This is a genomic window from Cryobacterium sp. M23 (genome assembly GCF_002929655.1).
Classification (GTDB): Bacteria; Actinomycetota; Actinomycetes; order Actinomycetales; family Microbacteriaceae; genus Cryobacterium; species Cryobacterium sandaracinum.
The window spans coordinates 1-54,723 of the sequence record NZ_PJJV01000054.1; the positions used below are offsets into that span (position 1 = coordinate 1).

The 54,723-nt window shown below is 65.8% G+C and carries 51 protein-coding genes and 2 pseudogenes; 20 read left to right on the forward strand and 33 right to left on the reverse strand.

Features of this window, described 5'->3' with window-relative positions; all coding sequences use genetic code 11:
• Nucleotides 1-286: pseudogene (locus CXY82_RS17825) on the forward strand (HNH endonuclease); the annotation flags it as partial.
• On the opposite strand, the gene CXY82_RS03535 reads toward CXY82_RS17825, so the two are convergent.
• The 9 genes from CXY82_RS03535 to CXY82_RS03580 form a co-directional block, all read right to left on the reverse strand.
• Nucleotides 263-652, reverse strand: coding sequence for a hypothetical protein (locus tag CXY82_RS03535; RefSeq protein ID WP_104169708.1), 390 nt, complete (start codon nucleotides 650-652; stop codon nucleotides 263-265). The pseudogene CXY82_RS17825 and the gene CXY82_RS03535 overlap by 24 nt on opposite strands.
• 222 nt (nucleotides 653-874) lie before the next feature.
• Entirely contained in the window at nucleotides 875-1,108 is a 234-nt protein-coding gene (locus CXY82_RS03540) for a hypothetical protein (RefSeq protein ID WP_104169709.1), read from the reverse strand.
• Between the two features lie 512 nt (nucleotides 1,109-1,620).
• A complete protein-coding gene (locus tag CXY82_RS03550) occupies nucleotides 1,621-2,514 on the reverse strand; it encodes a dihydrodipicolinate synthase family protein (protein ID WP_104169710.1) in 894 nt (297 codons plus the stop codon).
• Nucleotides 2,484-2,756 (reverse strand): hypothetical protein, encoded by a 273-nt coding sequence (locus CXY82_RS17830; protein WP_233194142.1) that lies wholly within the window; start codon nucleotides 2,754-2,756, stop codon nucleotides 2,484-2,486. Before CXY82_RS17830 ends, CXY82_RS03550 begins: the two co-directional genes overlap by 31 nt.
• Nucleotides 2,749-3,486 carry a B3/4 domain-containing protein gene (locus tag CXY82_RS03560; RefSeq protein WP_104169711.1) on the reverse strand — a complete coding sequence of 246 codons (738 nt, stop codon included), beginning with the start codon at nucleotides 3,484-3,486 and terminating at the stop codon, nucleotides 2,749-2,751. Before CXY82_RS03560 ends, CXY82_RS17830 begins: the two co-directional genes overlap by 8 nt.
• Entirely contained in the window at nucleotides 3,479-4,102 is a 624-nt protein-coding gene (locus tag CXY82_RS03565) for a helix-turn-helix domain-containing protein (RefSeq protein WP_370443675.1), read from the reverse strand. The genes CXY82_RS03560 and CXY82_RS03565 overlap by 8 nt, the downstream gene beginning before the upstream one ends.
• Nucleotides 4,103-4,149: 47 nt before the next feature.
• A complete protein-coding gene (locus CXY82_RS17520; RefSeq protein WP_199180874.1) occupies nucleotides 4,150-4,470 on the reverse strand; it encodes a zinc-binding dehydrogenase in 321 nt (106 codons plus the stop codon).
• Nucleotides 4,460-5,038 carry an alcohol dehydrogenase catalytic domain-containing protein gene (locus CXY82_RS17525; protein ID WP_199180875.1) on the reverse strand — a complete coding sequence of 193 codons (579 nt, stop codon included), beginning with the start codon at nucleotides 5,036-5,038 and terminating at the stop codon, nucleotides 4,460-4,462. The genes CXY82_RS17520 and CXY82_RS17525 overlap by 11 nt, the downstream gene beginning before the upstream one ends.
• A gap of 314 nt (nucleotides 5,039-5,352) precedes the next feature.
• Nucleotides 5,353-6,705 carry an MFS transporter gene (locus tag CXY82_RS03580; RefSeq protein ID WP_104169713.1) on the reverse strand — a complete coding sequence of 451 codons (1,353 nt, stop codon included), beginning with the start codon at nucleotides 6,703-6,705 and terminating at the stop codon, nucleotides 5,353-5,355.
• 188 nt (nucleotides 6,706-6,893) lie between these two features.
• On the opposite strand from CXY82_RS03580, the gene CXY82_RS03585 reads away from it, so the two are divergent.
• Complete coding sequence (locus CXY82_RS03585; RefSeq protein ID WP_104169714.1) at nucleotides 6,894-9,122, forward strand: malate synthase G; 2,229 nt, start codon at nucleotides 6,894-6,896, stop codon at nucleotides 9,120-9,122.
• A 63-nt stretch (nucleotides 9,123-9,185) separates the two neighbouring features.
• Here the strand turns inward: CXY82_RS03585 and CXY82_RS17230 are convergent, their stop codons facing one another.
• From CXY82_RS17230 to CXY82_RS03595, 4 genes are all read right to left on the reverse strand, one after another.
• Complete coding sequence (locus CXY82_RS17230; RefSeq protein WP_158252121.1) at nucleotides 9,186-9,347, reverse strand: hypothetical protein; 162 nt, start codon at nucleotides 9,345-9,347, stop codon at nucleotides 9,186-9,188.
• A 93-nt stretch (nucleotides 9,348-9,440) separates the two neighbouring features.
• A complete protein-coding gene (locus CXY82_RS17235) occupies nucleotides 9,441-9,593 on the reverse strand; it encodes a hypothetical protein (RefSeq protein ID WP_158252122.1) in 153 nt (50 codons plus the stop codon).
• Nucleotides 9,594-10,729: 1,136 nt separating this feature from the next.
• A complete protein-coding gene (locus tag CXY82_RS03590) occupies nucleotides 10,730-11,323 on the reverse strand; it encodes a GNAT family N-acetyltransferase (protein WP_104169715.1) in 594 nt (197 codons plus the stop codon).
• The gene (locus CXY82_RS03595; RefSeq protein WP_233199188.1) at nucleotides 11,320-11,850 is read right to left on the reverse strand and encodes a phosphotransferase; all 531 of its coding nucleotides are present in this window, start codon (nucleotides 11,848-11,850) and stop codon (nucleotides 11,320-11,322) included. The genes CXY82_RS03590 and CXY82_RS03595 overlap by 4 nt, the downstream gene beginning before the upstream one ends.
• A 719-nt stretch (nucleotides 11,851-12,569) precedes the next feature.
• Here CXY82_RS03595 and CXY82_RS03600 point away from each other — a divergent pair.
• The gene (locus tag CXY82_RS03600) at nucleotides 12,570-13,766 is read left to right on the forward strand and encodes a Fic family protein (RefSeq protein WP_104169716.1); all 1,197 of its coding nucleotides are present in this window, start codon (nucleotides 12,570-12,572) and stop codon (nucleotides 13,764-13,766) included.
• A gap of 64 nt (nucleotides 13,767-13,830) precedes the next feature.
• Here the strand turns inward: CXY82_RS03600 and CXY82_RS03605 are convergent, their stop codons facing one another.
• From CXY82_RS03605 to CXY82_RS03645, 8 genes are all read right to left on the reverse strand, one after another.
• Nucleotides 13,831-14,232, reverse strand: a complete 402-nt coding sequence (locus CXY82_RS03605) for a GNAT family N-acetyltransferase (protein ID WP_104169717.1) — start codon at nucleotides 14,230-14,232, stop codon at nucleotides 13,831-13,833.
• A 636-nt stretch (nucleotides 14,233-14,868) separates the two neighbouring features.
• On the reverse strand, nucleotides 14,869-15,105 hold the full coding sequence (locus CXY82_RS16980) for a hypothetical protein (protein WP_146069044.1): 237 nt from the start codon (nucleotides 15,103-15,105) through the stop codon (nucleotides 14,869-14,871).
• 399 nt (nucleotides 15,106-15,504) lie between these two features.
• Nucleotides 15,505-16,347, reverse strand: a complete 843-nt coding sequence (locus CXY82_RS03615; RefSeq protein ID WP_104169719.1) for a phosphatidylinositol-specific phospholipase C/glycerophosphodiester phosphodiesterase family protein — start codon at nucleotides 16,345-16,347, stop codon at nucleotides 15,505-15,507.
• A gap of 818 nt (nucleotides 16,348-17,165) precedes the next feature.
• Nucleotides 17,166-18,605: a dihydrolipoamide acetyltransferase family protein gene (locus CXY82_RS03625; RefSeq protein WP_104169750.1), complete on the reverse strand. Its 1,440-nt coding sequence runs from the start codon at nucleotides 18,603-18,605 to the stop codon at nucleotides 17,166-17,168.
• Complete coding sequence (locus CXY82_RS03630; RefSeq protein WP_104169720.1) at nucleotides 18,605-19,618, reverse strand: alpha-ketoacid dehydrogenase subunit beta; 1,014 nt, start codon at nucleotides 19,616-19,618, stop codon at nucleotides 18,605-18,607. The genes CXY82_RS03625 and CXY82_RS03630 overlap by 1 nt, the downstream gene beginning before the upstream one ends.
• The gene (gene pdhA, locus CXY82_RS03635) at nucleotides 19,615-20,796 is read right to left on the reverse strand and encodes a pyruvate dehydrogenase (acetyl-transferring) E1 component subunit alpha (protein ID WP_104169721.1); all 1,182 of its coding nucleotides are present in this window, start codon (nucleotides 20,794-20,796) and stop codon (nucleotides 19,615-19,617) included. The genes CXY82_RS03630 and pdhA overlap by 4 nt, the downstream gene beginning before the upstream one ends.
• Nucleotides 20,797-20,906: 110 nt before the next feature.
• Complete coding sequence (locus CXY82_RS03640) at nucleotides 20,907-21,410, reverse strand: Lrp/AsnC family transcriptional regulator (RefSeq protein ID WP_104169722.1); 504 nt, start codon at nucleotides 21,408-21,410, stop codon at nucleotides 20,907-20,909.
• 49 nt (nucleotides 21,411-21,459) lie between these two features.
• Nucleotides 21,460-22,221 carry an oxygenase MpaB family protein gene (locus CXY82_RS03645; protein WP_233199189.1) on the reverse strand — a complete coding sequence of 254 codons (762 nt, stop codon included), beginning with the start codon at nucleotides 22,219-22,221 and terminating at the stop codon, nucleotides 21,460-21,462.
• Nucleotides 22,222-22,317: 96 nt separating this feature from the next.
• Between CXY82_RS03645 and CXY82_RS18255 the strand changes: the two genes are divergently transcribed.
• Together CXY82_RS18255 and CXY82_RS17840 are read left to right on the forward strand one after the other, a co-directional pair.
• Nucleotides 22,318-22,851 carry a glycoside hydrolase family 3 N-terminal domain-containing protein gene (locus CXY82_RS18255; RefSeq protein WP_146069045.1) on the forward strand — a complete coding sequence of 178 codons (534 nt, stop codon included), beginning with the start codon at nucleotides 22,318-22,320 and terminating at the stop codon, nucleotides 22,849-22,851.
• A pseudogene (locus CXY82_RS17840) lies at nucleotides 22,848-23,516 on the forward strand (glycoside hydrolase family 3 N-terminal domain-containing protein). The gene CXY82_RS18255 and the pseudogene CXY82_RS17840 overlap by 4 nt, the downstream one beginning before the upstream one ends.
• 167 nt (nucleotides 23,517-23,683) lie before the next feature.
• On the opposite strand, the gene CXY82_RS03665 reads toward CXY82_RS17840, so the two are convergent.
• Nucleotides 23,684-24,229 carry a hypothetical protein gene (locus tag CXY82_RS03665; RefSeq protein ID WP_104169727.1) on the reverse strand — a complete coding sequence of 182 codons (546 nt, stop codon included), beginning with the start codon at nucleotides 24,227-24,229 and terminating at the stop codon, nucleotides 23,684-23,686.
• 319 nt (nucleotides 24,230-24,548) lie between these two features.
• On the opposite strand from CXY82_RS03665, the gene CXY82_RS03670 reads away from it, so the two are divergent.
• Complete coding sequence (locus tag CXY82_RS03670; protein ID WP_104169728.1) at nucleotides 24,549-25,112, forward strand: YceI family protein; 564 nt, start codon at nucleotides 24,549-24,551, stop codon at nucleotides 25,110-25,112.
• Between the two features lie 245 nt (nucleotides 25,113-25,357).
• On the opposite strand, the gene CXY82_RS03675 is transcribed toward CXY82_RS03670, so the two are convergent.
• Both CXY82_RS03675 and sepH read right to left on the reverse strand, forming a co-directional pair.
• On the reverse strand, nucleotides 25,358-26,398 hold the full coding sequence (locus tag CXY82_RS03675) for an aromatic acid exporter family protein (RefSeq protein ID WP_199180876.1): 1,041 nt from the start codon (nucleotides 26,396-26,398) through the stop codon (nucleotides 25,358-25,360).
• Nucleotides 26,399-26,474: 76 nt separating this feature from the next.
• Nucleotides 26,475-27,626 carry a septation protein SepH gene (gene sepH, locus CXY82_RS03680; RefSeq protein WP_104169730.1) on the reverse strand — a complete coding sequence of 384 codons (1,152 nt, stop codon included), beginning with the start codon at nucleotides 27,624-27,626 and terminating at the stop codon, nucleotides 26,475-26,477.
• A 196-nt stretch (nucleotides 27,627-27,822) separates the two neighbouring features.
• Here sepH and CXY82_RS03685 point away from each other — a divergent pair, with 196 nt between their 5' ends.
• A complete protein-coding gene (locus tag CXY82_RS03685; protein ID WP_104099606.1) occupies nucleotides 27,823-28,116 on the forward strand; it encodes a DUF4193 domain-containing protein in 294 nt (97 codons plus the stop codon).
• Nucleotides 28,117-28,122: 6 nt separating this feature from the next.
• On the opposite strand, the gene CXY82_RS03690 is transcribed toward CXY82_RS03685, so the two are convergent.
• Entirely contained in the window at nucleotides 28,123-28,578 is a 456-nt protein-coding gene (locus CXY82_RS03690) for a DUF3093 domain-containing protein (protein WP_104169731.1), read from the reverse strand.
• 38 nt (nucleotides 28,579-28,616) lie between these two features.
• Between CXY82_RS03690 and dut the strand changes: the two genes are divergently transcribed.
• From dut to dxs, 5 genes are all read left to right on the forward strand, one after another.
• Complete coding sequence (gene dut / locus CXY82_RS03695) at nucleotides 28,617-29,093, forward strand: dUTP diphosphatase (protein ID WP_104169732.1); 477 nt, start codon at nucleotides 28,617-28,619, stop codon at nucleotides 29,091-29,093.
• Entirely contained in the window at nucleotides 29,090-29,719 is a 630-nt protein-coding gene (locus CXY82_RS03700) for a DUF3710 domain-containing protein (RefSeq protein WP_104169733.1), read from the forward strand. The genes dut and CXY82_RS03700 overlap by 4 nt, the downstream gene beginning before the upstream one ends.
• Before the next feature lie 11 nt (nucleotides 29,720-29,730).
• Nucleotides 29,731-30,528 (forward strand): DUF3159 domain-containing protein, encoded by a 798-nt coding sequence (locus CXY82_RS03705; protein ID WP_104169734.1) that lies wholly within the window; start codon nucleotides 29,731-29,733, stop codon nucleotides 30,526-30,528.
• Between the two features lie 217 nt (nucleotides 30,529-30,745).
• Nucleotides 30,746-33,595, forward strand: coding sequence for an aconitate hydratase AcnA (gene acnA, locus CXY82_RS03710; RefSeq protein WP_104169751.1), 2,850 nt, complete (start codon nucleotides 30,746-30,748; stop codon nucleotides 33,593-33,595).
• A gap of 110 nt (nucleotides 33,596-33,705) precedes the next feature.
• Nucleotides 33,706-35,658 carry a 1-deoxy-D-xylulose-5-phosphate synthase gene (gene dxs, locus CXY82_RS03715; RefSeq protein ID WP_104169735.1) on the forward strand — a complete coding sequence of 651 codons (1,953 nt, stop codon included), beginning with the start codon at nucleotides 33,706-33,708 and terminating at the stop codon, nucleotides 35,656-35,658.
• A 491-nt stretch (nucleotides 35,659-36,149) separates the two neighbouring features.
• Here dxs and CXY82_RS03720 read toward each other — a convergent pair whose 3' ends face one another.
• From CXY82_RS03720 to CXY82_RS03735, 4 genes are all read right to left on the reverse strand, one after another.
• Nucleotides 36,150-38,321 (reverse strand): 3-hydroxyacyl-CoA dehydrogenase NAD-binding domain-containing protein, encoded by a 2,172-nt coding sequence (locus CXY82_RS03720; protein ID WP_104169736.1) that lies wholly within the window; start codon nucleotides 38,319-38,321, stop codon nucleotides 36,150-36,152.
• Nucleotides 38,318-39,523, reverse strand: a complete 1,206-nt coding sequence (locus CXY82_RS03725) for a thiolase family protein (protein ID WP_104169737.1) — start codon at nucleotides 39,521-39,523, stop codon at nucleotides 38,318-38,320. The genes CXY82_RS03720 and CXY82_RS03725 overlap by 4 nt, the downstream gene beginning before the upstream one ends.
• Nucleotides 39,524-39,598: 75 nt before the next feature.
• Nucleotides 39,599-40,795, reverse strand: a complete 1,197-nt coding sequence (locus tag CXY82_RS03730; protein ID WP_104169738.1) for a ribonuclease D — start codon at nucleotides 40,793-40,795, stop codon at nucleotides 39,599-39,601.
• Nucleotides 40,788-41,378, reverse strand: a complete 591-nt coding sequence (locus tag CXY82_RS03735) for a DUF3000 domain-containing protein (protein ID WP_104169739.1) — start codon at nucleotides 41,376-41,378, stop codon at nucleotides 40,788-40,790. Before CXY82_RS03735 ends, CXY82_RS03730 begins: the two co-directional genes overlap by 8 nt.
• Before the next feature lie 111 nt (nucleotides 41,379-41,489).
• Here CXY82_RS03735 and CXY82_RS03740 point away from each other — a divergent pair, with 111 nt between their 5' ends.
• Nucleotides 41,490-42,674 carry a S9 family peptidase gene (locus CXY82_RS03740; protein WP_158252052.1) on the forward strand — a complete coding sequence of 395 codons (1,185 nt, stop codon included), beginning with the start codon at nucleotides 41,490-41,492 and terminating at the stop codon, nucleotides 42,672-42,674.
• Here CXY82_RS03740 and CXY82_RS03745 read toward each other — a convergent pair.
• The 3 genes from CXY82_RS03745 to CXY82_RS03755 are packed head-to-tail and all read right to left on the reverse strand — an operon-like array spanning nucleotide 42,595 to nucleotide 44,780.
• On the reverse strand, nucleotides 42,595-43,383 hold the full coding sequence (locus CXY82_RS03745) for a dihydrofolate reductase family protein (protein ID WP_233199190.1): 789 nt from the start codon (nucleotides 43,381-43,383) through the stop codon (nucleotides 42,595-42,597). The two genes, CXY82_RS03740 and CXY82_RS03745, sit on opposite strands and share 80 nt — an antisense overlap.
• Nucleotides 43,380-43,817 carry a SufE family protein gene (locus CXY82_RS03750; RefSeq protein WP_104169741.1) on the reverse strand — a complete coding sequence of 146 codons (438 nt, stop codon included), beginning with the start codon at nucleotides 43,815-43,817 and terminating at the stop codon, nucleotides 43,380-43,382. Before CXY82_RS03750 ends, CXY82_RS03745 begins: the two co-directional genes overlap by 4 nt.
• Before the next feature lie 60 nt (nucleotides 43,818-43,877).
• Entirely contained in the window at nucleotides 43,878-44,780 is a 903-nt protein-coding gene (locus tag CXY82_RS03755) for a sulfurtransferase (protein ID WP_104169742.1), read from the reverse strand.
• Between the two features lie 181 nt (nucleotides 44,781-44,961).
• Between CXY82_RS03755 and zapE the strand changes: the two genes are divergently transcribed.
• Together zapE and CXY82_RS03765 are read left to right on the forward strand one after the other, a co-directional pair.
• Nucleotides 44,962-46,011: a cell division protein ZapE gene (gene zapE, locus CXY82_RS03760; RefSeq protein ID WP_104169743.1), complete on the forward strand. Its 1,050-nt coding sequence runs from the start codon at nucleotides 44,962-44,964 to the stop codon at nucleotides 46,009-46,011.
• 212 nt (nucleotides 46,012-46,223) lie between these two features.
• The gene (locus CXY82_RS03765; protein WP_104169744.1) at nucleotides 46,224-47,495 is read left to right on the forward strand and encodes an ammonium transporter; all 1,272 of its coding nucleotides are present in this window, start codon (nucleotides 46,224-46,226) and stop codon (nucleotides 47,493-47,495) included.
• A gap of 108 nt (nucleotides 47,496-47,603) precedes the next feature.
• On the opposite strand, the gene CXY82_RS18495 is transcribed toward CXY82_RS03765, so the two are convergent.
• Nucleotides 47,604-47,837: an SHOCT domain-containing protein gene (locus CXY82_RS18495; RefSeq protein ID WP_370443676.1), complete on the reverse strand. Its 234-nt coding sequence runs from the start codon at nucleotides 47,835-47,837 to the stop codon at nucleotides 47,604-47,606.
• Between the two features lie 662 nt (nucleotides 47,838-48,499).
• Between CXY82_RS18495 and CXY82_RS03775 the strand changes: the two genes are divergently transcribed.
• From CXY82_RS03775 to CXY82_RS03795, 5 genes are all read left to right on the forward strand, one after another.
• On the forward strand, nucleotides 48,500-49,057 hold the full coding sequence (locus CXY82_RS03775) for a hypothetical protein (RefSeq protein ID WP_104169745.1): 558 nt from the start codon (nucleotides 48,500-48,502) through the stop codon (nucleotides 49,055-49,057).
• Between the two features lie 21 nt (nucleotides 49,058-49,078).
• Nucleotides 49,079-50,953: a LuxR C-terminal-related transcriptional regulator gene (locus CXY82_RS03780; RefSeq protein WP_104169746.1), complete on the forward strand. Its 1,875-nt coding sequence runs from the start codon at nucleotides 49,079-49,081 to the stop codon at nucleotides 50,951-50,953.
• A gap of 132 nt (nucleotides 50,954-51,085) precedes the next feature.
• Nucleotides 51,086-52,531 carry a flotillin family protein gene (locus tag CXY82_RS03785; protein WP_158250210.1) on the forward strand — a complete coding sequence of 482 codons (1,446 nt, stop codon included), beginning with the start codon at nucleotides 51,086-51,088 and terminating at the stop codon, nucleotides 52,529-52,531.
• A 152-nt stretch (nucleotides 52,532-52,683) separates the two neighbouring features.
• Nucleotides 52,684-53,415, forward strand: a complete 732-nt coding sequence (locus CXY82_RS03790) for a YqjF family protein (protein ID WP_104169747.1) — start codon at nucleotides 52,684-52,686, stop codon at nucleotides 53,413-53,415.
• Between the two features lie 253 nt (nucleotides 53,416-53,668).
• Nucleotides 53,669-53,911, forward strand: coding sequence for a hypothetical protein (locus CXY82_RS03795; RefSeq protein ID WP_104169748.1), 243 nt, complete (start codon nucleotides 53,669-53,671; stop codon nucleotides 53,909-53,911).
• The last annotated feature ends 812 nt before the right edge of the window (nucleotides 53,912-54,723 follow it).

Sequence of the window (54,723 nt, forward strand, 5' to 3'; positions counted from 1 at the left end):
CAACCGGTCGGCGGCGCATTGCGACCTGGACCATTCCCTGGATTGGCAGTTCGACGGCCTGACCGCGCACGACAACCTCGCACATCTGTGTCCGGCGTGTCATGCGTTGAAGAGCGAGACCGGGTGGCGGGTGTTGCACCTCGGTGGCGGCACGCTTGAGTGGACGTCGCCGACCGGGCGCACGTTCGTGAGTGAGCCGGCCACGGTCATCCGCTCGGTGTCGACCACACCGTCGCCCGCCCCACCCGGCCGGGATGCCCAGTCAGGGGTGCCCACGCCGTTCTGAGGACGCGCGCGGCAGATACGCGAAACCGACCAGGAGTGCACCCGCGAACCATCCGCCGGGCGGAGCGCCCACCGGTAGCCACAGGAGAAGCATTGTTCCGACCAGGATCAGTAGTCCGGCGAGCACGGCGAAGAGACGCATCCCGTAAAGGAAAACGAACGGCAGATAATGCGCACCGACGATGATCATGCTTGCCGGGAAGAACAGGTTCGGTTCGGTCAGTCCCAGGGCAACGGTCACGAGCATGCCCGAAGGGACGGTGAATGCGATCTGCGTCGCGAGCGCCGCCATCGGATGGCCCTTGGGCAATGCCGCTGGCCCGCCGGCGGTTCGAAGCGTGAGCGTCGTCAGGGGAAAAATCAGCATCCCACCCAGGAACAGCGTTGCGATCGATGCGCATGGCGACAATCAAGTCGCCACGGCCGCCGCGATCAGCCACAGTATTCCTGAAACCAATTGACCGACGAAGCCGCCGCGGTAGACACGTCGAACGTGCGCCTGAGCCTCATCAATCCGCACAACGGCATCGTCCCACGAGTCGGCCGCTAGCCTGTCCACACGCTTGCTGGTCGGGCGTGACAGACCGGGTCATCCCGTTGTCTTGTCAGGTCCGAACGACGAGCAGAGCACGTCGCGCACCAGCTGTGCGGTGGAGGCGATCTCTCGTTTCGTGATGCCGTACTCGCGGGCGGACTCGGTGCGAACGACGGCGGCCTCACGGCGAGCGGCACGCACTATGAGCACGGTGTAGACGACGCCGACGAGTAGCAGGATTCCACCGTCGAGCCGCGTGAGTAGCCCATCCCCGGCGAAGATCAACATCAGATCGGATGCGCCGACGATCGTCGGCAGAAATGGTGCCGACCGCGACCACCGTGACGCCGATCAGGGCGAGCAAGCCGATGACGAACTCACCCAACCCAATCATGCGTTGAGACTACTCACGGACCTTGCCCGGGCACCCAAAAACCGGTGAGGTTGACGCGTGGTGCGCATTAGGGCTCATGATGAGAAAATCGCTCACCCGGACCCATCCCTCCGGTGTCTGATCGCCGAACGCGGCCGGGCGTCTGCGAGCATGAGTGCATGGACTTGGGTAATGAGGCAACGATCGGCGGGTGCTGGTTTGCGCTGACACTCGTGAATGCAGGGCTTGCTGAGTTGAAAGGACGCGGTTGACTGCTCTGGTGGTTGTTATCCCTTGTCCTTGTGCCGATCGCAACTTTCCTCATCGTGGTGATGCCGCGCGGCGATCTCCGATTCTGAAGTCCAAGATTCATCCACCTGTTCGGTTCGGATGGCGGCGAAGAGCCCGAGGCGCATCGTCACGGTCGTCAGTTTCGTAAGTCGAGATCCTCGACGAGGTGGGCGACTCGCGTGCGTGCTGCCACTTTCAGGCCGCGGATGGGGCGCGGCAGCGAGGCGGGAGGAACGAGCCCCAGGTGTTCCGCGATCGTGGCCGTCACTCGCAGACTGCCGTGAGCGGCGAACATCTCCCAGAGCGGCTGCAGACGCTGCGATTCAGCGTCGGCCGCAGCGGTATCTCCTGCTTGTGCTGCGCGGGTGATCGTGAGGGCCAGTGCGGGGAGTGTGCCGCCGATCACCGAGTACCAAACCTCGCATCCCGCATTGAGCCCGGTCGCGGCCGCGCTGTCCCCAGAGATCCCGACGGTGACGTGCTCGGGAACGAGCGAGCGAATCGCGTCGACACGGGCCCGTGCTTCATCGGGAACGGTGGGAAGGCCTGGAATCTTGATCGACGTCACGTTCGGCAGGGTCCCGATGCGTGCGTACAGTTCGTCGGAGAAGGTGAAGTGGGTTGTGCCCGGGTTGTCGTACACCACAAGCGGAACGGAGAGCCCCGCCGTGACGTCTTCGTAGAGGCCGAACACGTCGTCCTCGGTGAGTGTCTGATACGACATAGGGGCAAGGAGCACGCCGGATGCCCCCGCGTTCTGGGCGTCCTCGGCCAGTGCTTGCACTCGAGAGGTGCGCAGCGCGCCGATGCCGACCATCACGGGGGTGCTCCCCGCAGCCTGAACGGCGGTGTCAGCGACGAGGCGGCGCTCCTCACGGTCGAGGTAGGCATGGGAACCAGTGGAGCCGAGCGCGGTGATCGAGTCGACGCCGGCGGTGCTCAGCCGCGTCACGAGACGTGCATACGCATCCTGCTGGAACACGTCGTCGCAGAGGGGTGTCAGCGGGAAGGCGTTGAGTCCGGTGAACATGTGGGGGCTCCTGTCTGGGACACGGGTGCGGGAACACGCGGTGCATCCCGTTGTGCGGCGGCTCCGGCGAGAACGACGAAGATGATCGCTCCGGCCATGAGGCGCAACCACGCCGTTCCGGCAGCACCGACTGTCGCGATCAGGTCGACGGAGAGCGCCGAGCCGAGCTGAACAGACAGCATGGCCGTGACAGCAAGCGCCGAGGCGGGAATCGGGATGCTGCGTTGGTTCATGTCAGGCATTTCCGGACAGTGCGTTTGCTCCGAGCCGGCGCTGCGCGACCTGAACGTCCGAGCCGAGACGAGTGAGCTCCCGCTCGAGCTCCCGAGCTGCTGCCAATAGTGCGTCGTCGTCGAGCGGTTCGAGTGCGTCGAGGATGAACAGGGCGCTGGTGGTGGTGTCGGTGAGCTGGGTGTGACGTGCTTGACGCCAGTTCCAGCGTCGACACGTCACACCGCCCGCGTCGGTCCACACGACCTCCCCGGCGTCGGGATGCTCAGTCACGGATGTGCCCTCGGACATGATCTCGAAAGGTTCCGACCCGGTTGCGCGGATCAGGCGTGGTGCTCCGACGTAGTGCGCCAGGTCCTCCCCGCCGAGCGGCACCACGTGCAGAATCGAGATTGCGTTGTACAGGTCCGTGAGTCGATTCACACGGGGCAGCCCGGATGCCGCGCGGCGCATGAGCGCCTCCAGACTGTTGCGGGTGCGCTGCGGCTTCGCACCGAACGCCCGGTACGCCTGGCGCCACGCGGCAATGTGCGGAACCTCCTCGACAGCCTGTTGCTGGAGAGTGGAGCGGGCGGCCTCTTCCGCCGCGAGGAGCAGCGCCTCGCTTGCCTCATCACTCGGGCCGGGCTCGAGTCCATCGACAGCGACCAACACCGCCCGGTAGTCGGGCCGTAACGCAAAGACGTCATCGTCGACTCGGGCGGCGTCGAGGAACGTGTTCAAGGCCGTCTGCTCAGGCATCAACGCGTTCCGTTCGGGTAGCCGAGCCGACGCCCGGGTCAAACACTGTCAGTGAGAATCTTGCTGCGTGCGGGCCGGCGTTGACGTAGGAATGGGCTACGTCGCCGGGGAAGGAGAGCGCGTCGCGATCGTTGAGCGTGATCGTCTGTTCTCCCGACGAAATCGAGATCGTTCCCATGTGCACCTGCACGAGCTTTTTCGTGCCGGCCGTATGCGGTTCACTCACATGTCGATCGCCTGCTTCGAGGGTCCAGTCCCACAGTTCGACGACGTGCGGCGGAATAGTCACCGCGACGAGCGCTCCGCGCCCGCCGTGCGCGCCGGTCCACAGCACCGCGCCCTTGCCCCTTCGGATGACTTTCATCGGCTTCGATCGGGGCGGTTCGACCAGATCGGGGAGGCCCACGCCGAGGGCGCCACTGATCCGGAGCAGTGTCCCTACGCTCGGGTTCGCGGCACCCTGCTCGATGTTGACCAGCATTCGGCGACTCACCCCGGTTCCTTCCGCCAGCTGGTCAAGAGTCCACCGACGTTGTTGGCGTTCGTGTTTGACGCGTACACCGATGGCGGTCGCAAGTTCCGCAGCACTTTTTTCCACAAGTGCACGATAGTGCACTATTAGTGCATCAATCAGAGTTTTCCCTCGGGTACCAACAGTTGGTCTCAGTGGGGGAGGATGACGATCTTGCCGATGTGTCGTCGCTCGGAGAACTCCGTTTGGGCTTCGGCGATCTCGGTCAGGGCAAACGTGCTGCTGACCTGAGGACTGACCTGCCCGCCGCGTGCAAGCTCGACGAGCCGACGAAAATGAACCCGGGTGTGCATCGAGGATCCGATCAGCTGCACATTGTGAAGATAGAGGCGGCGGAGGTCGAAGTCGATCACCGGCCCCGCCACAGCACCCGCGATCACCCAGCACCCGTTGTCCCGAAGCATCGGCATCATGGTGGAGACCCCCGGTCCACCGGCGATGTCAGCAACCACGTCCAACCCCGCCGGATGCTCCCGTCACGAGCACGGTTTCGCCGCCTCGCACGTTGGCGCGTTCGAGCATTCCGATCGCGGTGCCGAATGCCACAGGCAGGCACGCCAGCTGCACATCCGATAGCGGGGAATCCTGCACGTCATGAGCATGAGTGGCATCCACGGCGACGTACTGCGCGAACCCGCCATCGGCCTCGCTGCCCAGGTACCCCACCGGAGACGCATTCTCGCTTTCGCATCCGTAGATAGCCGGGTCCACGAGCACCCGGCGACTCAACAGTTCTTCGGTCACACCATGACCCACCTCGACGACAATGCCGGTGATATCCCCACCCTGAATGCGCGGAAAATCAAACGAACCCAGCCAGCCGGCCTGCGCCGTGGGATCTTCCGACAACCCATATGCTCCCTGGCGCGTCCAAATGTCTGTGTTGTTGACGGCAGCCGCTGTTACTTTCACCAGCACCTGGTGGTCCTGCGGCCGCGGCCGGAGCCAATCGTGGTGCAATTCCAATGCTTCGGTGCCACCGAATCTCGTCAGTACGGCTGCCGTCATCACGTTATTCATCCTTCAAGCCTGCCAGTGTCAGCAGGCTTTCGTGAAGTGGGTTCCGCCGAAGCCCTGCGAGACACTTCAGATTCCCCGGTTTCGCGGTGTTGGACTAGGCCAACACCAAGCCGAACAATCTCATCCATATTTCGGGTTGCCAACGAGGGCATCGCCTTCACAGAACGAGTTCCTGCCCACCGTGCACGGGTTCGACGCGTTCTTCGGCAACCTCTACCACTTGAAAACCGAGGAGGAGACGGAAACCGACCGCCGCCGTCGTGCAAAGTCAGATCGGGCATACCCCAGTGTCCCGCGCAACCGTTCCTGCCGTTTCAGTCCTCCAGAGCCTCGCCCCGTTTCTCGGGGAGTCCAAGAGCGCCGAGTGCAGCGACCACGAAGAACATTGCGAAGACCGTGAAAAGAAGTGCGGTCCCGCCCACCTCGCGTAGCATCGGCACGGCCAGCGGAGCCAGGATCGCGGCGATCCGACCAACGCCGGCTGCCCAGCCGGCCCCGGTGGCACGGATGCGGGTCGGGTACAGCTCCGGGGTCATTGCGTAGAGCGCTCCCCACGCACCCAGGTTAAAAAAGGAAAGCAGCATGCCGGCACCGATCACCTGGGTGGCATCGCCGGCTACCGCGAATAACGCCGCCGCAAGTGCCGAGCCGGCAAGGAATACGGCCAGTGTCCTGCGCCGTCCCCAACGCTCGATAAGGTACGCCGAAGCGGCATAACCCGGCAGTTGGGCCACGGTGATGATCAGCGTGTACGCGAAGGAGCGAACGAGCGAGTATCCCGACGCGACCAGGATGGTCGGAAGCCAGATGAAGGCGCCATAGTAGGAGAAGTTCACGCAGAACCAGACCAGCCACAGCGCACCGGTTCGGCGACGCAGGCCGCGCGACCACAGCGCGGTGACGCGTGTCCGGGAACCGGTTTTGATCGGCCCCTCACCTGTCTTTGTGGGGCACGCAGAATCATAGGGTCCGGCGGTGATTCCGGCGGACTTTTCGAAACGTCGGACGGTCGACTCCGCCTCAGAGAGGCGGCCACGCGACTCGAGGAAGCGAACCGATTCCGGCAGCCGAAGGCGCACGACCACCGCGTACACGGCCGGAACCGCTCCGACAGCCAGTGCCCAGCGCCAGCCGTCGGCCGATGACGGTACGACCAGGTACCCGATGACTGCGGAAACGGTCCAGCCAATGGCCCAGAAGGATTCGAGGATGACGATGATGCGGCCGCGAATTCGTGGAGGCGCGAACTCGCTCACGAGCGTCGAAGCGACCGGGAGCTCACCGCCAAGACCGAGCCCCACGATAAATCGCCATGCAATGAGTACGGCCACAGTCTCGGACAGTGCCGACGCTCCCGTCGCGAGACCATAAACGAGAAGGGTGAGAGCGAAAACCTGGCGTCGGCCGATACGGTCGGCCAGCAAACCACCGAGAACTGCACCAATGGCCATACCGACGAACCCGGCGGATGCGATCCAGGACAGCTCCGCGTCGGAGACTTGCCATTGCACCGCCAATTGTGCGAGAACGAAAGAAATGAGTCCAACGTCCATCGCATCCAGAGCCCAGCCCAGGCCGGAACCCACAAGCACACGGCGGTGCTCCCGGGTGAACGGCAGCGCATCCAATCGCTCGGATCGACTGGGGCGTGCGCGAACTTCAGACATCAGGTTCCCAATTCAGCGTTTGTGACCAGGCGGCGAACTGAGGGTGAAGCGTCTGCCGGATAATTGAACCCTATTGCACGAGACCTGCCCGACGTGAGTGTGTCATGGAGCGGCGGCGCCGGGGTGCGAGACTGGCCAGACACAGTCGGCCGAGCGGGCGTACCCGCACTAGCCCAAGGAGTTCAACGATGAACACACCCACCACAGCATCCGTCCCAGCGCCTACTACTGGCCTCTCCGCCCGCGTCGAACGAGCAGATCTCGATGTCGCCTCCTCATTCGCCGCGTTCGTCGAGAACGAGGCGCTGCAGGGAACCGGCATCACCGCGGACGCCTTTTGGCTTGGGCTGAGCACGCTGATCAGCGACCTCACTCCCCGGAACACTGAGTTGCTCGGCATCAGGGATGACCTGCAGGCCCAGATCGATGCCTTTCACCGGGCTAACCCCGGCCAGCCTGACCCGGGCGAGTACCGTGCTTTCCTCACCAGGATCGGGTACCTCGCGCCCGAACCCGGGGACTTCACCATCACCACCTCGAACGTCGATGCGGAGATCGCGTCGCAGGCGGGACCCCAGCTTGTCGTTCCGCTGCTCAACGCGCGGTTCGCTGTCAACGCGGCGAACGCCCGCTGGGGTTCGCTTTACGACGCGCTGTACGGCACTGACGCGATATCCGATGACGGCGGTGCGTCCCGGGCGGATTCCTACAACGCCGTCCGCGGCGGACGGGTGATCGCGCGCGGACGGGCTCTGCTTGACCAGGCCATCCCACTCGAACGGGGCTCGCACGCTGATGCCGTCGCTTACCGAGTCGAGAACGGTGCGCTGGTCGTGGCTTTGAAAGACGGATCATCCGCTGTCCTGGAGTCGCCCTCGGCGCTGGTCGGCTACAGGGGAGAGGCGTTGGAACCGTCGTCCGTGCTCTTCCGACATCACGGACTGCACCTCGACGTGATCATTGATCGGACCGCACCTATCGGGGCCACGGACAGCGCGGGCATCCAGGACATCGTGCTCGAGTCCGCTGTCACCACGATCATGGACCTCGAAGACTCGGTTGCCGCAGTCGACGCCGACGACAAGGTACTCGGCTACCGCAACTGGCGCGAACTCATGCGCGGCACACTGAATGAGACCGTCAGGAAGGGCGCCGGCGTCTTCATGCGCACCATGAACGGCGACCGCGTCTACACCGTTCCTACCGGCGGCGAGTTGACGCTGCACGGCCGAAGCCTGCTGCTGGTGCGCAACGTCGGGCACCTGATGCAGACCGACACCGTGCGGGATGCGTCCGGCGCCGAGGTGTTCGAAGGAATCCTCGACGCGGTGCTGACCGTTCTCGGTTCGTTCCCCGACCTCGTCGGCGAGGCCCGCGGCGGCAACTCACGCACCGGCTCGGTGTACATCGTCAAGCCGAAAATGCACGGCCCCCACGAGGTCGCGTTCACCGTCGACCTGTTCGCCCGGGTGGAGCAGCTCCTCGGCCTGCCCCCACTCACCGTGAAGATCGGGATCATGGACGAAGAACGGCGAACGACGCTCAACTTGCGGGCCTGTATCGCCGTTGCCGCCGAGCGAATCGTCTTCATCAACACGGGATTCCTCGATCGCACGGGCGACGAGATCCACACCTCCATGCACGCCGGGCCAGTGGCCACCAAGAGCTCGATACGTTCCATGACCTTCATGGCTGCCTACGAGAACGCGAACGTCGACGCCGGTCTCGCGGCGGGCTTTCCCGGCCGTGCCCAGATCGGCAAGGGCATGTGGGCCATGCCCGATCTCATGCACGACATGCTCGAGCAGAAGATTTCGCACCCCCGTTCCGGTGCAACCACAGCCTGGGTCCCGTCTCCCACAGCGGCGACGCTGCATGCGATCCACTATCACGAGGTCGACGTGGCCGCCCGTCAACACGAACTGGCCGGGCGGACAGGCCAGGCCCTGGACCCGATTCTCGTCCTCCCTCTCTCCGAGCGAGACCTCAGCGATGAGGAGCGCCTGACCGAGCTGAACAACAACGTTCAGTCGATCCTCGGCTACGTCGTTCGATGGGTCGATCAGGGGGTCGGGTGTTCCAAGGTTCCGGACATTCACGGCGTGGGGCTCATGGAGGACCGTGCGACGCTGCGCATTTCCAGTCAACTCCTCGCGAACTGGCTCACCCACGGCGTCATCAGCAAGACGGATGTCGACGCCAGCCTCGGGCGACTGGCGGCGGTCGTCGATGCACAGAATTCCGATGACCCGACCTATGAAGCGCTGATCGGCAGAACCGGGCCTGGGCTCGCGTTTCGGGCCGCCCGCCGACTCATCATCGACGGTGCATCCTCACCCAACGGATACACCGAGCCGATCCTCCACCAGGTCCGGAGGGCAAAGAAGCGTCAGGCTCCCGCGCGTCATTTGCTCTAACGGAACCTCATGCGGGCGGGTTGCAGTGCGGCAGCCGCCGGTGGCATACCTTCCCGGCGGGACCTACTTGATGCCGCCGGTTGGGCGTCCATCGAGCAGGTTGCTGGTGAACCTCGCGATGTCGTCCCGAAATTCGGCATAGGCGCTCGGGGCGTGCCCCTCCGAACGGACGAACACGTCCACTGCCTCGAGCGCTGAGGTGACGATGGAACGAGGTGAGCGCACTTCCCCTGATGAGTTTGCGGCACGGTATCGTATGCCGGGGTGATTCTCGTGCTGTCGTCATACAGGTTTCATTACGCATCTACTCGGTGTGGTTCACTGTGCTGAATTGACAGGTGGCTGCTCGTGATTGCGGCGGGACTTGACAAGCAGCACCACGCCGAGGGTCAGCCACCGAAGCATTCCCAGAGGGATCAGTGCCATGGAGGCGAGCCAGATCCCGGGCAGGTCGATCGCTGCTGCCGTCATCAATGGCCCAGCATTGAGCATCACGAGACGGAGGCCTGCGACTAATCCCAAGACACATAACCAGATCGGAAGGGGGCTGGAGTGAGCCCCGGCCACACAGATACCCACGGACCAGACAGATACCCACGGACCAGACAGCGAGCGTAATGAGGCCCGCCGCAAGGAAACCATGGGTTCCCAACATCTGAATGGTGAGGTATGCGGACTCGCCCCATCCCCTATTGACCGAGTCGATGTAGAGCAACGGCCCCACCGACTCGCGCAAGACCCCGTGCATGAACAAGAACGCAGCCGCGAAAAGTCCGAGCGCGCTCAGGCTTCGGCGCGTGATCATACTCGTGCGTGGCGTAAGCACATCTGAGATAGCGAAACTCGCCACGATGTACGCGAGTGCCATGATAAACACTGCGACCGCCGCCAAAGCGTAAAACTGCGGATACTGGCGCAGATAATGGAGGCTCACTGCGGGATTGTCGGTGTCATCGAAACCGAGAACCGGTCCCATCAGCTCAAGGGTAAACATCGCGATGCCTGACCGCCCGGCGACGATAACCGCTATCCCACCTGAGCGCAATGCTGACCGATTTATGTTCCCAACCGCCGTTTTTCTCCGATGCGGGACGCCTGTTGTTGTCGCTGGTTGCACGCATGGTGCACTCTTTTGGGATAGCTCCGCGCGGGCAAGCATGGCACGCCGGTCACGGTCTAGCGATGCATCGAATGGTACGCGCAAGAACGGTCGCGCGGAATGGATTTACCAGGCGCCTCCAAGTGCCCTGAGTGGATGACCAGTGACTCCTGGAACCCGCCGCGGCTATCGGCCAGCGCTCCATTTAGTACCTGCGGTGAAGTTCACTATCGAAGTGGCATATTGGGCGGCTCGCGCGGCCGCGCCGACGGTGGCACCTTTTGGTTCCTTCGACCTGCACAGAACTTCTGGCAACCGAGCAGGCGCCCGTACTTCGAGGCCTGGCTACCTGACGCTTTCCGCGTTGTGACTTCAAGGTGAACTGCCCTGACGACAGACTCGTTCGTCGGACGCCTATGGACCCAGGCTCGGCACCAATTTGCCGAGATTCCGAAGTCCCGGAAGAGTGGCATTCGGAAACCTCTTCCGGGCGGGTGTTCTTGTGCTTTCACGGCATCGTGAGGCTGAGCCAGCGTTCTTCGATGGCATAGCCGAGATGTTCATTCATGCGGATGCTGCCGGCGTTGATTTGAGCGCCACCCGTGCCGAAGATCCTGACGCCTTCGTCGGCCAACGCCGTGATCGATGCGGCCTTGACGGCAACGGCGAGCCCTCTGCGGCGGTAGGAACGGTGGACGGACGTGAATTCGGTTTCTGCGCGCGCAGCCATCAGGCTGATGACGCTGATGGCAACGAGTTGCCCGTCATTGATGGCGCCAAAAAAGCGGCGCCCGGATTCCCATAGTTCGAGTACGTCGGACTCGTTGCGGCGCGGCACGGATGTCGCTGGCGTGTACGGGTAGTCGGCGTGGTTCACGGCTTCGAGTGCTGTGACCTGAGGCGCCCAGCTGGCATCGAGTTCCTCGATCAGGAATCCTTGGTCCGTTGCCGCGACGACGGCCGCTTTCAGTACTATCAGGATGGCTGGATCGCTCAGGCGCAGGCGGGCACCCCACGATTCGCCGACAACAACGTACCCCGCCGCGGTTAGATGCTGCAGGCGTGGATCGTTGACTTGGACTACCTGGATATCCGCGTTCATGAGGCCTGCAGGCTTGCGATCATATCAAAAAGTCGGTCGCGATCACGTCGGTATAGTGCGGCATGCTCCACGAAATCATTGCGACTTGTGTCGGCGGCACGTTGATCCTTGAAAACGGCAAGATCCTCCATCCGGTGCGCTGCCGCACGGAGCACAGCAGCCTGATCGAACTCAGAGCCGTACGCACGGATGAGCGCATCGAGCCGGCCGAGGCGAGCATCCCAGTCCGGAGCGTCATGGTCTGCGTACCCGCCGAGCGGGACGAGCCGATATGCGAGGTACGCGAGGTCCCAAATCCGAGGCCCGGGGGAGGCCATATCGACGTCGATCAGACCCGTGATGTGCCCGTCTTGGAAGACCATGTTGTACGGTGCGATGTCGTTCAGGCACACCACCTCGATTGGCTGATGCGCAGGCAGCTGCCATATGGCGGCCGAGTGCGCGAGGGGCGCGCTGGCGTCATGCACCCTTCGGAGCAAGGACCCGGCCTCGTGCAGGATCTTGGGCGACCAGATCCAGCCGGGCATTGGGTGGTGGCCGACGATTCCCGGAAGTTAAGAGAGCACTTCGCGGCCCTGCTCGTCCAGGCCCAAGGGCTCAGGTACTTCCGTCACTCCCGCCGCGCGGAGTGTGCTCAGAAGTTGATGGACCGCGGGAGTCCAAGGACCGGCGGGGCGGTGAACGGTGTCGCCTACCCGCACGACAATGCTCGAGTTTCCCCCGGCCAGAACCTCTTCATCCATCCCACAAACCTAAAGGCTGCAAGCGGAACCCTGGACGTGAGCGAGCCCGGCCAACGTCGCCAGTACCACCGAAAAGGTGGCAATTGAGCGTTAGAGCTTCTTGACCATTTTCAGTTCGCTCCTGCTGGTGTCGAGGTTGTATGGGACACGGTACCCGGTGGCCGCGAAGCCCCGACTTTCGGACGCCCGTCGCGCGCGCGCGTTCTCGTGCACAGGGAGAGTCAACCGGTCGGCGTCTCGCGAATCATCTCCGAGCACAGGTCACGAATTTCACGCCAGTCAGAATGATCTGTTGATCGGATCGAGAACCCCTATGTGCTCACCCGTTCATTCACGCCATTGAGCGATGCGAATTCACCGCCAGCTAGCGCTGCACTTCACTGACTTCTCTTTGGCTTCGGAAAGTGCGTTTCGCAAGGTTTCGGAGCAGTCGAGTGGAATAAGTCAGAATAGAGTGAATCCGTAACTATGGATATGCTAATAAGCATTGGTATACTTGATACATGTCCATGTTTGAGAAGAAGTCGGTCTGGCCGTTGATCGGCTGTGAAGAACGGCCGTGGCGAAGCGTCCAGGACGAGTATGGCCTACGAACCCAGAAGCGTCTGGCGTCAGGTCCGTACTTGGCGTCGGTGCCCGCGTTGATCTCTGATCTCGACATACCGTTCGACAGCGAGATGCATGCGCTGACTGAAGAGGCAGCCAGCGAGCTTGCCCGCTTCGATGCAGAAGTGGGGCAAATCGCTGCACCATTTGCGTCCATTCTCCTTCGAACCGAGAGTGCCTCCAGCTCCGAAATTGAGAACTTCACGAGCGGCGCTCGGCAGATCGCCTTGGCGGAGCTCGGTGAGCACGCCTCGAAGAATGCGCAGCTCATCGTCGGCAACGTCCGAGCGATGCAAGCGGCACTTGCCCTGTCTGAGTCGATCGACGGCAACGCCATCCTGGAGATGCATCGCGCTCTCCTTGAGCAAAGCAATCCTGACATCGTCGGTCACTGGCGTGACCAGCAGGTCTGGATCGGTGGCGGGAGTTTTGGGCCGCACACCGCACAGTTTGTCCCGCCCCATCAGGACCGCGTCCCCGCGCTCATGGACGACCTTGTTGCCTTCGCCAATCGAGTTGATCTTCCCGTGCTTGCCCAGACCGCGATCGCTCATGCGCAATTTGAAACAATCCATCCGTTCCCCGACGGAAATGGAAGGGTCGGTCGCGCACTCATCCAGGCGATGCTGCGTTCTGGAGGGCTCACTCAAAACGTTGCTGTTCCGGTCTCCGCGGGGCTGCTTCACGACACCGGTCGATATTTCGATGCCCTGAGCGCGTACCGGTCCGGGGATGTCGCCCCGATCATCCGTTCCATCGCGGAGGCGTCGTTCGCGGCGGTGCACAATGGTCGAATCCTTGTGGCTGACCTGGAAAGCGTGCAGGTGGAGTGGCGCGGGCGCATCAGCGCGAGACGAGATTCAGCGGTACACCGGCTCGTGGGTATTCTGCTTCGGCAACCCGTGATCGGCGCAGCCGCAGCCGCAGCTCAGCTCGGTATTTCGAGCGTCAATGCCCAGGTCGCTATCGATCGCCTTGTTGACGCCAACATTTTGACCCAAATCACAGACGGACGACGAAATCGAATTTGGCTAGCCAAGGACGTCGTTCAAGTCCTTGACGAGTTCGCCGCCCGAGCAAAGAGACGCCGATAGCAGAACGGTCTCCGCATCAACCTTCCAGCAGCCCGCTGGGAGATTGCGATATTGAATCCCACTTTCAGTGCGACGATGCAGGACGCCGGGTTGTTGACCCTGTGCTTGAGCTCGAGCCGGAGCAAGTCGCGCCTTTCAAATGCCCAGCGGTAGCCGAGGCGAGGGAGCGTGAGGCGAGGCCTTGGCCTCGGGCCTCGGCGGACACCCAGTAGTAGACCCTACCGGTGTCGTGTCGATGCTCCATGTTTCCGATGCCCACGTTGCCGACAGCCTTGCCGTCGACGCTGATTGCGAAGTTGCGCACGGACGGGCTGGATGGGGCGAGCTGAAGTGCGATGAATTCCTGGCAGCGCTCGAGCGTTGACAGGTCGGTGTCGCCGACCTGGGTTGCGAGGTCATCGTTGGCACCGAAGGCGCGAAGCAGGTGCCCGGTGTCAGATTCGTCCCATGGGCGACACTTCTGCACGCGATCGTCAGACCAAAGCGTCGGTCAACGCCGAGGCTTCTTCCCCGAATGGGGCGGTGCGGATAGCGATTCTGAACAGTAGGGTCGGGCCTCACGCGGTCGACGCGTCCAGTTGGGCGGGAACCTGACGAGGTGACACTCGACGACCTGCGGCTTTCAAAAAAGCGCATTTCACGTTCCGCACATGACTGCAACAGAAATGAGTGGAGCGATGACAGCCAGTTGGGTCCGCCTCTCACTCTGGGTTGCCGCCCTGGTCGCATGGTCCGCGCTCATCCTCGTCGGGCTGGTCCTGTTGGGGACAGGTCTCGATAATGCGTTTTATTTTGAGCCAACCGGTGGGGCTCTTGAACGCGATCGTGTGGGGAAGATTCTCATTCTCGTGGGTTCGGTCGCCCTTTTCGCTGCCGCGGTCTGGGCTCGGTCGATGCACGCCCCCATCTGGTCCTGCGCCCTCGTCGCAGCCCCGGCTGTCCTTGTCGGCGGCCTCACCTTGTTTTTTGGAGGTTCTCTGCTCCCGCACCTCAGCGCCTTGGTGGCTTTCCCTGTTGCCCTCGCTGGCCTGGTTTGCGGGCTTGTCCTCGCCAGGCCACTGCTTCGCGCTGGATCCACGGGCCTTAGCGCGTCGGTCGACCGTCAGGAATCAGACTGAGCTTCTGCCCGCCGTCGGCGTGTGCTGATCACTATCCATCTGAAGATGGCAGCGTTGATCGCAGCCAAGAGGAAGAATCCCAGGTAGTACAACGCCGCGCTCATGGTCAATGCTTCGACGGCGAATTCTGCTGGCCCGGACATTTGCGATGAACCCAGTGAACCGACGACATAGTAAGCAGTAGATAACGGCAACGTCAGAACCACGATGAGCAGAACCATCGCTTCGGGTGCGGCCGTCCCGCCGCCCNCCCAGTTCGAAGGCGCGCACCACGGACACTGCCGCAATGAGCCCGGCGACTGACACTAGGTAGGCGCCCATCGACCCCGCGGCCCAGGAGGGTAGGCGGCGGTTCCCTGTCGGCCTTACACGGTCGGACGTCATTTCCGAAAGCTACAGGCCTTGCCCGACTTCGGGCAACAAGGACCGTTCCGACGTCTCGGGGGAGTGGCCTTTGGAAACGGTCTCCGCATGAATCTCCCAGCAGCCCGTTGGGAGATTTTGCCGTGGAGGCCAGTGCCGTTAACGGCGGAATTCGTTCGCGAACTGGGGACACCGATCGATTTCAACTGTGTACACAGTACTTCTTTCAGGTCCGGGCGAGTGGATGGCGATTTCCGCTAGCTCCGGCTCCCCAGGAACTCCTCCAGCGCGGCGAGGTCATCCGTATTTATGTGGTCAACGCCGGCCTCGTGCAGCTCAGTCCAGATCGCTTCGCGGGCTTCGCCCGGAACATCGAGGGTTCCCCAGAAACGGACGCGGTAGCCCTGGGAGTGCGCCGACTGCACGTATTCGCGCAGCTTGACCTTTTCGCTTTCCGGCATCGGACCGACGCCCTGCCACACGAATAGCTTGTTCCAATTCTCACTGACCAGCGGCATGAGATCGGCTGGTATTCCAGATGTCAGGTCGCCGGAGCGGCCGTCATAGAAAGCCAACCGTGAGTCAAGATTTTGCATGGTTTTTAGAGGGCGGTTGCCGCTGACCACGGCGACAACCGGTCCGGATTTGGTTTTGCCGTTCGTGTACTTGGTCATGATCGAGCGATGCTCAGCCAGGTCTTCCTCGATCGCAGCGTAGGTACTCTCGCCGTCACTCTTTATGTCGATCAGAAGTTGGAAGCTGCCATCCCAGCCAGAGTAGACACTGCCAGCACGGCCGTCCACGAGGCGGTCGAGCGGATCCAGGTAGAGGCTTTCGAGAGTAACCCCCGCCTGGACATCCTCGAGATCGTGAGCGACGAGAAGCTCGCCATCTACGAGCCAAACATCGGCTTCCACACTGGTGAATCCGTGCTCGAGGGCATCAAATAACGGACGCTCATGCTCATAGTCATTGTGCGCGTGGGCGGCATCCTGCGGTTCGCCGAGCACGATGTCGGCCTGTGATGGTGCGGCCGCGCCGGTGACGGTAGCGAGGCCGACGAGGGTAACGAGAACCAAAGCGGAATTTTTGACGATCATGGAAGTCCATTTCTACAAAGTGTGTTCCGCCGAGAAAGTCCCGTCGAAATGAGATTGACCGCATTATCGGCTCCACGCGTGTTCCAGTGCACAAGCTGGTTCGGTTTCGAATGCGCAACGGCTACAGTTCTATCGGCGTCGGGTTAAGTGCTGGCGCCGGTCGAACCAACGCACCATGAACGGTCTGGGCCTGCGTGACCTTCTGCTCGCGTAAGAACCACGCTCCTAGCTCCACCAGTCCGACCTCGCGTCGCGCCGGCAGATTCGGTATTCACTGGAGGGCCGTCGGGGTGGTTCTAACAGTCGAATAGTCGCAGCGCTGGCATACCTTGTCATGCTTGCCGCGCTGACTTCAGGTGTTGTCGGCGCTGACTGTGCGGGCTCTGCCATCGAGCCGGATCGTATTGCCGTGCGGGACGATCAACTGGGTCTGGTGTGTCCGAATGGCACTCCGATACAGATCACAGCCTCGGAGTTATATCGAGAGACTTGCTCGATAATCGTGTCGCGCTGAACTGCGCGCAGTCGAGCGCGCTCGCCTGCGAACGGCACGGCCCGCCAGGCTGCCCGCAAGCCGGACCTTGAGCGCACTCGGGCTTGGAATTCGGGACCAGAAGCAAACGCATCCGGGCGGAGCGCCCGGATAACCCGCCCGGATAGCCCGCCCGGTGAGGATTCGCACTTGAGGGCGTCGACCGCAACAAACCCCAGCGGCAGGAAACCCCTGCCACGAGATGTCCTGGCGTGTCGTAGACGACCTGGCGCACGCCTCGACCCCAGGCGGCACCACAGCAGGGTCGAGGCCGTTTGCGGCTCGGTCAGAGGTCGGCGAGCATGCTCACAGGGTTCTCGATGCAGCGTGCGACGTAGGTGAGGAAACCGGCGGCGGTGCCTCCGTCACAGACCCGGTGGTCGAAGACCAGCGACAGCTCGACCACAGTGCGCACCGCGAGGGCGTGATTGACCACCCAGGGGCGCTCGATCATCCGTCCGATGCCCAGAATGGCGGCCTCGGGGTGGTTGATGATCGCGGCTGACCCGTCGACACCCAGAGCACCGAAGTTGTTCAGGGTGAAGGTGCCGCCGCTGAGTCGAGATGGGGGAAACGAGCCATCCGTTGCCTGGGTCACGATACCGGCGATCGCATCCCGGAGTTCGCGGGTGGTCAGTGAGTGGGCGTCGTGCACGACCGGCACCATCAGCCCCCGCGGGGTCTGAGCGGCAAGCCCGAGGTTGATGGCACCGCGTTGGAGGATCTCCTGGCTGGCCGTGTCGACTGAGGAGTTCAACAGCGGAAACCGGCGCAGTCCGGCGACCGTGAACCGGGCGATCAGCGCGGTCACGCTGAAGCGTTCGCCTGTGGCGTCGAAGAGACGGTCCCGCGCGGCGAAGACCTCGGTGGCGTCCACATCGAGCCAGACGGTTGCCTCGGGGATTTCCCGGCGCGAGGTGGTCATCCGCTCCGACACCACCCTGCGTAGGCCGGTGATCGGGATTCGGATGTCGTCGGTGGGTGCGGCCCGGGTTCCGACCGGCTCCGCCACGGGTGCAGGTTGGGCCAGTGCCGCGGGCTCGACCACCGGTGTGGACTCAACCGCTGCGGCCCGTTCTTGGATTGCCGATTCCACGTCCCGGCGCAGCACAAGCGCGTTGCTCCCGCTGCCGATTAGCAGGGTCGCGTCGAGGCCGTTTTCGCGGGCCAGACGCCGCACCAGCGGTGAGACCACGGGGGAGCGGCCGGCCGGGTAAGACGGAGAGGCCGGAGCCGATATCGGGGTGGCCGGAGTCACCTCGGAGACCGGTTCGACGATTGCCGCGACGACCGGAGCCGCTGAGCCGGGTCGCACGCCGAAGCGCGCAGTGGCAGGGCGCCGCACGGGACGCGTGTTCTCCCTCGTGCCGTAGCCGATGAGCACGGCACCGGATGCCGACCCGTCGACCTCCGCGACCGGAACCCCGGCTGCCATCGCTGCGGGCGTAACAGCAGTCCGAGCGGTCGGCCGTGCGGTGTCAACCTCGGCGGCATCCGTCACTGTCAGCAGCACCTGCCCGGCGTGAATGATCTGGCCGGCGACCCCGTTCAGGGCCTCGACCACACCGCCGAACGGCGACGGCAACTCCACGATGGACTTGGCCGATTCGACCTCCACCACGGGCTGGTCGATGGTGATGGTGTCGCCCACGGCGACCAGCCAGGAGACGATTTCGGCTTCGGTGAGTCCTTCGCCGAGGTCGGGCAGGATGAAATTCTGACCCATCAGTTCCACTCCCAGGTTCCGAGGGCGGTCAGGATGCGGTCGGGAGTGGGCAGAAAGTATTGCTCGAGCTTGGGGGAGGGATAGGGGATATCGAAACCCGTGATCCGCAGGATCGGCGCTGCCAGGTGGAAGAAGTTGCGCTCGGTCAGCCGGGCGGCGACCTCGGCCCCGTAGCCGCCGAACTGCGCCGCCTCGTGCAGCACAGCGGCGCGGGAGGTCTTCCGCAGGGAGGCGCCCACCGTCTCGTCGTCGAACGGGGAGAGGCTGCGCAGGTCGATCACCTCGATCGAGAGCCCCTCGGCGACGGCCAGCTCGGCTGTCGCGAGGGCCGTTTTCACGGTCGGACCGTAGGCGATCAGCGTGACATCGGTGCCCTCCCGCAGCACGACCGCAGTGGTCATCGGCGCGGTGCGCACAGGCAGGCTGAGCTCGGCTTTGGCCCAGTACCGGCTCTTGGGTTCGAGGAAAATGACCGGGTCGTCACAAGCAATGGCCTCGCGGAGCATTGAATAGGCATCCGCCGGATTCGATGGCGAGACCACCGTAAGGCCGGGCGTGGCCGTCCAGTAGGCCTCGGAGGAATCGGAGTGGTGTTCCACACCCCCGATGTCGCCGGCGTAGGGGATCCGGATCACAAGGGGCAGCTGGATGCGCCCACGGGTGCGGTTGCGCATCTTGGCCACGTGCGAAACGATCTGCTCGAACGCAGGGTAGCTGAACGCGTCGAACTGCATCTCGACCACCGGGCGCAGGCCGTACATGGCCATGCCGATCGCGGTGCCCACAATCCCCGATTCGGCCAGCGGCGAGTCGCTCACGCGGCTCTCCCCGAATTCGGCGTACAGCCCGTCGGTCACACGGAAGACGCCGCCGAGCGGGCCGACATCCTCACCGAACAGGACGACCGTCGGATCGTCGCGCATCGCGTCCTGGATCGCGGCGTTCAGCGCCGCCGCCATGGTGAGAGTGACCGGTGCGCGCAGGGGCGTCGGTGCGGTGTCGGGGAGCGTCATGAGTTGACTCCTGAGTGGGCGGCGACGGATGCTGCGACGGCGTGCTCGGCGTGCTCTGCGTGCTCTGCGTTCTCTGCGTGCTCGTCGAGCTCAGCTGCGAGGAAGGCTCGTTGTTCCGCCAGGGCGGCGCGCGGGGTCGCGTAGACGTGGTCGAACAGCTCCAGCGGATCCACTGGGGCGGACCGGGTCATGCATTCGCGGGTGTCCGCCGCCAGATCCTCGGCCTCGGCACGGATGTCCGCACGCTCCGCGTCGCTCAGCGCACCGATCTCGCACAGGTAGGTGTCCAGGCGGGTGATCGGGTCGCGGCGTCGCCAGATCTCCAGATCCCCGGGATCGCGGTAGCGGCTCGGGTCGTCGGAGTTCGTGTGTGCCTCCATCCGATAGGTCAGACCCTCGATCAGGGTCGGGCCGTGGCCGGCGCGGGCGTTCTCCATTGCCGACGAGGTGACCGCGTACATTGCGGCGACGTCGTTGCCGTCCACGAAGTAGCCGGGCATCCCGTAGCCGATGGCCTTGTCGGCGATGGTGCGGCAGCGCATCTGCTTGTCCAGCGGCACGCTGATCGCGTACTGGTTGTTCTGCACCACGAAGACGACCGGGGCCTGCCAGACGGCAGCAAAGTTGAACGCCTCGTGGGCGTCGCCCTCGCTGGTGGCGCCGTCGCCGAGCAGGGTCAGTGCGACGGTGCGCTCCCGTTTGAGCTTGGACGCGGTCGCGAGCCCCACGGCGTGCAGCGCCTGGGTAGCCAGAGGGGTGGCCTGCGGGGCGATCCGGTGGGCGTTCTGGTCGTAGCCGCTGTGCCAGTCCCCGCGGAACGAGGCCAGGATGTGCTCGGGCGGCACGCCGCGGGTCAGTAGGGCGATGCTGTCCCGGTAGGTGGGGAAGAGCCAGTCCTCGGCGCCGAGGGCGGCGACCGCGGCGATCTCGCAGGCCTCCTGGCCGAGAGCTGACGGGTACGTTGCCAGGCGTCCCTGCCGGGTCAGCGCGGTGACCTGCACGTCGAACCGGCGGGCGACGACCATGCGCCGGTAGAGATTGAGCAGTGTGGTCGGGTCCGGCAGGGTAAACCCGAAGGCCTCATCGAGTGGCGCGGCGCGACCGGTGTCATCGATCAGGCGGAGGGGACGCGGCGCGGTGAGGGGGCTCTCAACCAGGCTCTCGACATTGAGGCTCATGTCGCAATGGTGGGGCATCTCCGCGCCGTCGACGATGCCCCGGCGACGGATGCGAACGATTGGTCCGAAGCGGCGTCGCGCCAGGCCATTCGTCCGCGGAAAACGACCATTCAGTGCCAGCTGTCCGCGGCACGGGCCGGGGGCAGGCCGGTGATTTCCTCGAGGATGAGGTGGGACCGGGTGGAGATCACGCCGGGCATGCTGTGGATATCGCGCAGGATGGCTTGGCTCAGCTGCTCGTGGTCCGGAGCGCTGACGGTGAGGATGATGTCGATGTCGCCGCTCACGGCCTGAGCTTTTTCGACGAAGGGCAGTTCACTCAGGCGCCGGGCCATCTCGGCCCAAGAGACATCGCCGATCTTGACGATCACGAGGGCGGAGACCCTGAGCCCGAGCGCCCGGCGGTCGATCTGTGCTCCGAATCCAGTGACCACACCGTGACGCACGAGATTCTGCATCCGGGTGTGCGCGGTGGTGCGGGAAATGTGCACGAGCACGGCCAGCTGGCGCATCGACAGGCGGCCGTCGCGGCTGAGTTCGGCCACGATCTGCCGGTCGATCGCGTCGAGACCGTCGGGCGTGCCCGGGGCGGCGGGGGCCGAGTGCTGCGTCATTGGAATCCTCAGGCTGGGGAAACCCTCAGACTACCGCCAGCGCAGGCGACTACCGCATCGCGCGCAGGTAGTGGTTCTTGGGCCAATGGCGCAGCCGGCGCGGAAGCCGGGGATAGACACGTATGGTCAGCCGGATCAGCCGGTCGAAGCGGCGCTGCGCCCCCGCGGTCCAGGGCAGGCCGAACAGTTCCCGCACCGAGCAGGGGAGCAGCCCGACGGTCACGAACCGGCCCAGTGGCATCATCAGCCGCAGCCAGAGCGGCCCGGTGCGGGGATGCAGCAGCTGGCGTGCCACGGCGCGCGTGGCGGCATCCGTCTGCAACTCGCCGACGCGTCGGTCCCAGTAGGCGGCGAAGGCGGCCCGGTTGGGCGGCCACAGCTCCGCGGGCATCTGCAACGCCGTGCCCAGCACGGCGTACTCCCGGTAAAGCGCGTCCGCCGTGGCTCCGTCGAGCGGGCCGTAGACCAGCTCCCGCATGGTCATGGCGGAGTCATACAGGGTCGCCGCCACCCAGAGCTGCAGCTCCGGGGTGAAGGCGGTGTAAGCCGGACGAGCCTCGGTGGCCAAGCCCGACACCGGGGCGTGGGCGTGATCGACCCGGCGTCGTGCCCGGGCAGCCTCCTCCGGCGTTCCGAACACGACCGCGTACACGTAGGTCAGGGTGCCGCGCAGCCGATCGAGCGGTCGGGAGGCGAAGTCGCTGTGGTGCGCAATTCCGTGGCCGATCGCCGGGTCGGCGATCTGCAGGAGGATGGACCGCCCGCCGGCGGCGATCAGCACGGCCTCGCCGGCCATGTCCCTCATCTGCATGCGCGCCTCCCCGCTCGAAGACCGATTCTAACGCCGCCGGCGGTGAAGCGGATGGGCGCTTCGCCGCGGTAGCTGCCGGCAGGTTAGCCTGGACCGGTGATCTCCGGCCGACGACACCCGGCCCCAGCCCCCCGCCTGGCGGCGCTCGCCGCCATGGCCCTGCTGGCCCTCACCCTCTCCGGCTGCACCGCGGCGCGCGGAACGGACGCGAAAAGCGGCACCGCCGCCCCGCTCGGGCCCGGCTGGTCGGCCGACCCTGTTGCCGAAGACGCCACTCGCCGCCTGGCCGCCATGTCCCTGACCGAGAAGGTCGCGAGCCTACTGATGCTGCACCAGCCGGGAACAGATGCGGCCGAGCTGCGCACCTTCGCCGGGGCGAACGGCCTCGGTGGACTCATCCTGATGGGTGACAACGTGCCGGTCTCCCCGGAAGAAATGCGGGCAATGACGGATGCCCTCAGTCCCGACCCGGAACTCCCGCTGCTGATCGGCATCGACCAGGAGGGCGGCGAGGTCTCCCGGCTGCCCGCCGACCTGGCGCCCCGGGCTGCCCAGCTGCAGACGCTCCCGCACCGGCCACAGAGGATGCCTTCCGCAGTTGGTCGACCCTGCTCCAGTCCGTCGGCGTGAGTGTCAACTTCGGCATCGTCGCCGACCTCACGGCCGACCCGAGCTCGTTCCTGGCCGGCCGGGTGCTCGGCACCGACCCGGCGTCGGCATCCGCCCGGGTGGCTGCGGCGGTCACCGGTGAGCGTAGGCGGGTTCTGAGCACGCTCAAGCACTTCCCCGGTCGCGGGGCGGCGCCGGGGGACTCGCAGCGAAGCATCCCGTCGACTCCGCTCGGCTATCAGGACTGACTGACCCGTGAGGCGCCTCCGTTTCAGTCCGGAATCGAGGCTGGCGCGGAGCTGATCATGTTCGGCCACCTGGCCGACCCGAGCGTCGATCCGCGTCCGGCGAGCCTGTCGCCGGCCTGGCACGAGATCCTCCGCACCGAACTCGGTTTCGACGGCGTCACGATTACCGACGATCTGCTGATGCTCCAGGACTCCGGCCTGCCGGAGTACGCCGATCCGGCCGAGAACGGGATCGCCGCCCTGGCAGCGGGCAACACCATGCTGCTCTACGTTCTGCCGGCGAATCCCGCACGGTACGGCACCGATGTCACAGTTCTGATCGGCAGAATCGTCGAAGCGGTCGATACCGGGCGGCTCACGCCGGAGCAGATCGATGATGCTGCCTACAAGCTCCTGGTGCTGCGCGGCCGGGCCGCCCTCAGCGCATCCCAGGAGTGAACCCCGAATCCTGATTGTGCAGCGAACCGCACCGAGTAGGAACTCATGGATGCCGGCACACTCTAATCACGCATTCTCGTCTTCGTCGGAGGCACCGGAGTGTCCTCAGCTGGGTGTCACCAAAGTCATGACCCAGTACGCCGGGCGCCCGGTCAGCTCTCAGTCCGCTAGCCCTCTGCCGTGCCGACGAAGTACGCCGTGACGACCTCGCGGGTGGTGAGCGGATCTCCCCCCGAAATGGGCGCGACGCGCACCGTCCACCGGGGACCTGACCGATCGATGCCGTCTGCGCTCTCCGCCCAGACCGCCCCATCTTCCGTGCACGAGTAGGTGCCGTACCAGGCGGGGTGCTCGGTCAGGTCGTTCCAAACGCCACCGCTGCGAATCAGGCAGCGGTCCCCGTCGCTGAGCAACAGCCCGAGCGGTCGCGCCTGCTCGGGCGCGGTGGCCGCCGGCAGGCTCCCGGTGCTCGGCAGGCGCACCACCGCCGTGGTCCACGGGTCGCGGTAGCAGGCCACAAAGCCGGGCGCCGCATCCTGCCAGCACGCTACGGCGAACGCGCTCGACGGTGTGCAGGCGTGGATGTTGTCGTCGACGGCGACCGCGGACGGCCGTTCATCGAACGACGCGCTGCCACACTCGAGCGTGACGGTCGTCTCCTCGGTGACGGTGAAGCCCGCGGCAGGCAGACCGCCCTCGGTGATGGGGCGCATTACCACGCTCTCGGTTGCCGGCGCCGAAGCAGAGGAGGGAGACGAAGGGGCCGGGGACGCGCATCCGGCGAGCAGGGCGATCAGCAGACCCGGGGGGAGCAAGAACCGTGAGCGCATTTCAGCCCTCCGTTCCACCCATGCACCAGCCCCCTGAGCGACCGACGGTACCCTCGGCCCCGGAGGCAGTCAAGGGATTCCGGCGGGAGTGGCCGGACCACTGTCGAAAAGAACTCTCCCCGATTCGGAATATTTCACTTTCCTATGCGCTTGCATAAAGATGAGGACGAGAATCCACCGTTCCGCGAATTGAGGAGAACCCATGACTCAGACCACCGCAGCGAGCATACCCGGCTACAAGGCCGGAACCTGGACCATCGACCCGACCCACAGTGAGGTCGGTTTCAGCATCCGCCACCTCATGATCAGCAAGGTCAAGGGCACGTTCGAGAAGTTCGACGCGACCTTCGTCACCGGCGAGAACCCGCTCGACTCCTCCGTCACGGCCACGGCCCAGGTCGTGACGATCAACACCAACCAGGCGGACCGCGACGGCCACCTGCGCACCGGCGATTTCTTCGACGCCGAGACCTACCCGACCATCAACTTCGTCTCTACCGGCGTGCGTCAGGTCAAGGACGACTTCCTCGTCGACGGCAACCTCACCATCAAGGGCGTCACCAAGCCCGTAACCTTCGACTTCGAGTTCGGCGGCTTCGGCACCGACCCGTCCGGCAACTACAAGGCCGGCGCCACGGCGAAGACCGAGGTCACCCGCGCCGACTTCGGCCTCAACTATAACGCGGCCCTCGAGACCGGCGGAATGCTGCTCGGCGAAAAGGTCATCATCACCATCGAACTTCAGGCCGCGCTCAACCAGGCGTAGTCGTCCCCGCGCAGAGGTCTGCGCAGGGTGGACAAGAACACGAGAGGGACCCCACGGGAGTGAGGTCCCTCTCGTGTTGACCTTTGGTTAAAGTACCGACGCGGCCGTCCGATCCTCTACGCCCCGGGGTATTGGTCGTGAATGAGAGACCACGCTGCTCGGGCCGAGCGCAGGCGTTCGGGGTCAAAAACGCGCGCGCTCCCTTTCGATCCGACGGACATATTGTGCACCTCGGAAATCATCGGCTATTCGCCCTTGATCTCCTCACGCACCCGGCGTAGGTCCTCCATCAGGGATCCGATCAGGATCCAGTGCTGCGGATGAGGCGTCGCAATGATTAGGGGGGCGGTCAGGGTGGGTGGTCTCTGCGGCAGGCTGACCTGCTGGACGCCGGGGTGGTCCACCTGTTCGGCGAGGAGCCTCAGGTCATGGGCGGCACGGCTCAGCTCGACAGTGATCGCGAGCACCGTGGGCTCGAGGTGCAGGGAATGGTCGTAGTGGTCGCGCAGGGACCGGGTCATGCCGATCGCGCGTGCGACGAGCGAGGTCAGTCGGGCGAAGAGCTCCTCGTCGATGTCGAGGAGACGTCGGTTCACCGCGTGCCGCGGGTTGAGCGTGAGACTCTCCTCGGCCTGCTTGAGCGCCTGATCCGCCTTGGCGAGCATGGGGCGCAGCAGACGCACCTTGATCATCATCTCTTCGATCTGGCTGGCCTTCTGCGGAAATCGCAGGGCGTCGACGATCCGGTCGAGGGTGTCCGCGATCTCGTAGGCAAGTCGGATCACAGCCGCGTGCGCCGGACGAAGAAGCACTGGAGGCACGATCAGGGCGTTGACGAGGAGTGCGGCCGCCGCCCCGATGATGGTTTCGACGATGCGATCCCGCGCGTATTCAGCCGTAGCCGTGCCGATTGTGAGTAGGAGCATGGCGCTGATCGGAATTTGGCTCGCCGAGCTGGGGGCCAGCCGAAGCGCCCACGCCAGCATGATGCAGAACACGATGGCCGTGAGAACGACCCAGCTGGACTGGCCGAATGCGACACCGACGCCGTAGGCGATGATGACCCCGCCGATAACACCCAGGCTGCGTTCGACCGCGCGACCGAGGGTCTGGTTGATGTTCGGCTGCACCACCAGCAGGGCGGCGATCGCGGCGAAGACGGGCAGCTGCTCCGTGTCCAGTAGCAGTTGCGACAGGATCCAGCCGAGGGCGACGGCCACGGATGTCTTCACTGCCTGGAGCAGAGGAATCCGGCTTGTGGATCGCAGCCGGGTGTTGAGTCTCACTTGCCTAGGGTAGTCGAATGCGTGGGCGAGTCGTATGCACAGGCTCGTCGGACCGGTGCCGGTGAAACCCTGCGTGCTAGGGCAGGTCGTCGTCGGTGCGGGCACCGAACACGATTTCGTCCCAGCTGGGCATCGAGGCCCGCCCGCGCTTGCCATGACTCGACGCTCGCGGAGTCGCGGCCGGTGACTGACCCCCGGCGGCCTGGGCAGACCAGGCGTTGCGGGGGGCCTCGGTCGGCGGGGCGGCGAGAGCCGAGGGAGCGACGTGGGGTTCCGCGGCGGCCTCGACCGGCTGGTCCACCAAACGGATGCCCGTGGCCGGGCTGGTGCTGGCGGGGTTGCTGTGGCTGGAGTGGCTCTCGACCTGGTTGCTTTCGAAAGCGGCGGCTTCGCGCTCCCCGCGGCGGCGGCGCAGTGACGCCAGCAGGTCGGCCGTCTCGCTCAGGCTCTGCGGCGGTTCGTCGGCGCGCTTGATGGCTGCACGGGACACGGCATCCGTCGTGCCGGCCGACCGGGAATACGGCACCGGGTCCAGAAGCGGCGCCGTATCGTGCAACGTCTCCTCGGACAGTGATTCCTTGAATGTGAAGGCGCCGCTGTCGAAGCGGGACACATCGGCGAGGCTGGTCTCGGCGCCGACGGCCCGCAGCCGCGGGATCAGGGCACCCTTCAGTTCACCCTGCTGCGACAAGGCGATGGCTTCACTACCGACCGGAGAGAGCGAGTTCTTCTTGGGTTCGAAGCCCCACCGGGCGTCGTGGTCGATGTCATCGGCGGTGAAGGCCAGTTTGACGATCCAGCCGGCGCCGGGTTCCTTCCAGCTGGCCCAGCGCTCGTTCGTGGCGCCGAGCGAGGCCAGACGCTCACGGATGACGGTGCCGAAGTTGGCGCCGCCCTCGATCGGGTCGAGGTCGATGGCGGTGTGCACCGGCACGCTCAGCGCGCAGGAGACCATGTAGTCGCGTTCGGCGACGACCGGGCCCTCGAAGCGGCGCACAAAATCGATGGACGCACCCGTGACCGCGGCGACATCCTCGGCGGACATGCCGGCACGGATGTGCGCCTGCACTTCCCGGGGACTCAGCTTCGGCCCCGACGCTGGTTCCACCTGGGCCTGGCGAAGCCGGGACTGGAGAACTTCGTCGATGGGGATCCTGAATCGGTCTCCCTCTTCAGACGCTGCGAGCAGCGCACCGCTCTCGACTCCAATAACTTTCAATTCCTGCATGTTGAAAGCCCTTTCGCCATCACTAGTGCGTCTAAGACTGCCATGTAAAGAGTGAATCTTCGGGGAATACGCCGGGCGTGCCGCAAGTTGATGACTGTGCCGAGCAAATGACGCGGCGTGTAGTTTGCTATTCCGCCCGGATTGTTGGAAACTATGGCCGCCGAAATCCTTTCTCGGCGTAACTGAATGGATGGGTATGGCAACCGATTACGACGCACCACGGAAGACCGAAGACGACTCAGAGTCGATTGAGGCCCTCAAGGAGCGCGTACCCGACAAGATGTCCGGTGTCGTAGATGTCGACGACTCGGACAACCCCGGTGGTTTCGATCTTCCCGGCGCTGATCTGTCCGACCTCGACCTCGATGTCGTCGTTCTGCCTCCGCAGGCGGACGAGTTCACCTGCGTGGAGTGCTTCCTGGTGAAGCACCGTTCGCAGATGTCGCACGAGACCAAGCTCGGCCTGGTATGCCTGGAGTGCGACTCCTAAACGCGCTCAATCATGTGATGCTGGTCGTCGCGATCCGTTGATCGCGGCGGCCAATTTCTGTGGGCGCCGCGTCGACACCAGCCAATACGGCGCCGGATCCGTCGCATCCACGATCGGGATTCGCACGACGGGCCGAATCCAGCCGCGGATGAGCAGCCAGGCCCGGGCGTCGAGCCGTTGGCCACGTTCCAGGGCGGCCTCATCTCCGTCGAAGGGCTGAACCTCGCCAACCAGATCGATCGATATGCTCGCGCGCCCGGCGGTGAGCTCACCGCCCCGCACCTGCACCACCGGTGCCGACAAGAGCAGCGCCAGAACGCAAGCGGCGTACAGACCGGCGGCCAGCAGCACCCCGGCCAGCATCGAAATCGGTGCGAACACGAGGATGCTGGCAGGAATGATGAGCGCAGTCGCCACATAGGGTGCGGGAGAGGCCCAGAGTTTTTCGCGATATTCAGGCATGGGTCTATTCGATCAGACTTCTGCACTAGCCTCGACACGTGGCAGAAAGCGTCGAAGTCCTGATTACCGCGTCCATCCTCCCGAGCTACGCGCACCCGGGTGACGCGGGAGCGGACCTTCATTCCTCCCAGGCTCTAGTCCTGGCCCCCGGCGAACGAGCACTCGTCGGCACGGGCGTGTCGATCGCCCTGCCCGACGGTTTCGCGGCATTCGTTGTGCCCCGCAGCGGTCTCGCGTCCAAGCACGGCATCACGATCGTGAACGCGCCGGGCACCGTCGACGCCGGGTATCGCGGCGAGATCAAGGTGACGCTGCTCAACACCGACCAGACCACGCCCCATGCGATCGCGATCGGCGACCGCATCGCCCAGATCATCATCATGCCCGTCAGTCGGGCCACGTTTATTCCCGTGGATCGGCTGCCCGGCAGCCAGCGCGGGGTTGGCGGATTCGGGTCCACCGGCCTGAGCCGGAACATCAGCACGGGCACCTCAACGTCAGGAGACAACCAGTGAGCGACACCGCGAACCCGGAGGAGAACCCGGACGAGACGGCCAAGTCGGCGCCGGACGATCGTGCGACCGAGGGTCCCCTCGACGAAGCCGAAGCCAACCCGGTGCGGCCCTACGTGGACCTCGGCGGGGTCAAGATCCTCCCGCGTGAGGGGCTTCACCTACGGTTGGAGATCGAAGAGGGCAGCAAGCGGGTCGTGGCGATCGGGCTCGACTACGCCGGCTCCACCCTCCAGGTACAGCCGTTCGCCGCGCCCCGCTCAAGTGGCCTGTGGAACGAAATCCGCGCCCAGATTGCCGATCAGATCGGCAAGCAGGGCGGAACGACGACCCTGCGCGAAGGCCCGTTCGGCCCCGAATTGGTGGCCGAGATCCCCGTGGCCGCGGGTCACGGATCCGACGGAACGAGCAGGCTGGCCCGCTTCATCGGAGTCGACGGCCCGCGCTGGTTCCTGCGCGGCGTGATTGCCGGCGAGGGTGCCATCAACACCGACGCCGCGACCGAGATCGAAAACCTGTTCCGCAGCATCGTCGTGGTGCGCGGATCCGCCCCGATGCCGCCGCGTGACCTCATTCCGCTGCGGATGCCGGCCACCCCCGCCACTGCGGCCGAGCCGGGCCAGTCCTGAAGAACGCCGGGATGACGGACGCACCACTCCCCGACGAGGCCCGCGAGCCCGACGCAGCAGAGAACGCGCCTGACTCGCCCGTGCCGGCCGCGTTCGCCGACGGCATGGCGGCGGCGGCCCGGCGGGCCGGCTTCACGCCGGCGGCCGAGGGTGATCCGATCAGCGGGCGCGCCCTGCTGGCCGCGATGGGCGGCATCCGTGGACTGGTCGAGGCCCTGCTGCCCGGACTCGTCTTCCTGATCACCTACACCTTCACCCGGCAGCTTTTTCCCGAGCAGTCGCTGGTGCTGTCCCTCGTTGTGCCGGTGCTGATCGGCGTCGTTTTCATCGTTCTGCGCCGGATTAGTCGCCAAACGGTGACGCCTGCCGTCGGCGGCCTGGTGGCACTGATCGTCAGCGCCGTGCTCGCTCTGTTCACCGGCCGCGCCGAAGACTTCTTTTTGCCCGGATTCTGGACCAATGGACTGTACGGCGGTGCCCTCTTCATCTCGGCGGTCGTCGGCTGGCCGCTGATCGGGCTGGCTGTCGGATTCCTGATGGGCGAGGGAATCGCCTGGCGGTCGAACCGGTCCAGGCGTCGGGTGCTGACCATTCTCACGCTCTGCTGGGCGGGCTTGTTCGCCCTGCGCCTGGCCGTTCAGCTTCCCCTCTACTACTCCGGAAACGTGGAGTGGCTCGGCGCCGTCAAGCTCCTGATGGGGATTCCGCTCTACGCGCCGCTCCTGGTGATCTCGTGGCTGGTGGTCCGGGCGGTCTACCGCGTCGACGACCGGGAGACCGACGACGCAGCGGGTCGCCGGCCCGAATAAATTCACCGCGATTCCGCGACATCCGCCGGAAATACGCGCGGGAAACGCGGTGGCACCGCTAGAGTTATCTCTACGTCAAGATAGTTCGGCGTTGGACATCGTCCGCACGTGGCATCCGCCGGTTAGGTTACCCTTGCTGGCAGGGGCAGGCGTCCGGTCGTCAGGATTGAGGATTGCGGACGGTTTCGCCGTCGGTTTCCACGAAGGAGAGGGCATCGTGTCGGCGCTTAATAATGCGGTCGTAAACAGTTTTGGAGCCAAGGACACCCTGCGGGTCGGGTCGACGGACTACGAGGTCTTTCGTCTCGACGCGGTAACGGGCTACGAGAAGCTTCCGTTCAGCCTGAAAGTGCTGCTGGAGAACCTCCTTCGCACCGAGGACGGCGCCAACATCACCGAGGCCCACATTCGCGCCCTGGGCGAGTGGGTCCCAACGGCGGAACCCGACACCGAGATCCAGTTCACCCCTGGCCGCGTCGTCATGCAGGACTTCACCGGCGTGCCGTGCATCGTCGACCTCGCCACCATGCGCGAGGCCGTCGCCGAACTCGGCGGTGACCCGAAGAAGATCAACCCGCTGGCTCCGGCCGAGCTGGTCATCGACCACTCCGTCATCGCCGACCTGTTCGGAACCGCGGACGCCCTCGAGCGCAACGTGGAGATCGAGTACGAGCGCAACGGTGAGCGGTACCAGTTCCTGCGCTGGGGCCAGACCGCGTTCAACGATTTCAAGGTCGTGCCGCCCGGAACCGGCATTGTGCACCAGGTCAACCTGGAGTATCTGGCCCGCGTCACGATGACCCGCACCGTGCCGGACGCCGAGGGCAACGACGTGCTCCAGGCCTACCCCGACACCTGCGTGGGAACCGACTCGCACACGACCATGGTCAACGGCCTCGGCGTGCTCGCCTGGGGTGTGGGCGGCATCGAAGCCGAGGCAGCCATGCTCGGCCAGTCCATCTCGATGCTCATTCCCAAGGTGGTCGGCTTCAAGCTCAACGGCTCCATTCCGACCGGCGTCACCGCGACGGATGTCGTGCTCACCATCACCCAGATTCTGCGCAAGCACGGCGTGGTCGGTAAGTTCGTCGAGTTCTACGGCGCGGGTGTCTCGCAGGTTCCGCTGGCCAACCGGGCCACGATCGGCAACATGAGCCCGGAGTTCGGATCCACGGCCGCGATGTTCCCGATCGACGACGTCACCCTCGACTACCTGCGCCTGACCGGTCGCAGCGACGAGCAGGTTGCACTCGTCGAGGCCTACTCGAAGCTGCAGGGCCTGTGGCACGATGCCGACAAGGAACCCGTCTTCAGCGAGTACCTCGAGCTCGACCTGGGCACCGTCGTGCCATCGATTGCCGGCCCGAAGCGCCCGCAAGACCGCGTCATCCTCACCGAGGCGAAGTCGCAGTTCGAACTTGACCTGCAGAGCTACGCGACGCAGGACTGGACTGTTGTGGACGCGGCCGTCGAGGCCTCTTTCCCTGCTTCAGACCCGATCGGCTTTACCGCCGAGGACGAGAACCTTGACCACAAGGCCTCACACAACCATGTGAGCCACGCTCCGATCAGCGTGTCCAGGCCCGTCGCGATCACCACGCAGGACGGCGCGAACTACACGCTCGACCACGGAGCGGTCGCTGTCGCGGCCATCACCTCGTGCACGAACACGTCCAATCCGAGTGTCATGCTCGCCGCGGGCCTGCTCGCCCGAAACGCCGTCAGGAAGGGCCTCACGAGCAAGCCGTGGGTCAAGACCACCCTGGCTCCGGGCTCGAAGGTCGTCACCGACTACTACGAGAAGGCCGGCCTCACCGGCGACCTGGAGGCCCTCGGCTTCTACACCGTCGGCTACGGCTGCACGGTCTGCATCGGCAACACCGGCCCGCTCATCGACGAGGTCACGACCGCGATCAACGACAACGACCTCGCCGTCACCGCGGTGCTCTCAGGCAACCGCAACTTCGAGGGTCGGATCAGCCCCGACGTCAAGATGAACTACTTGGCCAGCCCGCCGCTGGTCATCGCTTACGCCCTCGCAGGCTCGATGAACTTCGACTTCGAGACGGATGCGCTCGGCATCGGCAGCGACGGCAACGAGGTGTTCCTCAAGGACATCTGGCCCGACTCCGCCGAGGTGCAGTCCACGATCGACGGCTCGATCGACACCGGCATGTTCACGAAGCAGTACGGCCATGTCTTCGAGGGCGACGAGCGCTGGCGCGGCCTGCCGACACCGGACAGCGAGGTCTTCGAGTGGGACCCTGAGTCCACGTATGTGCGGAAGCCTCCATACTTCGACGGCATGACCATGGAGACTACCCCGGTGGTCGACATTGTCGGTGCCCGTGTGCTGGCCAAACTGGGCGACTCGGTCACGACCGACCACATCAGCCCTGCTGGTTCGATCAAGGCCGACAGCCCGGCCGGCGCCTACCTGCTGGAGCACGGCGTCGAACGGGGCGACTTCAACTCCTACGGCTCGCGCCGCGGCAACCACGAGATCATGATCCGCGGCACGTTCGCGAACATCCGTCTCCGCAACCAGCTGCTGGACGGAGTCGAGGGTGGCTACACCCGCGACTTCACCGTTGACTGGGCTCCGCAGGCGTTCATCTATGACGCTTCGCAGAACTACCAGGCCGCCGGCACGCCGCTGGTCATCTTCGGTGGCAAGGAATACGGTTCGGGGTCGTCCCGCGACTGGGCCGCGAAGGGCACCAGCCTCCTCGGGGTGAAGGCCGTCATCACGGAGAGCTTCGAACGCATCCACCGTTCGAACCTGATCGGGATGGGCGTCGTGCCTCTGCAGTTCCCGGCCGGCCAGAGCTGGGCGTCACTTGGACTGGACGGCACGGAGGTCGTCACAATCGAGGGTCTCGTCGAGCTGAACAGCGGGGTCACCCCGAAGACGGTGCGCGTCACGGCGGCGCCGAGTGCGCAGTCTGCCGCCGGCAAGGCCACGGTCGAGTTCGACGCGGTCGTCCGCATCGACACTCCGGGTGAGGCCGATTACTACCGCAACGGCGGCATCCTGCAGTACGTCCTGCGTTCGCTGGTCGCATAGCACGCAGGAGCCTTTCGGCTAGCTACCGAAACCGGCGCGTAGACTCGGCTTGACCGAATCTATGCGCCGGTTTTCTGGTGGCGGATAGCGCAACGTGAAAGGTGTTATCGATGGCGCTACTGGACACGATCTTCGGGCCGAGAGATCTGGATCGCCTCTCGATGGAACAGCTCGTCCAGCTCGCGGCCGAGGTGCGGGCGTTCCTCGTTCGGGAAGTCTCCAAGACCGGCGGGCACCTTGGTCCGAACCTCGGCGTGGTCGAGCTGACCATCGCTTTGCACCGGGTCTTCGAATCCCCGCGTGACGCCATTGTCTTCGATACCGGACACCAGGCCTACGTGCACAAGCTGCTCACCGGGCGCCAGGACTTCAGCCTCCTCCGCCAGGCCGGTGGCCTGGCCGGCTACCCGCAGCGGCGCGAGTCCGAGCACGACATCGTGGAGAGTTCCCACGCCTCCAGCTCGTTGTCCTGGGCTGACGGTATCTCCCGAGCCTTCGAGATGACCGGGCAGAGCGACCGCCATGTGATCGCGGTCGTCGGCGACGGCTCCCTGACCGGGGGCATGACCTGGGAAGCCCTCAACAACATCAGCGACGACAACACCCGTCGCCTGATCATCATCGTGAATGACAACGGCCGCTCCTACGCGCCCACCATCGGCGGCATGGCCCGCTTCCTGAACACCGTGCGCACCCGACAGGCGTACCACAGTGCCTATCTGACCAGCCGTCAGGCCTTCGAACGGATGGGCGCGCCCGCCCGGGCGTTCTTCCGCGGCGTGCGCGGCGGCATGCACGGCTTCCTCGCCCGGTTCTCCAACAACGAGGCGCTCTACTCCAACCTCGACATCAAGTACATCGGTCCGATCGACGGCCACGACATGGCGGCGATGGTCGAGGCGCTCCATCAGGCCAAGGGCTACGGCGCGCCGGTGATCGTGCACGCGATCACCCAGAAGGGTAAGGGATACGACCCGGCCGTTCAGGACACCGCCGACCAGTTCCATGCGGTCGGCCAGATCGACCCGGAAACAGGGGAGTCCACCGAATCCGCCGGCGCACCCTCCTGGACGTCGGTGTTCGCCGACGAGCTGCTGCGCCTTGCCACACTCGATCCGAAGATCGTTGGCATCACCGCGGCCATGCTCCGTCCCACCGGCCTGCACAAGATGGCCGAGAGATTCCCCGCCCGGGTGCACGACGTGGGCATCGCCGAGCAGCACGCGGTCACCAGTGCCGCCGGCCTCGCCTTCGGCGGCCTGCACCCGGTCGTCGCGCTCTATGCCACCTTCATCAACCGGGCGTTCGACCAGGTCCTGATGGATGTCGCCCTGCACAAGGCCGGCGTCACATTCGTGCTCGACCGGGCCGGGGTGACCGGGCCCGACGGTCCCAGCCATCACGGCATCTGGGACCTGGCGATCCTTCAGGTCGTCCCCGGGATCCGCCTCGCGGCACCTCGGGACTCGGTGCGCCTGGCAGAGGAGCTCGAAGAGGCCGTGGCCGTCGACGACGCGCCCACTGTGCTGCGTTTCCCCAAGGGCAGCGTGAGCGCACCAATCGACGCCGTGCGCCGCCTGGGCGACGGCGTAGACGTGCTCTTGGAATCAGCCCAGAAAGACGTGCTGATCGTCACCGTCGGGCCGATGGCCACGATCGGTCTCGATGTGGCGGACCGGCTCGCAGCCCAGGGCATCGGAGCCACCGTCGTCGACCCGCGCTGGGTCGTCCCGGTACCGCGGAGCATCGTGGCCCTGGCCGCGGAGTACCGCATCGTCGTGACCATCGAGGACGGCGTCCGGGTCGGCGGCGTCGGCACCCGTGTCCGTCAAGATCTGCGTGAAGCCGGCGTGGACACGGCGGTCACCGAACTGGGGCTGCCCGACGAATTCCTCGACCACGGCACCCGCGCCGAGATCCTCGACCGTGTTGGGCTGACCCCGCAGCGCATCGCCCGCGATGTCGTCGCAATGGTGCTCGGCAGCAAGATCCCGCATGCGCGGCCCCTGCCGGCGGACCGCGCCGACACCGCCAGCATCCCGGCAAACCTTCAGCACGACTAGGTGATTCCCCATCGAATGGTTGTGTCGTTTCCGGAAGGCTGGGGCTGAGATCACCCCGTGGTCGCTGTTCATCACAGGCGGGGTGCCGTGCCCGGCGTCGAGCCAATTCGACGGAGATCCTGGGGAAACCGCTTTCTCGGGGGTTTGTGGGCCAAATCCGCCAAAATCCAAAATCTCCGTCGAATTCGTTCAGGGCAGAGTTGCTGGCCGGGCCGGGCCGGGCGCGGACTCGGATGGGGCGTGGATTGCACGTCCACCCCACATCGAGGTCCCCTGATCGTCTACGTCGGCAAGGGAAACGCCCGGTTCGGAAACCCCGGCCCGTGCGACCCCCAACGCCCACACTTGGCGGGCCTCACCCTTCCGGCCCCGCCGGCCGCACAAAAATACCGCCGACCACCGCGCCGAGCCACGACCTCGGCTCCCCTTCCGTGAAGAAAAAGGAGCCGAGGTTACGGGTCGGCGGAGTGGATGCAGTCAGTCGCCTGCGGTCAGTCGCCTACGGTCGTGCGGGTGGCAGGCAGGGCCGCGGCAGCGACGCCGCGGATCGGTGGGGTGTGGAACGTGCCCTGGAAGACCCGTTCGCTCGCGCCGACGCGGTCGAGGTAGGGTGTGATCCCGCCCATCTGGAACGGCCAGTTGGCCCCGAGGATCATGCACAGGTCGATGTCCTCCGCGGCGTGCACGACGCCGTCGTCCAGCATCCGCTTGATTTCATCGGCGAGGCCGTCCTCGATCCGGCGTAGGATCTGCTCGGCTGTCATCGGGGTCTGCCCGCCCGCGACGATCTTGACGGCGCCCTTGTCGAAGCCCTTGATCCTGCCCTTGGCGTCGCGCTCCAGAATGGTTCCGTGCTCGGCCAGCTTATGCAGGTTCGCGCTCTCGAAGAACCGGTCCGGGAATGCGGCATGGTGGGTGTCCAGAACGTGTGCGCCGACCTTGAGGCCGACCAGCTCGAGCAGCTCGAACGGGGTCATCGGCATCCCGAACGGAGCCAGTGACCCATCGACGACCTCGAACGGGGTTCCGGTGTCGACGGCGTGCATGGCCTCACCCAGGAGCTTCGCCAGGAGGCGGTTCACGACGAACCCGGGGGTGTCCCGGGTGATGACCGCGTTCTTTCGCAATTTGGCTGCCACGACCATCGCCGTGGAGAGAGTGGCGTCGTTGGTCCGCGGGGTGTTCACGACCTCGATCAGCGGCATGATCGCCACCGGGTTGAAGAAGTGGAAACCGACCAGGCGCTCGGGGTGGGCCAGCTTCGCACCGATCTGTTCGACCGAGAGGGACGAGGTGTTGGTGGCGAGGATGGCGTCGGGAGAGATGTGCTTCTCGATTTCGGCGAAGACATCCTGCTTCACTCCGAGTTCCTCGAAGACGGCCTCGATCACCCAGTCGGCGTCGGCGAACTGTGCCTTGTCTGTCGTTCCCGTGACCAGAGCGCGGAGCCGGTTGGCCTCGTCGGGGGAGATACGGTTCTTGGTCTCCAGGGTGAGGATCTCGCCGTGGATGTACGCGACGCCCTTGTCGACGCGGGCCTGGTCGAGGTCAGTGATGACTACGGGCACGCGCAGGCGACGCACGAAGAGAAGGGCGAACTGGCTGGCCATCAGGCCGGCGCCGATGACGCCTACCTTCTTTATCGGGCGGGCAAGGGCTTTGTCCGGCGCACCGGCCGGCCGCTTGGCTCGCTTCTGCACCAGGTTGAAAGCGTAAATACTGGCCTGCAGCTGGTCTCCGGCGATGAGTTCGGCCAAGGAGTCGTCTTCCCGCTCGAACCCTTCCTGGCGAGATCCGCTCTTGGCTGCTTTGAGCAGGTCGAGGGCGATGTACGGCGACCGGGCGACGGTTCCGATGCGGTTTTCCAGCATCTTGCGGGCCACGCCCACGGCCACATCCCATTTCACGAGCCGTTCGACCTTGCCGGGCGTATTGGGCCGGGCGACCTTTGTCTTTCCGGCGATCACGCCATCGGCCCACTCGATGGACTGTTCAAGGAACCTGGCCGAGGCGAACTGCACGTCGGCGATGCCCAGCTCGAGAGCATCCGCCGCTTTGAGCGTGCGGTGCTTGAGCGGATTCTCGATGATCACCTTGAGCGCGTTCTCGATGCCGATCAGGTTGGGCAGCAGGTAGGAGCCGCCCCAGCCCGGGATCAGCCCAAGGGAGACCTCGGGCAGCGCGATCGCGGGCACGGTCGCGTCGACGGTGCGGTAATCGGCGTTGAGGGCGATCTCCAGCCCGCCCCCCAGTGCGAGCCCGTTGATGAACACGAAGGAGGGCACACCCAGTTCGGCCTGCTTGCCCAGCGCATAGTGGCCCAACTGGGCCAGCAGCTTGCCCGTCGCGAGCGATGGGATCTCGCTGACCTTGCTCAGGTCGGCGCCGGCGGCGAGGATGAATGGTTTGCCGGTGACGGCGACGCCGTGGATGTCGCCGAGGGCGGCGCGTTCCCGGAGAAGGTCCATCGCCATGGCGAACTCGAGCAGGGTGTTCGGGCCGAGCGTGTTCGGGCGGGTGTGGTCCCGGCCATTGTCGAGCGTGACCAGCGCCAGGGTCCTTCCACCGGACAGAGGCACATCGTGTACGTAGCAGTGGGTGACGACCTCGTCGGCCGACAGCTCGACCAGCGGGGTGAAATCGAGTTGGGAGTAGTTGCTCATCGCTTGCTTGCCTTCCGGTTGAAGTTCGGGTTCTCCCAAATCACGGTGCCGCCCTGGCCGAGGCCGATGCACATGGCGGTGAGGCCGTAGCGCACCTCCGGGTGCTCGCTGAACTGACGGGCGAGCTGGTTCATCAGGCGCACGCCGGAGGAAGCGAGCGGATGTCCGATGGCGATCGCGCCGCCGTACTCGTTCACCCGCGGGTCCTCGTCGTCGATGCCGAAGTGGTCGAGGAACGAGATGACCTGCACGGCGAAAGCCTCATTGAGTTCGAACAGGCCGATGTCCGTGATGCTGAGGCCGGCCTTGCGCAGGGCCTTCTCGGTAGAGGGGACCGGGCCGAGTCCCATGACCTCCGGCTCAACGCCGGCGAAGGCGAAGCTGACCATCTTCATTTTGACGGTGAGACCGAGGTCCTTGGCGGCCTTGCCGCTGGCGAGGAGGCAGGCGCTGGCACCGTCGTTGAGCCCGGACGCGTTGCCGGCAGTGACCCGTCCGTGGGGACGGAAGGGGGTCTTGAGAGTCGCGAGGCCCTCCATCGTGGTTTCGGGGCGGGGAGCCTCGTCGCGGGTCGCCAGACCCCAGCCGGAATCGCTGCGGATCGCAACCGACACCAGGTCGGGCTGTATCTTCTCGGCGGCATAGGCCGCGGCGACCTTCTGTTGGCTGCGCAGGGCGAACCGGTCGGACCGCTCCTTGGTGTACGCCGGGAACCGGTCGTGGATGCGCTCGGCCGTGGCACCCATATTGAGGGCGTCCTCGCTGACCAGGCGCTCGGACAGGAAACGCGGATTCGGGTCGACGCCCGAACCCATCGGGTGGCGTCCCATGTGCTCGACGCCGCCGGCGATGGCCAGGTCGTAGGCGCCAAATCCGATCCCGGCTCCGAGAGTGGTCACGGCGGTCATGGCGCCGGCGCACATCCGGTCAATGGCGAATCCGGGTACCGACTTCGGCAACCCGGAAAGCAGTGCCGCCGTGCGACCGAGCGTGAGACCCTGGTCGCCGGTCTGGGTGGTGGCGGCAATCGCCACCTCGTCGATGCGTTCCCCAGGGACCGACGGGTTGCGTTCCAGCAGTCCGATCATGGCCTTGACCACGAGATCATCCGCCCGGGTGTTCCAGTACATGCCCTTTTCACCGGCGCGTCCGAACGGGGTACGAACCCCGTCCACAAACACGACTTCTGTTCTATCGGCCACTTTGCCTCCATCATCGATCAGGTGTCGGTCGATCCTAAAGGGGCTCCCGTGGAGGGTCGAATCCTTGGACGGATCCTACGAATCCGCTTCCGAAGAGAGCTCGATCGATTGGTGGACATCCACAAAGGCATCGGCGATCCGTTGTGCGGTCACTTCAATTTGCCAGGTGCGCGCACCCAGGTGCGCGAGCGCCTCACCGACGGATGCGGGGTCGACGTTCTCGGGCGGCGTCCACGCCACCCGGCGGACATAGTCCGGGGTGACGAGGTTCTCCAGTGGGATGGCGAGCTCCTCGGAGACCTCGGTGAGGGCTGCGCGAGCGGCCTTGTAGCGCAGGTCAGCCTCGGGATTGCGGTCGGACCAGGCGCGCGGGGGCGGGAGCAGGTCGCCGTTTCCCCGAAGCGACGGCAGGTCGGTTGACGCCAGGCCCTTCTGGATGGCACGCCACCAGCGGTCGAGTTCGCTGCGGCTCGCACGGCCGCTGAACTCCCTCAGATCAGCCAGGGCCTGCCGGTTCGCCGGCATTGCCCGTGCTGCCGCCGTCAGCGACGCGTCGGGCACGAGCCGGCCGGGGGACACATCCAGCTCCTGCGCCAGAGCGTCGCGAGCCAGCCACAATTCCCGGGCCACGGCCAGACCGCGCTGTCCCCGGATGGAGTGCACGCCGGAAAGGCGGCGCCAGGGTTCGGGGCCGACGGGCTTCGCCTCACGCGCCAGCACGGCGGCGAATTCCTGCGCGGCGATGTCGGTCTTGGAATCGGTGGCGAGCATGTCGACCATACGGTCACGCAGGTCGGGAAGCAGTTCCACGTCGAGCGCGCCGTAGACCAGCCAGGCCTCCGGCAGTGGGCGGGTCGACCAGTTGGCGGCGGAGTGTTCCTTGGCAAGATGGATGCCGAGCAGCTCTTCCACCACCGTGCCGAGGCCGACCCGGGGGATTCCGAGCAGGCGAGCGGCCAGTTCAGTGTCGAAGATGTGCCGGGGGTCAAGTCCAACCTCGCGCAGGCAGGCCAGGTCCTGGCTCGCGGCGTGGAAAATCCACTCGTCATCGCGCAGAGCCTGGTTGAGCTCGTGGAAGTCGCCGATCGCGGGCGGGTCAAACAGGAATGTGCCAGCGTCGCGCCGATAGATCTGGATCAGGTAGGCGCGCTGGGAGTAGGTGAAGCCGGAGGCTCGTTCAGCGTCGATGCCGATCGGGCCCGTGCCCGCGCTGAGGACTGCGGTCGCCGCGAGGTAGGCGTCCCGCGTATCGATCACCTGGTGATCAAGCACGACCGGTTCGGCGTGTGGACAACATGCTGACTCCTTCGCCAGTGGGTGGAAGACCTGCGAGCATGCAGAGCAGCTCGCCCCATCCTTCGACGTGGGCGGCGAGATTGTGGTCCAGCGGCGTCCACGAGGCTCGCAGTTCGATCTGCGCGCCATCGCCCTGCTTGGCAAGTTCGCCAAAGCCGGACGAGATAATCTTAGTAGCGGTCCCCGAGGCCGCCGTATACCGTGCCCCGTGGGCGTCGAGAGCATCGACCAGCCACGACCAGGTGACCCCCGCGACGAACGGGTCGAGGCCGATGTCGGTTTCCAGGGGAGCCTGGGCGAAGCAGACGACGCGGAAGGCGCCGCCCCACTCCTCGGGCTCGGCCGGGTCATAAAGCAGGATGAAGCGTCCGGTCCCGAGATCGGAGTCGCTCCCGTGACGTACCGGGGTCACGTCGGCCGAGAAGGCGATGGAGTGCGGAGCGAGGTTTCCGGGTGCGGAAATCTCATTGACCACAAGCTCCGTACGGATGCGGGCACGTGCGAAGGATGCGCGGGCGGCGGCGAACTCCGGCGGGAGCGTTTCTTGTGTTTCGGGCACGTGTGCAGACTAGAGTTTTTTTCGAGCGGAGTCGGACAGGCACGCCGGACAGGGGAGGTAGTCATGCGTGAGCGGGCGGGCTCAGGGCGGTACCCGAGGCGTTTTCTGGCGGTGAGCGGGATCGCAGTCGCCGGGGCAACGGTGTTGCTGGGGGTCGCGGGCGGTGTTTTGGCGGCCGTGATGGCACGTCGGATTGTGACGCCCTCGACCACGCGCTCCGACGACGTGCGGATCCACTCCGTCGACCTCGCGGCGGAAACGATTACGCTGCAGTCCACGGCGGATTCCGTACTGCAGGGCGATTACAGCTTCTGGTTCTCGGGTGATACAGGACACGCCCACCTGGGCGAGATCCTCCGTCTCACGCCCACGAAGGTGACGCGGCGCATCCTGCGCGTCGATCACGGGGATCTGGCCCGGGCCGAGCGCGGCCGGCTCGGCGGCTACTCGTACCTCGGGCCCTGGGACCTCGGCTTCGCCTTCGAGGACGTGCTCGTTTCTACCGACGCCGGTGACGCCCCGGCCTGGCTGATCCCGGCCGAGGAGCCGGACGGCCGCTGGGTGATCCAGGTGCACGGGCGCGGGGTGCAGCGGCAGGAGACGCTGCGAGCGGCGCCGGTCTTCCGGGATGCGGGCTTCACGTCCCTGCTTGTGTCGTACCGCAACGACGGGGAGGCACCGCGGAGCGGCGACGGCCGGTATTCCCTCGGAGACGCGGAGTGGCAGGATGTCGATGCGGCGATCGCGTTCGCGGTGCACCGCGGTGCGACCGAGATCGTGTTGATGGGGTGGTCCATGGGCGGCGCGATCGTGCTGCAGAGCGCGACGCGATCAACGCTGCGCGACCGGATCGTCGGCATCGTGCTCGACTCGCCCGTGATCGACTGGGCGGATGTCGCGCGCTTCCACGGCGGCCTGCTCGGCCTGCCCGCGGTCATCGCCAGCGGTGCTCTGGAGGTCCTGGGACGGCGTTGGGGCAAGATCGTCACCGGTCAGACCCAACCGATCGACTTCGGACGCCTCGATTTCGTCACGCGCGCCGCCGAGCTCGACCTACCGGTGCTCCTGATGCACAGCGACGACGACGGATTCGTGCCCGCGACCGGCTCCCGCGCCCTGGCCGGGCGCCGACCCGACATCGTGACCTTTCTGCCGTTCGCGGTGGCGCGGCACACGAAGCTGTGGAACTACGACCGCGAGGGTTGGAATCAGGCCATCACGAACTGGCTGGTCGAGATCGCTCCCACCGAGCGTAAGTCGCTCCCTGGTCGTCCAGAAGAAGTTGCCGCAACCTGAATCCGGTGGATCCGGCCGTGGCCGATTCGAGCAACCCCCGGCCGCCGAGCACTACCTGGGGGCTCGTGGACAGGCAGAATTCGTCGACCAGGTCGGCCGCGAAGAATCGCCCGGCCAGCACCGGACCTCCCTCGCAGACGATGCGCGGGAGGCCGAGGGCGCAGAGGGCCGCGAGAATCGTGGACGGAGTGAGGACACCGTTCTCATCGTCGAGCGGCACGACGGTCGTGCGGGCCCCGACCGTGGCGGCCTCCACCCGGCCGACTGCGATGCGCGGACAGAGGATGAACGCCGGCTGCCGATGCGCGGATTCCGGGTGTGCGGAGTCCCGGTGCGTAAAGTGCTCGAGCCGATGACCGGCCAGGTTTCCGCTGGAGGTGACGACCGCGAGGGCCGCCCGGGCCGGCACGACGTACCCCTCCGCACGGACACTGCCGGCGCCGACCAGGACGACGTCGGCAAGTTCCCTGATCACACCTAGGATGCGGCGATCGAGGCGGCTCGAGAGGGAATCCGAGGTGCCATCGGTCCCGGCCACGCCGCCGTTCAGGCTGGCGATCATGTTGACCCGCAGGTACGCGCCCGGCGCCGGGGCGTAGCGCCGCAACAGCCAATCCCGGCTGTCCGGGTCGAGCCCGTCGACGCTCCGCGGCAGGTCGACCGTATCGCCGCCCGCGTCCGGCTCCGGAAACACCCGGGTCAGGGTCACGCAGCGCCCTCGCGCAGGCGGCGCTTGGTGCGGGCGAGCATGGCTGACATGCCGCGGATGCGCAGGGGAGACACCGCTTTCGTCAATCCGATCGTGTTCGGATAGTCATCCGGCACATCGAGCACCTCCTGGGCGCTGAGCCCATCCAGACCCTGGGCCAGGATCGAGGCGAAGCCCCGGGTCGTCGGCGACTCTCGGGGAGCGGTCGCGTAGAGGTGCACCGCGGACTCGTCGTCCACCTCGACGAACATGAAGACGGGGGACTGGCATTCAACGACCCGCTCGAGCAGGTCCGGGTGCTCCGCGTAGCGCGGCGGGAGCGCCGGCAGCTCGTCGGCGAACTCAAGCAGCAGCAGCAGCCGGTCGGACTCCTCGAGTTCGAGGAAGTCATCGCGGATCTCGGCCAGTTTGGCGGGAAGTTCGGTGGCGGTCATCGACACTCATTCTGCCATGCGCGGGCCGTGAGGCCCCGGAATCCGAGTGGGCCGGCCGGCTCAGCGGGGCTGAGGTGCGGCGCCCGGCTCCGTGCCCATCGCGATCGGCACGTGCACGGCGTTACCCCATTCGGTCCAGGACCCGTCGTAGTTGCGCACGCCTTCGAAGCCGAGAAGGTGGGTCAGGACGAACCAGGTGTGGCTGGACCGCTCGCCGATCCGGCAGTAGGCGATGACGTTGTCGCCGTCGGAGAGGCCGGCCTCGTCACGGTAGATGGCGTCCAGCTCGGTGCGGGTGCGGAAGGTGGCGTCCGGTGCAGCGGCGCGCGCCCACGGCACCGACGCTGCCGACGGGATGTGGCCGCCGCGCAGGGCGCCCTCCTCCGGGTAGGCCGGCATGTGGGTGCGTTCGCCGGTGTACTCCTCGGGGGAGCGCACGTCGATCAGCGGGTTCCCGAAGTGCGCGAAGACATCCTCGCGGAATGCGCGGATGGCGGAATCGTTGCGCGGGGCGACCGGGTACACGGTCGGGGTGATAACGGGCTTGTCCCGAGTGAGGCCTCGTTCCTCGGCCACCCACTTGTCACGGCCGCCGTCGAGCAGGCGGACGTCTTCGTGGCCGAATAGGGTGAACACCCACAGGGCGTAGGCCGCCCACCAGTTGTTCTTGTCGCCGTAGATGACCACGGTGGTGTCGCGGGAGATGCCCTTGGCACCGAGCATTGCGGCGAAGGCGGCACCGTCGACGAAGTCGCGCTCGACCGGATCATTGAGGTCGGTGTGCCAGTCGATTTTCACGGCTCCCGGGATGTGGCCGGTTTCGTAGAGCAGAACGTCTTCATCCGATTCGACGACAACAAGACCGGGGGTTTCGAGATGCGCCTGCAGCCACTCGGTGCTGACCAGACGTTCGGGGTGGGCGTAGGCCATGAACTTCGGTGCCGGATCGAGATCAACAGACATGGGGGGAACCTCCTGGTGGCGTCCGATGGACACTGGAATCAAATGGGCGCGGTTTAGGCTGGTTACCGGTCCGCGTTTTCGAATCTACGCGGTATGGGTCCTGATCGCATCCGCGGTCGTTCTTCAACGATGATGCTCCGACCGGGACTATCAGTCCGACACAGAAACCGGGTACTACAGCATGGCTCCACAAGCTCTCAGCCAGGTGCAACGTTTGGCCGATCGCTCTCCGAGCATCACCGGGCCGGAGATCGTGGCCGAGTTGGTTCCGCCGCCCCAGTTCGAGCACGCCTCCTTCGCGTCGTACCGACCTGACCTGAACTTCCCCTCGCAGCTCGAGGCCGTGGAACGGCTGGGCACCTTTGCCGGAGCCTGGCTGGCCCAGCGGCCCAGCGGCTTCTTCTCCCGCACCCGCAAGCCCAAGCCGGAGCTGCCGGGCATCTACCTGGACGGTGGTTTCGGCGTCGGCAAGACCCACCTGCTGGCCGCGCTCTGGCATGCCGCCCCGGGACCGAAATACTTCGGCACCTTCATCGAGTACACCGCACTGGTGGGAGCACTCGGCTACGCAGCCACCGTCAGGCAGCTCTCCGGCGCCCGCCTGATCTGCATCGACGAGTTCGAACTCGACGACCCGGGCGACACTATGCTGATGACCCGGCTTCTGGGCGAGCTCGTGGCCTCGGGTACCCGCGTCGCCGCCACGTCGAACACGCCGCCGAATTCGCTGGGCGAGGGGCGTTTCGCCGCGATCGACTTCCTTCGCGAGATTCAGGCGATGTCTGCGAACTTCGAGATCGTGCGTATCGACGGCCTCGACTACCGCAGGCGCGACATCGAGGGCCACGCCATCGCCGTGCCCCGGGACGAAGTGGACCAGCTGGTGCCCGCCCTGGTCGAACGCGGCTCCACGGTGACCCGGGACGACTTCGGCGACCTGATCCGACATCTCAGCACGGTGCATCCGTCGAAGTACATCAAGTTGATCCACGGCATCGACGTCATCGCCCTGACCGATGTGTACCTGCTGACCGACCAGACGGATGCCCTCAGGCTGGTCGCCTTCATCGACCGGGTCTACGACGCGGAGATTCCGATCATCGCAAACGGGCAGCCCCTGAACGAGGTCTTCGACGAGGAGATGCTCTCCGGCGGTTACCGAAAGAAGTACCAGCGGTCCCAGTCCCGTCTCGTGGCGCTGACCACAGGTGAGCTTCCACCGCACGACTGATCCACGACTGATCGGGGCCGGACCACCGCTCTGCCTGCCGGAAACGCGATGTTAACACCGTCGCTCGGCGCGTAACGCGGGCGAAACATCCGCGCGCACTCACCGAAACCTGACAACTCCAAACTGACTCTGTACCCGCCGAGACACGATCAACCGCTCACCCTGTGCACGTCGACGGCAATCACTGTTAGTAGCGAGAGGTAACCATATCCATGGTTGAACTGTCAGTCCTGTTGGACGCCACAACTGATGAAATAGCCCTGAATCTCAATTCCCTGTGGCTCCTCGTCGCGGCCGCCCTCGTGCTTCTGATGACTCCCGGTGTTGCCTTCTTCTACGGCGGAATGGTGAAGGCGAAGAGCGTCATCAGCATGATGATGATGAGCTTCGGCGCGATGGGCGTTGTCGGTGTGCTGTGGGTGCTCTACGGCTACGGGCTCGTCTTCGGCCCGCCGCTGATCCCCGGTTTCCTCGGCAACCCGTCCGGGCTGCTCGGCCTGAGTGGGCTGCTCGGCGCCGGGGAAGACGGATCCCTCTCTCCCGACCTGAACGGGCTGGCGTTCGCCGGCTTCCAGGCCACCTTCGCCATCATCACCGTCGCACTGATCTCTGGTGCGATCGCCGACCGTGCCAAGTTCGGCGCCTGGTTGATCTTCGCCGCCGTGTGGTCGACCCTGGTGTATTTCCCGGTCGCCTACTGGGTCTTCAACCTCGCCGACGGCTGGGCTCCCGCCGCTCTCGGGGTCAACGACTTCGCCGGTGGCACCGCCGTGCACATCAACGCCGGTGCAGCCGGTCTGGCTCTCGCCTTGGTGCTCGGCAAGCGGGTGGGTTTCAAGAAGGGCATCTCCAAGCCCCACAACGTTCCGCTCACCCTCCTCGGTGCCTCGCTCCTGTGGTTCGGCTGGTTCGGTTTCAATGCCGGCTCCGAAGCCGCCGTCGACGGTGTCGCCGCCCTCGCCTGGATCAACACGCTCGTCGCTCCCGCCGCCGGTATTCTCGGCTGGCTGATCGTCGAGAAGATCAAGGACGGCAAGCCCACCTCGATCGGTGCCGCCTCGGGTGCCGTCGCCGGGCTCGTCGCCGTCACCCCTGCCTGTAACATCGTCACCCCGTTCTGGGCGATCGTCCTCGGAGTCCTCGTCGGAGCGGTGTGCGCGGTTGCCATCGACCTGAAGTTCAAGTGGGGCTTCGACGACTCGCTCGACGTGGTGGGCATCCACCTCATCGGTGGCATGATCGGAACGCTCTACATCGGTATCTTCGGGTCGGGAATCGGCCTGCTCGACACCGGCAGCCTCAACCAGCTCTGGGTGCAGTTTGTCGCAGCCTTCGGCATCGCGATCTTCTCCTTCGTGATGGCCTACGGCATCGGCGTGATCATTCAGAAGACGATCGGCTTCCGAATCAACAATGAAGACGAGGTGGCCGGAGTGGACACCATCGTGCACGGTGAAGAGGGCTACGCGCTCGACGCCGTCTAACCATGAAGCAGCACCCCACTCGATCAGGTCACGCACAGGGCGGTGGGCGCATCCGGTTCAACGGATGAGGCCACCGCCCTGTGCGTGCTGTCCTATTCGGTGGCTGTCCTATTCGGTGTAGGACGACCTCGACAGCGCCTGGGACTTCAGGGCGTCGAACTCGGCCGGGGTGATCGCGCCCGCATCGTGCAGGGCCTTCGCCCGGCCGATCTCCTCCGTGGGCCCGGCACTGGTTCCGGCGACACTGCGGATGTACTGATCGGTCTGCCCCTGGTACTCCCTCGACTCCGTGGAACTGCGTTCCGCCATGCCCTTGCCGCGGGCGATCACGCAGATCAGCACGGTGAGGAAGGGAACGAAGAACAGGACGAGGAACCACGCCGCCTTCGCCCAGCCGCCGAGCTGCCGGTCCCGAAACAGGTCGACGATGACGCCAAAGAGAGCAAAGAATTACGAAACTATCGCGAAGGTCCAGAAGAAGAACCAGATCGTCCCCCACAGGTTTTCCCAGAAGTCCATGGCACTTTCTCCTCATCTTCGGGCACTGCCGTTTTCCTGCGTTGAGCGTCGACCACGACACAATGTGACGGGTGCCACTGTTCTACGTCCAGGCGGCCGGACCACCTTCACCCGAAACGAGTGAATTCCAAACGTTCGAACCCGCTGCAGGCGGTGCGGCGTGCACCGGGCACCCTACCGTGGGGCAGGCCGAGAGCTACGGTGACGAGGCTGAACGACCACTCGGGACCGCGAATGGAGGACGTGTCTCTATGACCTCGCATCGGGTACCGGCTCAGATGGTGCTTCCGGGCGCAGCCCTGACACCGGGAGCCGTGACACCTGCGGCGTCGTCACCGGCTGCACCGTCACCGGGGGTCGGCACGCCGATCCCGGCTCCGTCGACCGCTGAGGTGGAACGGCCGCGGCTTGATGGTGCATTTCATCGGCTCATCGCCGGCGAAGTGCGCTGCGTCTGCGTTTGGGCTGCGGCAGGCTCCGGGAAGATGACCCTGCTGGCCTCCTGGGCTGGCCGTCTTCACCGGAACGGGGAGTCGGTCACCTGGGTACGCGCGCAGCCGGGCCGGTTCCGTCCCGCTGATGTCTGGCGGCAGGTCGGGCGGCGCTCGGGGGTGTCAGGCGACGGGGACACCCGGTACGTGTTCATCGGTGGGTTGGACCGTGTCGAAGCGGATCGGCCGGGGCTGGTGGGCGAGCCGGTCGCGTCGGCGCCCGAGGACATCCGTCTCGTGGTCGCCGGGCGCACCCGGCCGTGCGCAGGGCCGACGCGACTGCGCGGCGACGGCTCCATGGTCGACGTGCCGCCGGCGGACCTGGCGTTCGATCGGAGCGAGCTGCTGGCGCTCGCCGCCGGGCATCGTCTCCTCCTGACGGACGAGGAGACGACGATCCTGCTGCAGCGCACCGCGGGATGGGTGACCGGTCTGATGCTGATCGTGCCGTTCCTGCACGGGAGGAACGATTCCGCACGGCTGGTAGTGGATTTCGACGGTGACGATCCGGCGGTGGCCGGTTTCCTCCGGTCGGAGATCATCGACGGCTGAGCTGATGGTGACGAGAACACGATGCTGCGCGCCGCCGTCAGGCCTGCCCTCTCGGTCGACCTGGCCGTCGAGGTGACGAAGCGAGCGGATGCCGGGGCTGTGCTGGACCGGCTGGCCGGGCCCAGCGCACTTATCACCAGGGAGAGCGGCGACGACACCAGGGCGTATCGCATCCACCCGATCCTGCTGGCCTATCTGCAGGGCGAGGCGCGGCGACGTGACTTCGTGGCGGCGGCGGCGGCTCACGAGACCGCGGCCCGGTGGTTCGCGCGCCGCGCCGACGGTCAAAACGCTCTCGAGCAGGCGCTTGCTGCCGAGCTGCCCGTCCTCGCCGCCGAGATGCTCGATGCTTTCGGTCTCGATCTCGTGCTCAGGGGAACGCCAGACCTCGTCCTCCGTGCCCTGGCAGAGTCGGCCGCGCGCGCCGGGAACCCAGGTGCATCCGTGGCGGCGTCCCTGAGGCTGCTCCTGGACGCGCCTTACTTTCCCGACCGGGGGCAGGCCGACCACCTGCTGGCGGAGCTCGAGGCGGTGGGGCTTGCGTCCGGCGGCAGTGCGGAGATCTTGACCGTCGTGATCGACGCGCTTGCCGCCTTCTTCGCAGCGACGCCTGACGAAATCCGCGACCGTCTGGCCAGGCTGGGCGCCGTCCGCACCGCACCGGGGCGGCGGGGAGACCTCGGTGTCGACCTGCTGGCCGCCACCGCGGAGACCTGGTGCCGCGCCGGTCTGGGCGAGGCGGAGCGAGCCGAAGCGGGACTGCGAATGGTGGCTGTGACCGCGCGGAATGCCGGTAACCAATGGCTGTTCCTGCTTGCCGGCGACCTCGCCGCCGTGTCGGCCTCCCGCCGGGGCGACTGGGCCCGCGCCGGCCTCATCGACGATCAACTCGCTCGGGCGACGGATGCCGCAGCGCGCCCGGCCACGGGTGCCTCGGCATCCGTGGCGGGGGCGGCGTTCGACCGCGCAGCGGCCCGCGCCTCGGTCTCGCTCCAGATCCGCCGGTACGAACGCTGCGAGCCGATCGAGCAGGGCGTGCTGGAACGGCTTGTCACGGCCGACCCTCTGGTGTGCGATTCCGGACTGATCGTGCCCGCCCAGACCTTCCTGTCCCTGTCGGCACCGGCGGCGGACCCGAGGCGGCGATCGGTGCTCGAGAGTCTGAACGGCTTGATGCGGGAGAATGCGGACGCCCACCCGCGTGTGCTGAGCCTGTGCTGCATTCCCTGGTTCGAGCTGACCGGTGCGCTGGACGGGCGGGCCGAGGCCCGACGTGTCACGCTCCTGGTGAAGAACGTGCTGGGTGCGGACTCGTTGGAGGCCGTGCTGCTCCGCTCCCTCGCGTACCCGCCGGCCCCGGGCCGCCACGGCGCCGGTGGGCGGCTGGAAGCCGCCGCAACGCCGGCCGCCCGGTGTTGGCGCGGGTCCACGCTCGTGAGCGCCTGGATCGTGCTCGCCGGCATCGCCGAGGAGGGTGAACGATCTGCCGAAGCGGATGCCCGTCTGGCTCGGGCGCCGCGCCTGGCTGAGCAGCTGCGGGTCGAGAGAGCCTTTCTGGCCGTTGGCGGGCTCGGGGTGTCGCTTCTCGGCACCAGGGTCGGGCGGTTGGGGGACCTCGACGGTTTTGCAAGCCGGATTCTGACTCGGTCCGCTCAGGCGCCGGGGGAGAATCGCCCAGCTCCAGCCCCGGCCCCTGCCCCGGTCGCACCGCTCACCGAGCGGGAGCGGGTGCTGCTGCGCGAGCTGCCCTTCCATCAATCCGTGGCGGACATCGCCCGCAAGCACAATGTGAGCCCGAACACCGTCAAAACTTATCTGGGCAACATCTATCAGAAGCTTGAGGACACCGACCGCGCCCGGGCCGTGACTATTGCTCAGGAGCGCGGCCTGCTCTGACCTGCACCCCCCGAATGGGAATGGTTCCGCCTGACCCGGACCACTAGGCTTCGAGGGTCTCGTGCCCGCGCGCGCCGCGCGAAGTGCCAGGCCACGTGCATGATCTTCGTGCCGGCGGAACGGAAGGACCCCATGTTTGAATTCCTGCTCAGCCCCATCCCCGGTCTCATCATGCTGGGTATCGTCGTCTTCCTGATCGGCCTGTTCTATGCCAAGAGCGTCTACAAGAACGCCGGGCCGGACGAAGCCCTGATCATCACCGGCAAGAAATCGAAGAAGACCATAGTCGACGGCGCCACGCTGGAGGAATCCGGGCAACGCGTCGTGCACGGCCAGGGTGTGTTCATCACCCCGTTCTTCCAGAAGGCGTTCAAGATCAGCCTGCGCAGCCGGGCGATCGAGATCACGGCCGTCGCCCAGGACCAGAACGGCGTCACCCTCACTGTGGAAGCAGTCGCCATTGTGAAGGTCGGCGACGACCCGGCCGCCATTCGTGCCGCCGCGCAGAGGTTTCTCGGCCAGGACAAGAACATCGACGGCTTCGCACAGGAAGTACTGTCGGGATCTCTGCGGTCGTCGATCGGTGGCACGAACGTGATGACCATCATCCAGAAGCGCGACGAGCTCGGCTCCTCGGTGCTGGCGACCGCCCGGGAGTCCCTGGCCAACCAGGGCGTCGACGTGGACTCGTTCGAGATTAAGGGCATCACTGACGAGAACGACTACATCCGGGACCTCGGACGCGCCGAGCAGGCCAAGGTGCGGCGCCAGGCCGAGGTTGCCGAGCACGCGGCCAACCGGGAGGCACAGGAGGCCGCCATTCTGGCCGAGCAGGCCATCGCCGAGGCCCAGAACACGCTCGCACTTCGGAAAGCGGCGCTGCAGCTGGACACCGACAAGGCCGCCGCCGAAGCCGCCGCGGCCAAGCCGCTGGCCGAGGCCAAGGCCCAGCAGGCCATCGTGCAGGAGCAGGAGCTCACCGCCCAGCGGCGCGCATCTCTCCGCAAGGCCGAGCTTGAGTCCGAGGTCAACGCGATCGCCGACGCCGAGGCGTACCGCATCCGGGTGACCGCCATCGCGGCGGCGGAGGCCGCCGTGGCCGGCGCGAACGCCGACCGCGACAGCCGCATCGCCAACGCCGAGGCCCTCCGCGCGGAGGGGCAGGCCGAAGCCGACGCCATCCTCGCCCGCGGTACCGCTGAGGCGACCGCCACCCGGCTGTCCGCCGAGGCCGTCGCCGAGCAGAGTGAAGCGCTGATCCAGCTTCGCATGGTGGAAATGCTGCCCGAGATCGCCCGCGAGCTGGCCGCTCCGATGTCGAACATCGACAACCTGACGGTCATCTCCACGGATGGCGCCAGCCAACTGACCAAGAATGTCGCTTCCGGTATCACCGAGGTCGACGGCGTGCTCAAGTCGACCATGGGTATCGGCATCCGGGAACTGCTCGGCAACCTCGTCGGTGGAGCCGCTGTCGGAGCGGCCGCGACCAAAACCGCCAAGCCACAGGCCTCACTCACGACCGCCCAGCAGGCCGACGTCGACAGCGCTCTGGCCGCGCCGGCCGTCGAGGCATAGCGCGCAGTCAGGTCGGGCGCTGATTCAGGCCTTCGCGCCTGGATCGCTCGCATTTCGAAGGCGTCGACCTGGTCCCGGTGCGAGTACCGTTGATGTTCACAGAATGCCGCAGTCCGGTCCGCATGGGCTCGGGAACAAGGGGAGATTTCCAGATGACGGATGCCGCGATGGACCCGGTCTCGGCCGTTGCGCCCCTGCTGGCCGGGCGAGCGTCCTCGAGCCAGCGCTGGTCGAATCTGATGTTCGTGCACTGGCGCGTGGACGCCGCTCTCGTGGCTCCGCTGCTGCCGGACGGTCTCGTGCCCGACGAATTCGACGGCGCTAGCTGGGTTGGGCTGATCCCGTTCGTGCTGGACCGGGCCACCGTCTTCGGCAGTCCGCCCATTCCCTACTTCGGCACCTTCGTTGAGGTGAACGTGCGCCTGTACGCGGTGGATGCGAACGGGCACCGCGGCGTGGTCTTCGTCTCGCTGGAGGCCTCCCGGCTGGCGGCTGTGCTGGCGGCCCGGGCATTGTTCTCGATCCCGTACATGTGGTCCCGCACCAAGCTTGAGGTCGGGGCGGGGGAGTACCGCTACACCGCGCGCCGCCACCTGGCCGCCGGGGCGCACACCGAGATCGTGATGCGGCCGACTGCCCGCCCGGTCGTCGGCGACCCGCTCGCCGATTTCCTGACCGCCCGCTGGGCTCTATTCACCCGTACGCGTGGCCGCGCGGTGCACCTGCGCAACCACCATGAGCCGTGGGAGCTCTTCGAGGCCGAACTGGTGAGCCTTGACGACACCCTGCTCGCCGTGGCGGGATTCCCCGGGCTGGCCGGACGCGAGCCGGATTCCGTGCTGTATTCGCCCGGGGTCACCACCTGGTTCGGCGCCGCCGGCTGAGTCGCGGGCCGACCCTATCGAGGCAAGGTAGCACGGGGCGTTCGCCCGGCGGGCGGAACCGGTCGAGGCGGGGCGTCGCTTCGGGCTGGCCCGCGCCGCGTTGGAGTCGGGTGAGATCAGTTGTCAGCATGCGAGGGTGGTGATCGATCAGGCGTGGTCGGTGCCGGCGACGTGAGGTCGGCGTTTGAGGTGGAGGTTCTGCGTTCGGCAGGCAGGTTGACGGCGTCGAAGTTGAAGTACCGGGCCCGGCGGCATGGCGTCGCGGACGCTCTACGACAGTGCGGAGAAGGTGGCGGGCGCTTTCGAGCGGGTGATGCTCGCGGCGTTGAGCCTTCTGGGCCGGGAGGAGGAACGCACGCTGTCCCAGTTGAAGGCGGATGTGTTCGCCGGCATCATCCTCGACGCGGTGACACCGTCCGGGGTGGGTAAAGGGATCCGGGATCCGGAATGCGGTGAACGTGACCGTTTTGGTGCTGACGCTGATGGGGTTGAGTGAGGAGCCGGGGTTCCTGGAGGGCTGCGGTCCGATCGCCGCGGAGACGGCTCGGCGGATCGCGGTCGGGTGCCGAGCTTCACCCGGATTCTGGTGCGTCCGGAGACGGGGGCGGTGCTCTTGGTCGGCCGCGACCGGTAAACGGTGCCGGAAGACCCGAAACGGTTCCTGCGGGTGTGGGACAAAACGTGCCGGTTTCCAGGCTGCAACCGGTCGGCCGCAAACTGCGATATCGACCATTCCCTGGATTGGTAGTTCGATGGGCTGACCGCGCACGGCAATCTGGCACGTCTGTGTGCGGGCTGTCATGCGCTGACGAGCGAGACGGTTGGCGGGTGTTGCACCTCGGCGGCGGCTTACGTGAGTGGACGTCGCCGACGGGGCGCAGGCTCGTGAGCGATAAGGCCAGGGTCATCCGCTCGGCTTCGACCGAACCGTGGACCTCCTGCTGCGCCACCATGCCACGATCATGCGCGTAGTGCTGCTGGTCATCAGCGCGGCCCTGATTGGAGGGGGCCGGTCCGATCGGGGAAGCCCCCGGCCCGACCACCTGCGCCGAGGATGTCGCCTGGGCCGCACTCTCCCGGGTGCAGCCCCACGATCGACGGCTCGTGCGCATGCTCGCGCATGGAGTCGACCGCAATTGTCAAGCCGCGTTACGCGGACTCAACGCGGTCTGACACAACGCGGACTTCACGAGCGTTGTCGTCGGCAGCGTGAAAGCGGCAGGCTCTCCCGAACGAATTCGACGGAGATTTTGGCTCCCCTGCTCTATCCGTGGGTGTTTCGGAGCGCCTTAACGGCCGCACGCCGCT

Bases quoted from the DNA above. Each gene is read 5' to 3' on its own strand.
- CXY82_RS03535 (WP_104169708.1), bottom strand. From the start codon at position 652: ATGCTGATTTTTCCCCTGACGACGCTCACGCTTCGAACCGCCGGCGGG.
- CXY82_RS03540 (WP_104169709.1), bottom strand. From the start codon at position 1,108: ATGTTGATCTTCGCCGGGGATGGGCTACTCACGCGGCTCGACGGTGGA.
- CXY82_RS03550 (WP_104169710.1), bottom strand. From the start codon at position 2,514: ATGTTCACCGGACTCAACGCCTTCCCGCTGACACCCCTCTGCGACGAC.
- CXY82_RS17830 (WP_233194142.1), bottom strand. From the start codon at position 2,756: ATGCCTGACATGAACCAACGCAGCATCCCGATTCCCGCCTCGGCGCTT.
- CXY82_RS03560 (WP_104169711.1), bottom strand. From the start codon at position 3,486: ATGCCTGAGCAGACGGCCTTGAACACGTTCCTCGACGCCGCCCGAGTC.
- CXY82_RS17525 (WP_199180875.1), bottom strand. From the start codon at position 5,038: ATGAATAACGTGATGACGGCAGCCGTACTGACGAGATTCGGTGGCACC.
- CXY82_RS03580 (WP_104169713.1), bottom strand. From the start codon at position 6,705: ATGTCTGAAGTTCGCGCACGCCCCAGTCGATCCGAGCGATTGGATGCG.
- CXY82_RS03585 (WP_104169714.1), top strand. From the start codon at position 6,894: ATGAACACACCCACCACAGCATCCGTCCCAGCGCCTACTACTGGCCTC.
- CXY82_RS17235 (WP_158252122.1), bottom strand. From the start codon at position 9,593: ATGACGGCAGCAGCGATCGACCTGCCCGGGATCTGGCTCGCCTCCATG.
- CXY82_RS03590 (WP_104169715.1), bottom strand. From the start codon at position 11,323: ATGAACGCGGATATCCAGGTAGTCCAAGTCAACGATCCACGCCTGCAG.
- CXY82_RS03595 (WP_233199188.1), bottom strand. From the start codon at position 11,850: ATGCCCGGCTGGATCTGGTCGCCCAAGATCCTGCACGAGGCCGGGTCC.
- CXY82_RS03600 (WP_104169716.1), top strand. From the start codon at position 12,570: ATGTCCATGTTTGAGAAGAAGTCGGTCTGGCCGTTGATCGGCTGTGAA.
- CXY82_RS16980 (WP_146069044.1), bottom strand. From the start codon at position 15,105: ATGGTTCTGCTCATCGTGGTTCTGACGTTGCCGTTATCTACTGCTTAC.
- CXY82_RS03615 (WP_104169719.1), bottom strand. From the start codon at position 16,347: ATGATCGTCAAAAATTCCGCTTTGGTTCTCGTTACCCTCGTCGGCCTC.
- CXY82_RS03625 (WP_104169750.1), bottom strand. From the start codon at position 18,605: ATGGGTCAGAATTTCATCCTGCCCGACCTCGGCGAAGGACTCACCGAA.
- CXY82_RS03630 (WP_104169720.1), bottom strand. From the start codon at position 19,618: ATGACGCTCCCCGACACCGCACCGACGCCCCTGCGCGCACCGGTCACT.
- pdhA (WP_104169721.1), bottom strand. From the start codon at position 20,796: ATGAGCCTCAATGTCGAGAGCCTGGTTGAGAGCCCCCTCACCGCGCCG.
- CXY82_RS03640 (WP_104169722.1), bottom strand. From the start codon at position 21,410: ATGACGCAGCACTCGGCCCCCGCCGCCCCGGGCACGCCCGACGGTCTC.
- CXY82_RS03645 (WP_233199189.1), bottom strand. From the start codon at position 22,221: ATGCAGATGAGGGACATGGCCGGCGAGGCCGTGCTGATCGCCGCCGGC.
- CXY82_RS03665 (WP_104169727.1), bottom strand. From the start codon at position 24,229: ATGCGCCCCATCACCGAGGGCGGTCTGCCTGCCGCGGGCTTCACCGTC.
- CXY82_RS03670 (WP_104169728.1), top strand. From the start codon at position 24,549: ATGACTCAGACCACCGCAGCGAGCATACCCGGCTACAAGGCCGGAACC.
- sepH (WP_104169730.1), bottom strand. From the start codon at position 27,626: ATGCAGGAATTGAAAGTTATTGGAGTCGAGAGCGGTGCGCTGCTCGCA.
- CXY82_RS03685 (WP_104099606.1), top strand. From the start codon at position 27,823: ATGGCAACCGATTACGACGCACCACGGAAGACCGAAGACGACTCAGAG.
- CXY82_RS03690 (WP_104169731.1), bottom strand. From the start codon at position 28,578: ATGCCTGAATATCGCGAAAAACTCTGGGCCTCTCCCGCACCCTATGTG.
- CXY82_RS03705 (WP_104169734.1), top strand. From the start codon at position 29,731: ATGACGGACGCACCACTCCCCGACGAGGCCCGCGAGCCCGACGCAGCA.
- dxs (WP_104169735.1), top strand. From the start codon at position 33,706: ATGGCGCTACTGGACACGATCTTCGGGCCGAGAGATCTGGATCGCCTC.
- CXY82_RS03720 (WP_104169736.1), bottom strand. From the start codon at position 38,321: ATGAGCAACTACTCCCAACTCGATTTCACCCCGCTGGTCGAGCTGTCG.
- CXY82_RS03750 (WP_104169741.1), bottom strand. From the start codon at position 43,817: ATGACCGCCACCGAACTTCCCGCCAAACTGGCCGAGATCCGCGATGAC.
- CXY82_RS03755 (WP_104169742.1), bottom strand. From the start codon at position 44,780: ATGTCTGTTGATCTCGATCCGGCACCGAAGTTCATGGCCTACGCCCAC.
- zapE (WP_104169743.1), top strand. From the start codon at position 44,962: ATGGCTCCACAAGCTCTCAGCCAGGTGCAACGTTTGGCCGATCGCTCT.
- CXY82_RS03765 (WP_104169744.1), top strand. From the start codon at position 46,224: ATGGTTGAACTGTCAGTCCTGTTGGACGCCACAACTGATGAAATAGCC.
- CXY82_RS03775 (WP_104169745.1), top strand. From the start codon at position 48,500: ATGACCCTGCTGGCCTCCTGGGCTGGCCGTCTTCACCGGAACGGGGAG.
- CXY82_RS03780 (WP_104169746.1), top strand. From the start codon at position 49,079: ATGCTGCGCGCCGCCGTCAGGCCTGCCCTCTCGGTCGACCTGGCCGTC.
- CXY82_RS03785 (WP_158250210.1), top strand. From the start codon at position 51,086: ATGTTTGAATTCCTGCTCAGCCCCATCCCCGGTCTCATCATGCTGGGT.
- CXY82_RS03790 (WP_104169747.1), top strand. From the start codon at position 52,684: ATGACGGATGCCGCGATGGACCCGGTCTCGGCCGTTGCGCCCCTGCTG.
- CXY82_RS03795 (WP_104169748.1), top strand. From the start codon at position 53,669: ATGGCGTCGCGGACGCTCTACGACAGTGCGGAGAAGGTGGCGGGCGCT.